The organism is Microbacterium sp. NPDC090281, assembly GCF_044769635.1.
Classification (GTDB): Bacteria; Actinomycetota; Actinomycetes; order Actinomycetales; family Microbacteriaceae; genus Microbacterium.
On sequence record NZ_JBIVYH010000002.1, the window covers coordinates 876533 to 931360 of the forward strand.

The 54828-nt window shown below is 68.2% G+C and carries 57 protein-coding genes (2 of these 57 only partly in view); 18 read left to right on the forward strand and 39 right to left on the reverse strand.

The window, feature by feature from the left end; translation table 11 throughout:
* The 3 genes from purD to ACIQTX_RS18325 all read left to right on the forward strand — a co-directional run.
* On the forward strand, positions 1-397 hold the final stretch of the coding sequence (gene purD / locus ACIQTX_RS18315) for a phosphoribosylamine--glycine ligase (RefSeq protein WP_402974925.1). 881 nt of this gene lie to the left of the window's left edge; the window shows 397 of its 1278 coding nt (coding positions 882-1278); its start codon lies off the left edge, out of view; the stop codon is at positions 395-397.
* Between the two features lie 308 nt (positions 398-705).
* On the forward strand, positions 706-1185 hold the full coding sequence (locus ACIQTX_RS18320; RefSeq protein ID WP_402974928.1) for a winged helix-turn-helix transcriptional regulator: 480 nt from the start codon (positions 706-708) through the stop codon (positions 1183-1185).
* Positions 1182-2492: an MFS transporter gene (locus tag ACIQTX_RS18325; protein ID WP_105527708.1), complete on the forward strand. Its 1311-nt coding sequence runs from the start codon at positions 1182-1184 to the stop codon at positions 2490-2492. The genes ACIQTX_RS18320 and ACIQTX_RS18325 overlap by 4 nt, the downstream gene beginning before the upstream one ends.
* A gap of 132 nt (positions 2493-2624) precedes the next feature.
* On the opposite strand, the gene ACIQTX_RS18330 is transcribed toward ACIQTX_RS18325, so the two are convergent.
* From ACIQTX_RS18330 to ACIQTX_RS18365, 8 genes are all read right to left on the reverse strand, one after another.
* Positions 2625-3353, reverse strand: coding sequence for an amino acid ABC transporter ATP-binding protein (locus ACIQTX_RS18330; RefSeq protein ID WP_028503117.1), 729 nt, complete (start codon positions 3351-3353; stop codon positions 2625-2627).
* Positions 3350-4828 (reverse strand): amino acid ABC transporter substrate-binding protein/permease, encoded by a 1479-nt coding sequence (locus ACIQTX_RS18335; RefSeq protein ID WP_402974932.1) that lies wholly within the window; start codon positions 4826-4828, stop codon positions 3350-3352. Before ACIQTX_RS18335 ends, ACIQTX_RS18330 begins: the two co-directional genes overlap by 4 nt.
* Positions 4829-4882: 54 nt before the next feature.
* The gene (locus tag ACIQTX_RS18340; protein WP_402974935.1) at positions 4883-5437 is read right to left on the reverse strand and encodes a GNAT family N-acetyltransferase; all 555 of its coding nucleotides are present in this window, start codon (positions 5435-5437) and stop codon (positions 4883-4885) included.
* Positions 5438-5478: 41 nt separating this feature from the next.
* The gene (locus ACIQTX_RS18345; protein ID WP_105669596.1) at positions 5479-5715 is read right to left on the reverse strand and encodes a DUF2442 domain-containing protein; all 237 of its coding nucleotides are present in this window, start codon (positions 5713-5715) and stop codon (positions 5479-5481) included.
* Positions 5696-5932, reverse strand: coding sequence for a DUF4160 domain-containing protein (locus tag ACIQTX_RS18350; protein WP_402974940.1), 237 nt, complete (start codon positions 5930-5932; stop codon positions 5696-5698). Before ACIQTX_RS18350 ends, ACIQTX_RS18345 begins: the two co-directional genes overlap by 20 nt.
* Before the next feature lie 110 nt (positions 5933-6042).
* Positions 6043-7614 carry an MFS transporter gene (locus ACIQTX_RS18355; protein WP_402974943.1) on the reverse strand — a complete coding sequence of 524 codons (1572 nt, stop codon included), beginning with the start codon at positions 7612-7614 and terminating at the stop codon, positions 6043-6045.
* Entirely contained in the window at positions 7611-8237 is a 627-nt protein-coding gene (locus ACIQTX_RS18360; protein ID WP_402974946.1) for a PadR family transcriptional regulator, read from the reverse strand. The genes ACIQTX_RS18355 and ACIQTX_RS18360 overlap by 4 nt, the downstream gene beginning before the upstream one ends.
* Before the next feature lie 84 nt (positions 8238-8321).
* The gene (locus ACIQTX_RS18365; protein ID WP_402974949.1) at positions 8322-8870 is read right to left on the reverse strand and encodes a GNAT family N-acetyltransferase; all 549 of its coding nucleotides are present in this window, start codon (positions 8868-8870) and stop codon (positions 8322-8324) included.
* 99 nt (positions 8871-8969) lie between these two features.
* On the opposite strand from ACIQTX_RS18365, the gene ACIQTX_RS18370 reads away from it, so the two are divergent.
* Positions 8970-9848, forward strand: a complete 879-nt coding sequence (locus ACIQTX_RS18370) for a phosphoribosylaminoimidazolesuccinocarboxamide synthase (RefSeq protein ID WP_402974952.1) — start codon at positions 8970-8972, stop codon at positions 9846-9848.
* 4 nt (positions 9849-9852) lie between these two features.
* On the opposite strand, the gene ACIQTX_RS18375 is transcribed toward ACIQTX_RS18370, so the two are convergent.
* Both ACIQTX_RS18375 and ACIQTX_RS18380 read right to left on the reverse strand, forming a co-directional pair.
* Positions 9853-10248: a type II toxin-antitoxin system VapC family toxin gene (locus ACIQTX_RS18375; RefSeq protein ID WP_402974954.1), complete on the reverse strand. Its 396-nt coding sequence runs from the start codon at positions 10246-10248 to the stop codon at positions 9853-9855.
* On the reverse strand, positions 10245-10508 hold the full coding sequence (locus ACIQTX_RS18380) for a type II toxin-antitoxin system VapB family antitoxin (protein WP_402974957.1): 264 nt from the start codon (positions 10506-10508) through the stop codon (positions 10245-10247). Before ACIQTX_RS18380 ends, ACIQTX_RS18375 begins: the two co-directional genes overlap by 4 nt.
* A gap of 112 nt (positions 10509-10620) precedes the next feature.
* Between ACIQTX_RS18380 and ACIQTX_RS18385 the strand changes: the two genes are divergently transcribed.
* Positions 10621-11976 (forward strand): uracil-xanthine permease family protein, encoded by a 1356-nt coding sequence (locus tag ACIQTX_RS18385; RefSeq protein WP_402974959.1) that lies wholly within the window; start codon positions 10621-10623, stop codon positions 11974-11976.
* 77 nt (positions 11977-12053) lie between these two features.
* On the opposite strand, the gene ACIQTX_RS18390 is transcribed toward ACIQTX_RS18385, so the two are convergent.
* From ACIQTX_RS18390 to ACIQTX_RS18405, 4 genes are read right to left on the reverse strand one after another with little or no spacing between them, the layout of a single operon-like run.
* Entirely contained in the window at positions 12054-13793 is a 1740-nt protein-coding gene (locus ACIQTX_RS18390; protein ID WP_402974962.1) for an acetyl/propionyl/methylcrotonyl-CoA carboxylase subunit alpha, read from the reverse strand.
* A complete protein-coding gene (locus ACIQTX_RS18395) occupies positions 13790-15424 on the reverse strand; it encodes a carboxyltransferase domain-containing protein (RefSeq protein ID WP_402974965.1) in 1635 nt (544 codons plus the stop codon). The genes ACIQTX_RS18390 and ACIQTX_RS18395 overlap by 4 nt, the downstream gene beginning before the upstream one ends.
* Before the next feature lie 22 nt (positions 15425-15446).
* Positions 15447-16214, reverse strand: coding sequence for a LamB/YcsF family protein (locus tag ACIQTX_RS18400; protein WP_402974968.1), 768 nt, complete (start codon positions 16212-16214; stop codon positions 15447-15449).
* Between the two features lie 4 nt (positions 16215-16218).
* Positions 16219-17496 carry an NRAMP family divalent metal transporter gene (locus ACIQTX_RS18405; protein ID WP_402974971.1) on the reverse strand — a complete coding sequence of 426 codons (1278 nt, stop codon included), beginning with the start codon at positions 17494-17496 and terminating at the stop codon, positions 16219-16221.
* 172 nt (positions 17497-17668) lie between these two features.
* On the opposite strand from ACIQTX_RS18405, the gene ACIQTX_RS18410 reads away from it, so the two are divergent.
* Both ACIQTX_RS18410 and ACIQTX_RS18415 read left to right on the forward strand, forming a co-directional pair.
* A complete protein-coding gene (locus ACIQTX_RS18410) occupies positions 17669-18307 on the forward strand; it encodes a GntR family transcriptional regulator (protein ID WP_105527693.1) in 639 nt (212 codons plus the stop codon).
* 235 nt (positions 18308-18542) lie between these two features.
* Positions 18543-19361, forward strand: coding sequence for a matrixin family metalloprotease (locus ACIQTX_RS18415; protein WP_402974974.1), 819 nt, complete (start codon positions 18543-18545; stop codon positions 19359-19361).
* 89 nt (positions 19362-19450) lie between these two features.
* On the opposite strand, the gene ACIQTX_RS18420 is transcribed toward ACIQTX_RS18415, so the two are convergent.
* Entirely contained in the window at positions 19451-20116 is a 666-nt protein-coding gene (locus tag ACIQTX_RS18420; protein WP_402974977.1) for a TetR/AcrR family transcriptional regulator, read from the reverse strand.
* A gap of 126 nt (positions 20117-20242) precedes the next feature.
* Between ACIQTX_RS18420 and ACIQTX_RS18425 the strand changes: the two genes are divergently transcribed.
* Together ACIQTX_RS18425 and ACIQTX_RS18430 are read left to right on the forward strand one after the other, a co-directional pair.
* Entirely contained in the window at positions 20243-21115 is an 873-nt protein-coding gene (locus ACIQTX_RS18425) for a DUF1266 domain-containing protein (RefSeq protein ID WP_402974980.1), read from the forward strand.
* The gene (locus ACIQTX_RS18430; RefSeq protein WP_402974983.1) at positions 21088-22149 is read left to right on the forward strand and encodes a hypothetical protein; all 1062 of its coding nucleotides are present in this window, start codon (positions 21088-21090) and stop codon (positions 22147-22149) included. Before ACIQTX_RS18425 ends, ACIQTX_RS18430 begins: the two co-directional genes overlap by 28 nt.
* Positions 22150-22249: 100 nt before the next feature.
* Here the strand turns inward: ACIQTX_RS18430 and ACIQTX_RS18435 are convergent, their stop codons facing one another.
* The 6 genes from ACIQTX_RS18435 to ACIQTX_RS18460 form a co-directional block, all read right to left on the reverse strand.
* Complete coding sequence (locus tag ACIQTX_RS18435; RefSeq protein WP_402974986.1) at positions 22250-23245, reverse strand: LacI family DNA-binding transcriptional regulator; 996 nt, start codon at positions 23243-23245, stop codon at positions 22250-22252.
* A gap of 110 nt (positions 23246-23355) precedes the next feature.
* Complete coding sequence (locus tag ACIQTX_RS18440; protein WP_402974989.1) at positions 23356-23892, reverse strand: DUF6578 domain-containing protein; 537 nt, start codon at positions 23890-23892, stop codon at positions 23356-23358.
* A gap of 27 nt (positions 23893-23919) precedes the next feature.
* Positions 23920-25350: a GH1 family beta-glucosidase gene (locus ACIQTX_RS18445; protein WP_402974992.1), complete on the reverse strand. Its 1431-nt coding sequence runs from the start codon at positions 25348-25350 to the stop codon at positions 23920-23922.
* Positions 25351-25355: 5 nt separating this feature from the next.
* Positions 25356-26246: a carbohydrate ABC transporter permease gene (locus ACIQTX_RS18450; RefSeq protein ID WP_105527684.1), complete on the reverse strand. Its 891-nt coding sequence runs from the start codon at positions 26244-26246 to the stop codon at positions 25356-25358.
* Positions 26243-27331, reverse strand: coding sequence for a carbohydrate ABC transporter permease (locus ACIQTX_RS18455; protein WP_402974996.1), 1089 nt, complete (start codon positions 27329-27331; stop codon positions 26243-26245). The genes ACIQTX_RS18450 and ACIQTX_RS18455 overlap by 4 nt, the downstream gene beginning before the upstream one ends.
* A gap of 98 nt (positions 27332-27429) precedes the next feature.
* On the reverse strand, positions 27430-28740 hold the full coding sequence (locus ACIQTX_RS18460; RefSeq protein WP_402974999.1) for an ABC transporter substrate-binding protein: 1311 nt from the start codon (positions 28738-28740) through the stop codon (positions 27430-27432).
* A 138-nt stretch (positions 28741-28878) separates the two neighbouring features.
* Here ACIQTX_RS18460 and ACIQTX_RS18465 point away from each other — a divergent pair, with 138 nt between their 5' ends.
* The 3 genes from ACIQTX_RS18465 to purQ all read left to right on the forward strand — a co-directional run bounded on the left by ACIQTX_RS18465 (position 28879) and on the right by purQ (position 30653).
* On the forward strand, positions 28879-29412 hold the full coding sequence (locus tag ACIQTX_RS18465; RefSeq protein ID WP_105527681.1) for an adenine phosphoribosyltransferase: 534 nt from the start codon (positions 28879-28881) through the stop codon (positions 29410-29412).
* A gap of 288 nt (positions 29413-29700) precedes the next feature.
* Complete coding sequence (gene purS / locus ACIQTX_RS18470) at positions 29701-29949, forward strand: phosphoribosylformylglycinamidine synthase subunit PurS (protein ID WP_017831295.1); 249 nt, start codon at positions 29701-29703, stop codon at positions 29947-29949.
* Complete coding sequence (gene purQ, locus ACIQTX_RS18475; protein WP_402975003.1) at positions 29946-30653, forward strand: phosphoribosylformylglycinamidine synthase subunit PurQ; 708 nt, start codon at positions 29946-29948, stop codon at positions 30651-30653. Before purS ends, purQ begins: the two co-directional genes overlap by 4 nt.
* Before the next feature lie 22 nt (positions 30654-30675).
* Here the strand turns inward: purQ and ACIQTX_RS18480 are convergent, their stop codons facing one another.
* Together ACIQTX_RS18480 and ACIQTX_RS18485 are read right to left on the reverse strand one after the other, a co-directional pair.
* Positions 30676-31941, reverse strand: coding sequence for a hypothetical protein (locus ACIQTX_RS18480; RefSeq protein ID WP_402975006.1), 1266 nt, complete (start codon positions 31939-31941; stop codon positions 30676-30678).
* Positions 31942-32105: 164 nt separating this feature from the next.
* Positions 32106-32534: a DUF1761 domain-containing protein gene (locus ACIQTX_RS18485; protein ID WP_402975009.1), complete on the reverse strand. Its 429-nt coding sequence runs from the start codon at positions 32532-32534 to the stop codon at positions 32106-32108.
* A gap of 159 nt (positions 32535-32693) precedes the next feature.
* On the opposite strand from ACIQTX_RS18485, the gene ACIQTX_RS18490 reads away from it, so the two are divergent.
* Both ACIQTX_RS18490 and ACIQTX_RS18495 read left to right on the forward strand, forming a co-directional pair.
* Positions 32694-34364: a glycoside hydrolase family 13 protein gene (locus ACIQTX_RS18490; RefSeq protein ID WP_402975012.1), complete on the forward strand. Its 1671-nt coding sequence runs from the start codon at positions 32694-32696 to the stop codon at positions 34362-34364.
* Between the two features lie 101 nt (positions 34365-34465).
* Positions 34466-35473, forward strand: coding sequence for a LacI family DNA-binding transcriptional regulator (locus ACIQTX_RS18495; RefSeq protein WP_402975015.1), 1008 nt, complete (start codon positions 34466-34468; stop codon positions 35471-35473).
* Between the two features lie 26 nt (positions 35474-35499).
* Here ACIQTX_RS18495 and ACIQTX_RS18500 read toward each other — a convergent pair whose 3' ends face one another.
* Genes ACIQTX_RS18500 through fdxA form a run of 4 tightly spaced genes read right to left on the reverse strand, consistent with a single transcriptional unit; the run spans position 35500 to position 38340 of the window.
* Positions 35500-36129: a superoxide dismutase gene (locus tag ACIQTX_RS18500; protein ID WP_402975018.1), complete on the reverse strand. Its 630-nt coding sequence runs from the start codon at positions 36127-36129 to the stop codon at positions 35500-35502.
* Positions 36130-36152: 23 nt separating this feature from the next.
* Positions 36153-36662 carry a flavin reductase family protein gene (locus ACIQTX_RS18505; RefSeq protein WP_105527171.1) on the reverse strand — a complete coding sequence of 170 codons (510 nt, stop codon included), beginning with the start codon at positions 36660-36662 and terminating at the stop codon, positions 36153-36155.
* Positions 36659-38017, reverse strand: coding sequence for an FAD-dependent oxidoreductase (locus ACIQTX_RS18510; RefSeq protein ID WP_402975023.1), 1359 nt, complete (start codon positions 38015-38017; stop codon positions 36659-36661). Before ACIQTX_RS18510 ends, ACIQTX_RS18505 begins: the two co-directional genes overlap by 4 nt.
* On the reverse strand, positions 38014-38340 hold the full coding sequence (fdxA, locus tag ACIQTX_RS18515; RefSeq protein WP_028503085.1) for a ferredoxin: 327 nt from the start codon (positions 38338-38340) through the stop codon (positions 38014-38016). Before fdxA ends, ACIQTX_RS18510 begins: the two co-directional genes overlap by 4 nt.
* A gap of 119 nt (positions 38341-38459) precedes the next feature.
* Between fdxA and soxR the strand changes: the two genes are divergently transcribed.
* Together soxR and ACIQTX_RS18525 are read left to right on the forward strand one after the other, a co-directional pair.
* Positions 38460-38909 carry a redox-sensitive transcriptional activator SoxR gene (gene soxR / locus ACIQTX_RS18520; RefSeq protein ID WP_028503084.1) on the forward strand — a complete coding sequence of 150 codons (450 nt, stop codon included), beginning with the start codon at positions 38460-38462 and terminating at the stop codon, positions 38907-38909.
* 68 nt (positions 38910-38977) lie between these two features.
* The gene (locus ACIQTX_RS18525; RefSeq protein WP_402975027.1) at positions 38978-40327 is read left to right on the forward strand and encodes a DUF1214 domain-containing protein; all 1350 of its coding nucleotides are present in this window, start codon (positions 38978-38980) and stop codon (positions 40325-40327) included.
* Between the two features lie 48 nt (positions 40328-40375).
* On the opposite strand, the gene ACIQTX_RS18530 is transcribed toward ACIQTX_RS18525, so the two are convergent.
* The 6 genes from ACIQTX_RS18530 to ACIQTX_RS18555 form a co-directional block, all read right to left on the reverse strand.
* Positions 40376-42622, reverse strand: coding sequence for a glycoside hydrolase family 3 N-terminal domain-containing protein (locus tag ACIQTX_RS18530; protein WP_402975030.1), 2247 nt, complete (start codon positions 42620-42622; stop codon positions 40376-40378).
* On the reverse strand, positions 42622-43749 hold the full coding sequence (locus ACIQTX_RS18535; protein WP_105527183.1) for an ABC transporter permease: 1128 nt from the start codon (positions 43747-43749) through the stop codon (positions 42622-42624). Before ACIQTX_RS18535 ends, ACIQTX_RS18530 begins: the two co-directional genes overlap by 1 nt.
* Before the next feature lies 1 nt (position 43750).
* Positions 43751-44839, reverse strand: a complete 1089-nt coding sequence (locus ACIQTX_RS18540; RefSeq protein ID WP_402975034.1) for an ABC transporter permease — start codon at positions 44837-44839, stop codon at positions 43751-43753.
* The gene (locus ACIQTX_RS18545; protein WP_402975037.1) at positions 44836-45642 is read right to left on the reverse strand and encodes an ABC transporter ATP-binding protein; all 807 of its coding nucleotides are present in this window, start codon (positions 45640-45642) and stop codon (positions 44836-44838) included. The genes ACIQTX_RS18540 and ACIQTX_RS18545 overlap by 4 nt, the downstream gene beginning before the upstream one ends.
* Complete coding sequence (locus ACIQTX_RS18550) at positions 45639-46463, reverse strand: ABC transporter ATP-binding protein (protein WP_028503076.1); 825 nt, start codon at positions 46461-46463, stop codon at positions 45639-45641. Before ACIQTX_RS18550 ends, ACIQTX_RS18545 begins: the two co-directional genes overlap by 4 nt.
* A 73-nt stretch (positions 46464-46536) precedes the next feature.
* Positions 46537-48198, reverse strand: coding sequence for an ABC transporter substrate-binding protein (locus ACIQTX_RS18555; protein ID WP_402975040.1), 1662 nt, complete (start codon positions 48196-48198; stop codon positions 46537-46539).
* A 157-nt stretch (positions 48199-48355) separates the two neighbouring features.
* Here ACIQTX_RS18555 and ACIQTX_RS18560 point away from each other — a divergent pair, with 157 nt between their 5' ends.
* The gene (locus ACIQTX_RS18560; protein ID WP_402975043.1) at positions 48356-49003 is read left to right on the forward strand and encodes a TetR/AcrR family transcriptional regulator; all 648 of its coding nucleotides are present in this window, start codon (positions 48356-48358) and stop codon (positions 49001-49003) included.
* A 53-nt stretch (positions 49004-49056) separates the two neighbouring features.
* The gene (locus ACIQTX_RS18565) at positions 49057-50271 is read left to right on the forward strand and encodes an amidohydrolase (RefSeq protein ID WP_402975046.1); all 1215 of its coding nucleotides are present in this window, start codon (positions 49057-49059) and stop codon (positions 50269-50271) included.
* Between the two features lie 98 nt (positions 50272-50369).
* Here the strand turns inward: ACIQTX_RS18565 and ACIQTX_RS18570 are convergent, their stop codons facing one another.
* From ACIQTX_RS18570 to modB, 6 genes are all read right to left on the reverse strand, one after another.
* Entirely contained in the window at positions 50370-50639 is a 270-nt protein-coding gene (locus ACIQTX_RS18570) for a ribbon-helix-helix protein, CopG family (RefSeq protein WP_402975049.1), read from the reverse strand.
* Positions 50640-50710: 71 nt separating this feature from the next.
* A complete protein-coding gene (locus ACIQTX_RS18575) occupies positions 50711-51223 on the reverse strand; it encodes a hypothetical protein (protein ID WP_402975052.1) in 513 nt (170 codons plus the stop codon).
* Between the two features lie 71 nt (positions 51224-51294).
* Complete coding sequence (locus ACIQTX_RS18580; protein ID WP_402975055.1) at positions 51295-51978, reverse strand: uridine kinase; 684 nt, start codon at positions 51976-51978, stop codon at positions 51295-51297.
* Positions 51971-53056 carry a GTP 3',8-cyclase MoaA gene (gene moaA, locus ACIQTX_RS18585; RefSeq protein ID WP_402975058.1) on the reverse strand — a complete coding sequence of 362 codons (1086 nt, stop codon included), beginning with the start codon at positions 53054-53056 and terminating at the stop codon, positions 51971-51973. The genes ACIQTX_RS18580 and moaA overlap by 8 nt, the downstream gene beginning before the upstream one ends.
* Before the next feature lie 118 nt (positions 53057-53174).
* Complete coding sequence (locus tag ACIQTX_RS18590) at positions 53175-54251, reverse strand: sulfate/molybdate ABC transporter ATP-binding protein (protein WP_402975061.1); 1077 nt, start codon at positions 54249-54251, stop codon at positions 53175-53177.
* A protein-coding gene (gene modB, locus ACIQTX_RS18595) for a molybdate ABC transporter permease subunit (RefSeq protein WP_402975064.1) crosses the window boundary here: on the reverse strand, positions 54248-54828 show its 3' portion. 208 nt of this gene lie beyond the right edge of the window; only the last 581 of its 789 coding nucleotides appear in the window; its start codon lies beyond the right edge, outside the window — the gene reads right to left on this strand; it ends in the stop codon at positions 54248-54250. Before modB ends, ACIQTX_RS18590 begins: the two co-directional genes overlap by 4 nt.

Here is a 54828-nt window from a genome sequence, read left to right on the forward strand (position 1 = left end):
CGTGCTGCCGCGGCTGGTCACCCCGCTCTCGGAACTGCTGTTCGCCGCGGCATCCGGCACCCTCGAGGACCAGCCGGAGCCCGTGTTCAGCGATGACGTCGCGATCACGGTCGTGCTGGCCAGCGAGGGCTACCCCGAGGCGCCGCAGACCGGGCGTCCCATCGAGGGTCTCGCGGAAGCCGCAGCCATCGAGGGCGTCCGCATCGTGCACGCCGCGACCGCCAGCCCCGACGCACCCGGTGGCTCACTCATCGCGACGGGAGGCCGCGTGCTCAACGTGGTGGCCGTGGCATCCGACTTCCGCACCGCGCGTGACCGCGCGTACGAGGCGATCGCCCACATCCGCCTCGACGGCTCCCACTACCGCACCGACATCGCCGCCCGCGTCGCCGAGTAGCCCCGCTCTCCCTCCGCCCAGGCACGTCGCCCAGGCACGTCGAGTGCACGCTCGCCCGGGTGCACGGTTCGCCCGGGTGCACGCTTCTTCCGGGTGCACGGCTTCTCCGCGAGTGCACGGCTTCCACGCGAGTGCACGGCTTCTCGACGTGCACACCCCGTCCACTCGGCGAGATCCCGTGCACTCGACAGCGGTGCGACCATCCACACCGGCCGCCGGCGCGCGAAAACCGTCGAATGCGGAGAGGAATCCTGCCAACGTGCGGGTTCGCGATTGACATCGACAGCTTTCTTCAAGAAAGTGGGCGGATGCCGCTTCGCTCCGACTGGTCGTCCGCGACCTGCCCGATCGCCCGCTCCGCCGACGTGCTGGCCGACCCTTGGGTGCTGCTCATCCTGCGTGAGCTCTTCTCCGGCCGCACCCGCTTCGACCAGCTGCGCGATGCCACCGGTGCCGCCGACTCGGTGCTGTCCCGGCGGTTGACCGCGATGACCGATGCCGATCTCGTCGAGCGCGAAGACTCCGACGGGGCCCGCAGCGGGTACCGGTTGACGGAGGCCGGGCGTGAGACCCTTCCGATCCTGCATGCTTTCGCTCGCTTCGCCCGCATCACCGACCCGGACGGGCCGTGGGGTCTGACGGTGAGCTGCGGCCGGTGCGGCGAGGTCTCGGAGTCGGCCGACTGGTGCGCGACCTGTGCGGCACCGCTCGATGCCGACAGCACCCGTTGGGCACGACGCAGCATGGGCGGGGAGCCCTTCGCCCTCATCGCCGGGCACACGGCATGACCGCCGAGTCGCTCGACGGGCCGATCGAGGAACCGCTGGGCGCGCGACAGCGCCGCTTCCACCCCGCGTGGACGGTGGCCCTCGTCGCCCTCATCGCCCTCATCGGTGCGGCCGGCTTCCGCGCGGCCCCCGGAGTGCTCATGGTGCCGCTCGAAGAGGAGTTCGGCTGGAGCACGGCCGAGCTGTCCCTCGCGGTCTCGATCAACCTCCTCCTCTACGGACTCATCGCCCCGTTCGCCGCGGCCTTGATGCAGCGCTTCGGCATCCGAGCGGTGACGGTGGTCGCCCTCTTCGTGATCGGGGCGGGTGCGGCGCTGAGCGTGTTCGTCGCGACTCCCGGCCAGCTCATCCTGACCTGGGGTGTCCTGATCGGACTCGGAACCGGATCGATGGCGCTGGTCTTCGCAGCAACCATCACCGATACGTGGTTCGCCACGAGGCGCGGACTCGTCTCGGGCGTGCTCACGGCCGGCAGCGCCACCGGGCAGCTCATCTTCCTCCCGGTGATCGCGGCAGCGGCCGAAGACGTCGGATGGCGCGGAGCATCGCTCATCATCGCCGGCGGGGCGCTCGCAGTCATGCCCCTGGTCTGGATCTTCCTCCGCAACCGTCCGAGCGACCTCGGCGTCGCCCGCTACGGGGAGACCGCGCCCACCGTGGCTCCGACACCCGTTCCTCGTGGCACGGCCTGGGGAGCTGCGAAGCTCGCGCTGACCACGCTGCGAGAGGCCGCGCGCACGAAGACGTTCTGGGCGCTGGCGATCGGATTCGCGATCTGCGGTGCGACGACCAACGGACTCATCGGCACGCACTTCATCCCGAGCGCGCACGACCACGGGATGGCGACCACCACGGCCGCCGGGCTCCTCGCGGTCGTCGGAATCTTCGACATCGTCGGCACCGTGTTCTCAGGCTGGCTGACCGACCGCGTGAACCCGCGCATCCTGCTCGCCGCCTACTACGCGCTGCGCGGCGTGAGCCTGCTGTTCCTGCCGAGCCTGCTCTCGGCCGAGGTGCAGCCGAGCATCATCGTGTTCATCGTGATCTACGGGCTCGACTGGGTCGCGACCGTGCCGCCGACGATCGCCCTGTGTCGCGAGGTCTTCGGCGACAAGGGCCCGCTCGTGTTCGGCTGGGTGTTCGCAGCGCACCAGATCGGCGCGGGCATCGCCTCGATCCTCGCCGGGCTCGTGCGCGACCACACCGGCCAGTACACCTTCGCGTGGTTCGCGGCCGCTGGCCTCTGCGCCGTCGCCGCCCTGGTCAGCGCCACCATCCGCCGCCACCCCGCACCCGTTCGCGAGTAGTCCCGCTCGAGACCTCTCGCCGAGTGCACCGGATGCCGTCGAGTGCACGGCTTCTTCACGCGAACTACCCGTGCACTCGGCGAGTAACCGTGCACTCGGCGCCGCGAAGCGCACGAGTGCACGGGACTAACCTCAGAGCACCTTCGAGAGGAAGTCCTTCAGGCGGTCGTTCTTGGGGGCGCCGAACAGCTCGGCGGGCGGAGCCTCCTCGACCACGACGCCGCCGTCCATGAAGACGGTGCGACCGGAGACCTCGCGGGCGAAGCCCATCTCGTGTGTCACCAGCACCATGGTCATGCCACCCGAAGCCAGATCGCGGATGACCTGCAGCACCTCGCCGACCATCTCGGGGTCGAGCGCGCTCGTGGCCTCGTCGAACAGCATGATCTCGGGGTCCATCGCGAGCGCACGGGCGATCGCCACGCGCTGCTTCTGTCCGCCGGAGAGCGATGCCGGCTTCGCGTCGGCCTTCTCGGAGAGGCCGACCCGCTCCAGAAGCGACAGCGCCCGCTCACGCGCCTCGGCCTTCGTCATCTTGCCGCACTCGACCGGCGCGAGCGTGATGTTCTCGAGCACGGTCATGTGCGGGAACAGGTTGAAGTGCTGGAACACCATGCCGATGCGCTGGCGCACCTCATCGAGCTTCACGCTCTTGTCCGTCAGGTCGACGCCGTCGATGATGACATGCCCCGAGGTGGGCTCCTCGAGCTTGTTGAGGCAGCGGAGCAGAGTGGATTTACCCGAGCCCGAAGGACCGATGACCGCCACGACCTCGCCGTCTTCCACAGCCAGGTCGATGCCCTTGAGCACCTCGTTGTCGCCGAACGACTTGTGCAGGTCCTGCACCACGATCTTGCTCATGCGTTGAACTTCCTCTCCAGGCGGTTCGCGAGCAGCGTCAGCAGCGTGATCACGACGAAGTAGATGATGGCGACGATCGTCAGCACCTGCGCCGACAGGTACGTCGAGGCGATGATCTGGCGAGACACGAAGGTCAGCTCCGCGAGACCGATGACGCTGATCAGCGACGTGTCCTTGAGGGTGATGATGCCCTGGTTGACGAACGAGGGCAGCATGATGCGGAACGCCTGCGGCAGAACGACCTTCTGCATCGTCTTCCAGTGTCCGAGGCCCAGCGAGCGCGATGCCTCGGCCTGCCCTGGATCGACCGCCTGGATGCCGCCGCGGATGATCTCGGTCATGTACGCGCCCGTGTTGAGCGAGAGCGTGATCGCTCCGGCGACGAACGGGTTGAACGTGAGGCCCGGGAACAGCTGCGGGATCGCGAAGAACACGAAGAACGCCTGGATGAGGATCGGGGTGCCGCGGAAGACGTAGACGTAGGCGGTGGCGATCCAGCGGAACGGTGCGAACTTCGCGACCCGGCCGAAGCCGAAGATGAGACCCAGGATGAACGCGGCCACGATCGCGACGATCGTCGCGAGGATGGTGAGCCACAGACCCTCCATGAGGGCGGGCCAGTACTGCACCGCGACCGAGAAGATGTCGGTCGGCTGCGTCGATTCCTCGCCACCGGAGAGGTAGGTGTCGACGATCTTGTCGTACTCCCCCGACGCCTTCAGGTTCGCGAGCCCGGCGTTGAACATCTCGACCAGCTCGGGGTTCTGCCCCTTGTTGACCGCGAAACCGTACTCTCCGCCGAGCTCCGGTTCGCCGATGAGACGGAAGCCGGAGCCCTGCTGGATGCCGTAGGCCAGCACCGGGAAGTCCTCGAAGTAGCCGACCGCCTGGCCGGCCTTCACAGCATCGACCATGTCGGTCGTGTCCTGGTACGGGGTGACCTTGAAGCCGTATTCGGCCTTGTTCTCATCGGCGAAGGTCTGCCCCTGCGTACCGGTCTTCACTGCGACAGCCTTGCCGTCGAGGTCGTCGAGAGACTGGATGTCACTGGCCTCGAGCACGCCGAGCTGGATGCCGCTGGTGAAGTACGGCTCGCTGAAGTCGAAGGTCTTCTCGCGCTCTTCGGTGATCGACATGCCGGCCATGACCGCGTCGACCTGGTTCGACTGCAGTGCCTGCACGGCGGCGTCGAATCCGAGCTGGCGGATCTCGACCTCGAAACCCTGGTCTTTCGCGATCGCACGGAGCAGGTCCATGTCGATGCCGACGAGGTTGCCGTCCTTGTCGGTGAACTCGAACGGCGCGAACGTCGTGTCGGTGCCGATGACGTATTTCTCGCCATCATTCGCAGCAGTGGCGGGGGCGGCTCCGGCCAGGAGTGCGCCCACGGCGACGAAGGCGACGAGCGCGGCCGCGCCGGCAGTGCGCAGCGATCGGCGCAGGCGGCCCGCCGCGGCGGATGGATTTCGGATCACGACGTGTGCTCCTCGAGTCGACAGCAGCGACCGGACGACCGCCGAGGAACTACCCTAGCTCGCGGCAGGACCAGCACCCGAAATACTGATCCAGTACCGACGCACGCGGGGCTGCCCGGGCTCCGGCGCATCGATCACGTCTTCGAGCTCTCCGCCGGCGCCTTCGATCGTGCGGATGGAGCCGACGTTGTCGTCATCGCAGGTCAGCATGACGCTCTCGTAGCCCTCCGTCTTGGCGAGACGCAGCACGAGGCGCAGAGCCTCCCGGACGATCCCCTCGCGGCGACGCGACGGGATCACGGAGTAGCCGATGTGGCCGCCGAAACGACGCAGGTGGTCATTGAGTTCACGGCGGAAGGAGATGAAGCCGACCATCTGGTCGCCCTCGGTGATCCAGAAGTAGTCACAGGGCACGTGGCCCTCCGGCAGCACCGCGCCGGGAGTGGCATACAGAGCCGCCTTCTCGATGATCGCCTCGAACGCGGCGCGGTCGGGAACGAAGCCCTTCTCGATACCGCCGCCGTCGACGTGTCCGCCCTCGAACTCGGCCACTGCGGCGGCCCAGGAGTCGAAGAGGTCGATGCTCGGTCGAGAGAGTGCGATCGTCATCGCCCGATGACATCACATTCCTGAGTGCCCGGCAAAACGGGTCAGCGACCTCGAAGCAGCGCGGCGATGGATACGTCCTCATCCAGCTGTGGCCAGTGAATGCCCTCGCCGGCGCCGATCAGCCGCCAGTCCGCACGCTCGTCGGGGCTCGCATCGACGAGTCGCGGAAACCAGTCGAGAGGAACGCTGATCGTTCGTCCGTCCTTCATGCGCACATGCAGTTCGCGTTCGTCGGTCACGACGCCGACGGCGACGGCGTCATCCACCGAAGTGCTCATGCCACGCCTCCTCGATCAGCCCGCGCTGGCGTTCGATCAATCGTCGAAGCAGTCGCAGCTCACGGTCGTCGAACCTCGTCTTCGCCGCCGATTCTACCGGCCTGAGCCAGAACTTGGCAGTGAACTCCGCCCGCTCGACGTGCACATGCGGGGGCTCCGATCCTTCGTTGCTGTAGAAGAAGAATCGGTATCCGCGCACTCGCATGACCGTCGGCACGGAGCGACGATAGCTCCGCCACAAGTCCGAGTCGGAGGCAAGACGAGGACGAGCCCGAGAAGTGCGGAAGTCGCACCTCTCGGGCTCGATCGTGGAGAGACAGTCGCCGACTACTCGGGACGCGTGGCCACCGGAGCAGCCGCATCGGTCTTGTCGTAGCGACCGAGGAACAACGAGGCGATGAGGGCGATCACCATCACGCAGGCCGGAAGCAGGATCGACTGCGCCATGCCGGTCGCGAATCCATCGGCCACCTGCGGCGGCAGCGTCCCACCCGTCGTGATGCCGGCCGGCGCATCCGCCAGCCCTGGGAGGTTCGCCTCGAGGCGAGACTGCATGAACGCGGCGATGGATGCCGAGCCGATCACCGATCCGATGGTCCTGGTGGTGTTGTAGATGCCGGCGCCAGCACCTGCCTGACGCGGCGGGAGCTTGCGCGTCGCCGTGGTGGCGAGCGGCCCCCACATGCCCGCGTTGCCGATACCCATCAGCGCAGAGGGCAGCAGGAACATCCAGATCTCGGTCTCCATGTTGATCAGGGTCGAATACCAGACGAGCGCGCCGGCGACGCAGAGCAGACCGGGGATGAGGATGAGGCGCGGATCGATGCGATCGAGCAGCTTCCCTGCGCCGGGAGCGAGCACACCCGAGAGCACAGCCATCGGGATCATCAGCAGTGCAGCCTGTGTGGGGGTGAGCCCGCGCGCGGTCTGCAGGAAGAACATCATCGGCAGCGACATGCTCGTCACCGTGAAGCCGACGGCTGCGATCGCGACGTTCGCTCCCGAGAAGTTGCGGTCGCGGAACAGTTCGAGAGGCACCAGCGGCTCGCTGCGGGTCTTGGCCTGCTGCAGGATGAACAGCCCCAGCACCACGAGACCGACGATGATCAGGCCCCACACCGAGATGGGACCCCAGATGACGCCCCAGTCGTACTTCTCACCCTCCTGGAGTCCGAACACGATGAGGAAGAGGGCCACGGCGCTCAGCACCACACCCACGATGTCGAACCGATGCGGGTGCGTCGCGAGCTTCGGGACCAGACGCCACGCGAGCACGAACGCGACGATGCCGACCGGGATGTTGACGAAGAAGATCCACTCCCAGCCGAAGCCGTCGACGAGCAGGCCGCCCACGAGCGGGCCGACGAGGGTGGCGACACCGGCGGTCGCACCCCAGAGGCCCATCGCCGCGCCCCGGCGCTCGGGCGGGAACGTGCGGGTGATCACGGCCATGGTCTGCGGAGTCATGAACGCCGCACCGAGACCCTGCACGGCGCGAGCGACGATCAGTCCTTCGAGCGTGGTCGACAGCCCGCACCACAGCGAGGCGAGGGTGAAGACCGCGAGTCCGATCAGGTAGATGTTCTTCGGGCCGAAGCGGTCACCGAGGCGTCCGGTGATGAGCAGCGGCACCGCGTAGGCGAGCAGGTAGGCGCTCGTGACCCACACGACGTTGTCGAGGTTGTTCGTGTTCGGGTCGAGCGCGGCCTTGATCGCCGGGTTCGCGACCGAGACGATCGTGGTGTCGACGAGGATCATGAAGAAGCCGATGACCAGCGCCCAGAGGGCGGGCCAGGGGCTCGTGGGCTTGTGGCCCGCGGAGTAGGTGCCGGTCGACGGACCGGATGTGGAGGGAGCAGACACCGGTGGACGGTCTCCGTCGCGGGTGGGATCGGTCATTGCTGTGCGGCCTTTCGCTGAGCGCGGTAGCGGTCTGAGTTCTGGAATGCCGTGGGCCCCCACGGCAGGACTTCGGCCTCGAGGCGATCGAGGAGGGAGTCGAGCCAGCGGAGCTCGGCCTCCAGCAGCGCCTCCTGGCGTTCGATCTCGACGAGCACCTGCTCGGGCACGCCCTTCGCCCTGGCCTTCAGCAGGCCGTCGCTGTGCCTGGCGTGATCGTCGAGGAGGGCGCCCCTCCTCGCGCGAAGGAGGTCTACGACCTCGGGGCGCTCGAGGTTGTGCGCCTCGGCGAGCGCGATGCGGAAGTCGGCCGGGCGATCGATGCGGGGCAGCTCGCGCTGCACCCACGTCACCACCGCTTCGCGTCCGGCCTCCGTCACGGCGTAGGTCGTGCGCTCGGGACGGTTGCCTTCGCGGTCGATGCCGAGCTCGTCGATCAACCCGGCTCGATGCAGCCGGGAGACCGTGTGGTAGAGCGTGCCGTTGGTGATCGTGAGCAGCCGGTCATCGTGTCGGGACCGCATGAGACGGACCATCTCATAGGGGTGCATGTCGCCCTCACGCAGCAGCGCGAGCACCATCACCCCCATCGGGGTGAGCCGATCGACGGCATCCTTCTTCATGTCCCACCTCAAATAGTCCATGTGGACTATACGCCCTTTTCGGGGTGCCGAACAGCCGGATTCGGCGGCGGCGACCCCTACCGGCTACAGCGACACCGCCGCGAGCTGCGCCTGCGTGAGCGAACGGTCGGCGTAGACGAGACGCCAGACAGACGGGTCGGGGTTGCCCGCATCAGGTGCCCGGTAGACGAGTTCGAGCCCGACCTTCTCGGCGACCCGCGCCGAGGCACGGTTGTGCTCCACGAGGAAGGCGATCACGGGACGATCGGGGTCGACGGCACGCACCGCCTCGACCGCGGCGAACGAGAGCTCGGTGGCGTAGCCGTTGCCGTGGTGGTCGGCCGACAACCGATATCCGAGGTTCCAGACCTCGCCGCCGAACAGGGAGCATCCGCCGTAGCCGATCAGTTCCCCCGAGCTTCGCAGGCGAACCGACCAGGGTCCGAGCCCCGCGACCTCCCACCCCTCTTCCCAGCGCGCCATCATCGTCGTGGTCTCCTCCGCGGTGACGTGCCGCAGCGTCGGGTAGTGGGTCCACACCCGCGGGTCGGCCGAGATCGCGAACAGTGTCTGGAGGTCTGCGGCGGTCGGACGCGACAGCCGAAGGCGCGGCGTGAGGGTGTCGACGGTCATGCCCCCAGGCTAGGTCGCCCCACCGACGCCTCAGCCCGGACGCCTCCGCCCGATGACTTCTCGGCGGGCAGGCGCGGACGGAACCGGGATAATGGGCGGGTGAGCACTCCTTCAGAAGGCACGGCACAGCACATTCCCGGCTGGCGGCACATCTACTCGGGCAAGGTCCGCGACCTCTATGCCTCGGCAGATCCGGCCGATACGCGCATCCTCGTCGTGGCCTCCGACCGCGTGAGCGCCTTCGACACCGTGCTCTCCCCCGGCATCACGGACAAAGGTGCCCTGCTGACGCGTCTGAGCCGCTGGTGGTTCGCGCAGCTCTCCGATTTCCCCAACCACATCGCCGAGGGCGAACTGCCCGAGGCGGTCGCCGACCATGCCATGCTCGCGCAGTCGCTCGAGATGCTGCCGATCGAGTGCGTCGTGCGCGGGTATATCACCGGCTCCGGCTGGGCCGAGTACCAGGAGAGCGGCACGGTGTGCGGCATCCCGCTGCCCGAAGGCCTGCACAACGGCGACCGACTGCCCGAGCCGCTGTTCACCCCGGCCTACAAGGCGCCGATGGGCGAGCATGACGAGAACATCACGTTCGAGCGCACCGTCGAGCTGGTCGGCGCCGAGCGCGCGGCCGAGCTGCGCGACGCCTCCCTCGCGATCTACGCCCGTGCCGCCGCGATCGCCGAGGAAAAGGGCCTGATCCTCGCCGACACCAAGTTCGAGTTCGGGACCGACGCCGACGGCACCCTGCGCCTGGCCGACGAGGTGCTCACGAGCGACTCCTCGAGGTACTGGGACGCCGAGGCCTGGCGCACCGGCACCAGCCCGAGCGCACGGATGGCGAGCTTCGACAAGCAGATCGTGCGCGACTGGATGGCCGCGAACTGGGACAAGCAGGGTGAGCCGCCCGCACTCCCCGACGACGTCGTCGCACGCACGGCCGACCGCTACCGCGAGCTGATCGACCGCCTCGGCGCCTGAACCGTCAGGCAGGTTCGACGCGACGCACGTCGGTGTGGATGAAGTCGTCACCCGTGAAGAGCAACGGCTCGTCGCGACTGACCGCGAGCGCATAGGAGAAGCAGTCGCCGTAGTTCAGGCGGGCGCGACTCCCGGAGCCACGGCCGTAGCGCACGTAGGCTCTGGTCGCCAGGCGCGCCTGATCCTCGTCAAGCGGAACGACGGTCGCCCCCGTCGCATCCAAAAGCTCGTCCAGCGCGAGCGCCTTCTCCTCGCCTCCTTTGCCACGGAGCACGATCATGCACTCCGTGAGCGTGGCCGCGGACAGTGAGAACGGGCCCCCCTCCAGCAGTCGTCCGATCTCCGCAGCTTCGGGCTCCGCCATCAAGACAGCCACGAGGGCTGAGGAGTCGACGATCACCGAGGCATTCCCGTCTCGTCGTAGAGCTCGTCCATGATCTCTTCGGTAGTGCGCCCGGTGCGAGGAATCTGCTGTGCTCGCCAGATCACCGCACGGATACGACGACGACGCTCCAGCTCGTCATCCGAGCGCTGCTGCTCCAGCTCGGCCAGCCTCCGCCGCACCGCATCTTCGACCGCACTCGTCTGGCTCTGCCCGGTGAGCGCCGCGAGCTGACGCACCAGCTCGTGCGTCGTCTCGTTCTTGATGTTCAGGCTCATGTCTACCATTCTACCGTCGCGTCTACCATGGTAGAAAGCGCTCAGGGAAAACCCAGGAATCGGTAGTCTTGCTCGAGCACTCCCGACATCCCCCGAACCTTGAGGAGCCCGCATGGCCCTGTGGAAGCTGCACGGAAACGGCCGCACGGTCGAGCCCGGTGCCGTCGTCGCCCCCGAAGAACGTCTGAACTGGCCAGCGACCATCGCGATCGGTGCGCAGCACGTCGTCGCCATGTTCGGTGCGACATTCCTCGTGCCGACGCTGACGGGCTTCCCCGTCTCGACGACGCTCCTGTTCAGCGGTGTCGGAACGATCCTGTTCCTCCTCATCACGAAGAACCGGCTGCCCAGCTACCTCGGTTCCTCGTTCGCGTTCATCGCACCGATCACGGCAGCCGTCGCCGCGGGCAACATGGGCTCGGCATTGGCCGGGGTGGTCGCCGTCGGCGTCCTGCTCACGATCGTCGGTCTGGTCGTGCAGTTCGCCGGACTCCGCTGGGTCGATGCCCTGATGCCCCCGGTGGTCGCCGGTGCGATCGTCGCGCTGATCGGCTTCAACCTCGCACCCACCGCCTGGAACAACTTCCAGATCGACCCGGTCACCGCCACCATCACGCTGGTCGCGATCATCCTGTTCGCGGTGCTGTTCCGGGGGTTCCTGGGCCGCATCTCGATCTTCCTCGGTGTCGCGGTCGGTTTCATCTACGCGGCGTTCACGGGATCCTTCGACGTTCCCAACGCCCTGCGCGGCGGCAAGACGCCGGCCGAGCTCATCGCCGACGCGCCGTGGATCGGGCTGCCGGAGTTCCACCTCCCCGACTTCGTCGAGCCGGGCACCTGGTCGACCATCGCCATGTTCCTGCCGGTCGTCCTGGTCCTCGTCGCCGAGAACGTCGGCCACGTACGCGGCGTCGCCAGCATGACCGAAGACCCTTCGATCAACAAGCACACCGGCCGTGCGCTGATCGCCGACGGTGTCGCCACGACCATCGCCGGTGGCTTCGGCGGCTCGGGAACCACGACGTACGGCGAGAACATCGGCGTCATGGCCGCGACCCGCGTCTACTCGACCGCCGTGTACTGGGTCGCAGGTCTGTTCGCGATCCTGCTGGCGTTCTCCCCGAAGGTCGGCGAGGTGTTCAACTCGATCCCTGCCGGTGTCCTCGGCGGAGCCACCACCGCGCTGTACGGCCTCATCGGCATCATCGGCATCAAGATCTGGGTCGACAGTCGCGTCGACTTCTCGCGCCCGGTGAACCAGTACACGGCCGCCGTCTCGCTCGTGATCGGCATCGCCGGGTTCTCGATGCAGCTCGGCGACTTCGCCTTCGGCGGCATCGTGCTCGGCACGGTCGCGGCACTGCTGATCTACCACCTGGGTAATCTCATCGCTCGCGCACGCAAGACCGGCGCCGACGACCCCAAGCCTCTCGAGGCGGTCGGTCCGCTCGGCGGCGACCCCGCGTAGGTCTCCCCCACGAACACGAAGATCCCGGATGCCTCGCGTGAGGCATCCGGGATCTCTGCGTTTCGCGCGGTAGAGGCTCAGTCGATGACCGCGAGCACGGCGTCGGCAGCGACCGATGCGGAGAGCTCTGCACGCTGCGACAGGATGCCTGAGCGATGCGCCGTCACGGTCGTCTCCATCTTCATCGCATCGAGCACTGCGACCGCGTCACCCTCCGCGACGTCGGCACCGTCGTCGACGAGCCAGCGCACGAGCGTGCCCGGCACCGGCGAGCGCAATTCGGTCGGATCGGTCGTGGGCGCTGCCGTCGCGGCGTCCGCCGGCCGACCGAGCCCTGCCAGCAGAGCGGCGGGCAGGCCGAGCATGACACGTCGTCCGTCGATCTCGACGGGGAAGCGCTGCAGCGCGGCATCCGGGGCGGCTGCCGGCCGCGCCTGCGACTCCAGCTTCGACAGCAGGGCGCTCTCGATCCACTGCGTGTGCACCGCGAAGGTCGCCGTGGCGAACTCCTCCTCGTCGAGGGCCATCAGGTCGAACGGGATGACCGTCGCCGGACCCTCCACCGCGAGCTCGCGCAGCGCCCGCCGCGCGCGCACGATGGCCGCGTCGCGGGATTCGGCGTGCACGATCAGCTTGGCGATCATCGAGTCGAACGCCGACTGCACGACGTCACCCTCTTCGATGCCGCTGTCCCAGCGCACGCCGGGACCACCGGGGAGCCGCAGCCGCTCCACGCGACCAGGGCTGGGCAGGAAGCCGCGACCGGGGTCTTCGGCATTGATCCGGAACTCGAACGCGTGTCCCCCGGGCACAGGAGTCTCGACGATCGAGATGCCCTCACCGAATGCGATGCGGAACTGCTCGCGCACCAGGTCGACGCCGGTGACCTCTTCGGTGACCGGATGCTCCACCTGAAGCCGTGTGTTGACCTCGAGAAAGGATATGGTGCCGTCGGCCGCGAGCAGGAATTCCACGGTGCCCGCCCCGCGGTACTCCACCTCGGCACAGATCGACCGCGCCGCATCGTGGAACCTCGTGCGCTGCTCGGCGGAGAGTCCCGGCGCGGGGGCCTCCTCGATGAGCTTCTGATTGCGGCGCTGCATCGAACAGTCGCGATCGCCGACCACCACGATGCCCCCGCGCCCGTCGCCGAGCACCTGCACCTCGATGTGCCGCGGACTCTCGAGGAAACGCTCCACGAAGCACTCCCCACGACCGAACGCCGCGATCGCCTCACGGGTCGCAGCGTCGAAGGCCTCAGCGACATCGGACAGTTCCCGAACGACCTTGAGCCCGCGTCCGCCTCCGCCGAAGGCCGCCTTGATCGCGATGGGGAGCCCGTGCTCCTCCGCGAAGGCCACGGCCTCTTCGGGCCCGGCCAGCGGCTCGTCGGTGCCGGCGGCGAGCGGCGCCCCGACCCGCTGAGCGATGCGGCGTGCTGTCATCTTGTCGCCGAGCGCGTCGATGCTCGCCGGCGTCGGTCCGATCCAGACCAGCCCCGCATCCTCCACGGCCCGCGCGAACGACGCGCTCTCCGACAGGAATCCGTATCCAGGATGCACGGCGGTCGCACCCGACTGCTGCGCGGCGGCGAGCAGCGCCTCGACGGAAAGGTACGTGCCTGCCGCGGTGGTGCCGCCGAGACCCACGGCCTCGTCGGCCAGGCGCACGTGCAGAGCGTCGGCGTCCTGATCCGCGTAGACCGCGACGGACGTGTATCCGGCTTCGGTGCAGGCGCGGATGACACGCACCGCGATCTCCCCGCGATTCGCGATCAGGACCCTCTGCGTGGTCGGCACGGTCGACACGGTGGTCATGAGGACTCCTTGACGGTGAAACGAAGGCGCACGCCCGGAGCCAGTTGACCGGCGAGGTCGAGGCTGCGGTCCGTGAGTGCACCGATGATGGGGTATCCGCCGGTGAGCGGATGGTCGGGAAGGAACAGGACCGGCTGCCCGTCGGGCGGCACCTGGATCGCACCGGTGACGGCTCCCTCGCTCGGCAGTTCGCCTCCGAGCGCGCGCTCCAGCGGCACCTCGCCCTGGAGTCGGATGCCGACGCGATCGGAGCGAGGCGTGACGGTCCACTCCTGGCCGCTGAGGGTCGCGAGGGCCGCAGCAGTGAACCAGTCGTCGCGCGGGCCGAGCGTGATCTCGAGGTCGACGAGCTCTCCGGGTGCCGGAAGCTCGCGCGGCACGACGGCCGGCTCGACAGCACGCAGACCGGCGTCGCCGACCGGGAGCACGACGCCGGCTGCGAGAGGTACCGGGCCGAGTCCGGCGAGGGTGTCGGCAGCACGGCTGCCGAGCGCGGGGGCCGCATCCAGTCCGCCGCGAACGGCGATGACGTAGCGCAGCCCACGCTCGGGGTGGCCGAGGGTGAGCTCGTCGCCGTCGACCGTGGCGAAGGGCTCACCGTGTGCGACGGGTCGCTGTGCGCCGCCGGCCTCCTGCAGCGTGAGCGAGCCGAAGGCCCCCGTGACGGCGGCCACGCCGGAACCGCGGAACCGCAGCACGGCTCCCCTGACGCTCTCGAGCACGGCGGCCTCGGATGTGTTGCCCACTGCACGGTTCGCGTCGTGCATCGCTCGACGGTCTGCCGCCCCGGATGCCGAGACCCCGAGCGCCGCATAGCCCGGGCGCCCGGCATCCTGCACCAGCAGCTGCAGCGACGGACGGACCACCTCGACGGCGGCATCCGCGCCGAAACCCGGGCCATCCGCGTCAGTTGCGGCGGGTTGCTCCTCGCCGCGCAGAGCGTGCGCCGGAACGTCTCCGTTTCGGTCCGACCCAGCAGCATCCGACTCAACCGCGTCCAGCCCAGCAGCGTCCAACCGAACCGCCTCGCGCACCTGCTCGAACCGGACCGTCGTGCCCGGGGAGAGCAGTGCGGGCGGGTCGCGGTCGATGTCCCACATCACGGCATCCGTGCGCCCGATGAGCTGCCATCCACCAGGACTCTCGCGCGGGTACACCCCGGTGAACTGTCCGGCGAGCGCGACCGATCCGGCAGGCACTCGGGTACGCGGCGACGACCGGCGGGGCACGTCGAAAAGGGGGTCGCTGCTCACGACGTATCCGAAGCCGGGGGCGAACCCGGAGAACGCGACCCGCCAGTCCGCGGCGAGGTGCCGGTTCACGAGCTCCTCCGGCGACACCCCCAGCAGGGATGCCGCCTCGGCGAGGTCTTCGCCGTCGTACCGCACAGGCACCGTGACCTCGCCGGTGCCCGGTAGGTGCGCGGTGTCGATCTCGGTCGCGGCGAGCGCGATCGCGAGCTCGGCGGCGGAAACCCGAAGCGGATCGAAGCGCACCAGCACCGTGCGCGCACCGGGGATGCGCTCGACGATGCCGGGCACTCCCTCCCACGCGAGGTTCAGGCGCATCGCCTCATCGAGGTCGGCCGCCTCGACGAGGAGAGCATGATCGGATGCCGTGAGGATGCGCATCAGACCAGGCGCTCCGCACCCGTCATCGCGAACCCGCGAACGGCGCGATCGTGATGCCCGCTTCCTGCAGCATCCGCTTGGTCGCAGCCGCCATCGCCACCGAGCCGGGGCTGTCGCCGTGCACACAGATCGACTGCGCCACCACGGGCACATCGGTGCCGTCGATCGCGCGGATCACGCCGTCGGAGGCGAGGCGCACCATGCGCTCGGCGACCGCGGCAGGGTCGTGCAGCACGGCCCCCTCCTCGGTGCGCGACACCAGCTGTCCGTCGGGCTGATACGCGCGATCCGCGAACGCCTCGGCGGCGACGGCGAGACCTGCGCGCTCGGCGACATCGAGCACGACGCCGCCGGAGAGTCCCAGCAGCACCAGGCTCGGATCGATCGCGCGGATCGCCGCCACGACGTCTTTCGACTGCCGTTCGTCGCGCGCGATCGTGTTGTACAGCGCCCCGTGCGGCTTGACGTACGAGACCCGTCCGCCGACCGCGGCGGCGAGCCCGATGAGCGCCCCGAGCTGGTACTCGACGTGGGCCTGCAGGGTGGCCGAGTCGATGTCGACCTTGGTGCGCCCGAAGTTCTCGTAGTCGCGGTAGCCGGGGTGCGCGCCGATCACGACGCCGCCCTGCACCGCGGCGGCGAGCGTCTCGCGGATGCCCTCGGGGCTGCCGGCATGGAACCCGCACGACACGTTCGCACTCGTGACGAGGCGCAGCATGCTCGCGTCGTCGCTGACGATGCGGTCGGCGACGTTCTCGCCGAGGTCCGAGTTCAGGTCGATCGACGTCATGCGATCACGCTCCGATTCCGAGGAAGGCGAAGATGGGACCGACCGAGACGATCCCCATGTACCAGGTGAGCAGCGTCACGAGCGTACCGGCGACGAGCAGCCACATCGGGTACTTCTTCGTGCCGAGCAGGTCGCGGCGGAACCAGCCGATGTACATGAAGACGGTGAGTCCGATCGGCAGGATCAGACCGTTGAAGCCACCGACGAACACGAGGATCGCAGCCGGCGCGGTACCGATCGAGAGGTAGACGATCAGCGACACCACGATGAAGGCGACGGTCGCGAGCTGCAGCGGCCATCCGCCCTTGAGCTTCTTGGTGAAGGTGGAGAGGAAGGTCGCCGAGGTGTAGGCCGCACCGATGACCGAGCTGATCGCCGCAGCCCAGAAGATCGCGCCGAAGATGCGGAGACCTGCGTCACCGAGCACCGCGCCGAAGGCCTGGCCGGCCGGGTTCGCGCCCTGACCGGAGAGGTCGAGCGTGACGCCGGAAGCGACCACGCCGAGGATCGCGAGGAACAGCACGTAGCGCATGACACCGGTGACGAGGATGCCGTTGGTCGCCGCACGCATCACGGGGCCGGCGTGCTCGGGGCCCGTGTGGCCGGAGTCGAGGTAGCGGTGGGCGCCGGAGTAGGTGATGTATCCGCCGACGGTTCCGCCGACGATCGTGGTGATCGTGGCGAAGTTCAGCTCGTCCGGCAGGAAGGTCTGGCGCAGGGCCTCACCGATCGGCGGCTGCGCGATGACGGCCACGATCACGGTCATCACGATCATGCCGATACCGAGCACGACCAGCACGATGTCCATCACGGGGCCCGCCTTCTTCACGAGGAAGATGATGATCGCGAGGGCCGCGGTGACGATGCCGCCGAGCTTGGTGTCGATGCCGAGCAGAGCGTTCAGTCCGAGCCCACCACCGGCGATGTTGCCGATGTTGAATGCCAGCCCGCCGATCACCACGAGCACGGCGATCAGGTGACCCGAGTAGGGGATGGCGCTGTTGGCGAGTTCGCCCGCACGCTTGCCGGACGAGGTGATCATGCGCCAGACGTTCAGCTGCACGGCGATGTCGACGAGGATCGAGATGAGGATCGCGAACGCGAAGGCAGCCCCCATCGTCGCCGTGAACGTGGCGGTCTGGGTGATGAAGCCGGGTCCGATGGCGCTGGTGGCCATGAGGAAGATCGCGCCGATGACGGCGCTGCGGCCTGCGCGCTTCTTGGCGGACGAGAGGCGGGCTTCGTCTTCCGGGGAGAGGGAGGCGGTGGACTGCTCAGACATGCGGGGGATTCCCATCGTCGTTGGTGGGTGTCGGGTGACCCCCAGTGTAGAACGGATAGAACCCGATTGTTCAACAATCATGTTACGTCCGTGCTACAACGCGATTGCTTTCGTGTGATGGCCCACGCTTGCCCGCAGACGATCCGCCCCCTCCGACGCCTACGATGAAGGCATGAACCAGCAGGGCCCGCTCGCCGACGTGCTCCGTCAGCGCATCATCGACGGCGACTTCGCACCGGGCTCGCGGCTGTCGGAGTCGGCCCTCGCCGAGCAGTTCGACGTATCGCGCAACACCCTTCGCGAGGCGTTCCGCGTGCTCGCAGAGCAGGGGCTCGTCGAGCACATCCCGCACCGCGGCGTCTCGGTGGCCTCCCCCACCATCGCCGACGTGATCGACATCTACCGCGCGCGCCGCGTGATCGAGTGCACGGCGCTGCGCCAGTCCGAGCCCGAGCATCCCGCCGTGCAGCTCATGCGCGACGCCCTTGCCGAGGCCGAGGAGCAACTGCCACACGAGGACTGGCGGCGCATCGGCAGCGCGAACATGGCCTTCCATGACGCGATCGTGGCCCTCGCCGACAGCGCCCGGCTCGCGCGCACCTACCGCGATGTGGCCGCCGAGCTGCGACTCGTCTTCCTCGAGATCGACGAGCCGCGGTCTTTGCACGAACCGTTCGTCCGGCGGAACCGTGCCGTGCTCACAGCGCTGCTGGAAAGGGGCCCCGAAGCGGCCGCCGAAGAGCTCGAGCGCTACCTCACCGCATCTGAACGCAGCGTCCTCGGAGCCTTCGCCCGCATGGGTCACCCCTGACCCCCGACGTCTCGGGAACCCTGACACCACCTTCGACCAGAACAGTGTTCGGTATTTTTGACCTGAGTGCATAAATCTGTGAACGTGCCGGGAGATGCCTTGCCATCTCGTGAAAGCCATGGTTACCGTGAGCGGACTTCGGCACGATCGGCGGCGCAGAGTTGCTCGCCTTTCATCCGGAGGCCGCGTGCCGAGGGGGCGCGCGGAATCGTTCAGATCGAAAAGGACTACTACTTTGCGACTCACGAGAAAACTGGCGTTCGCCGCTACCGCGGCTGCTGCGCTCTGCCTCGGCACGGTCATCCCCGCTGCCGCCGATTCCACACCCGACGCCGACGACGTCCCCACCTTCCAGGAGTTCGAAGCGTCGACCTACCGAGACATCGACGGCGCCTACGTCGTCAACGGAGACGAGGTGATCTCCAACCAGGGCGAGCTGCGGTCGTTCTACGAACAGCTCCTCGGCGCCGACCCCCTGACCAACGGCCTCATCGTCAACACGGTCAACAGCATCGACGACAAGTGGTCCGACGCGCAGGCGGCGAACCTCACCTACTGCGTCAGCACCGCATTCGGTGCGCGTCACGCCGACGTCGTGAGCGCGATGGAGAGCGGTGCCGCACTCTGGGAGGCCGCCTCCTCGAAGATCGACTTCATCTACGACGCCAGCGCCGACGCCAACTGCACGACGCGCAACAACGCGGTCCTCTTCTCGGTGGAGCCGGTGCAGACGACGCAGTACATCGCCCGGGCCTTCTTCCCGAGCACGGCACCGCGTCTGCAGAACGTTCTCATCGACGACTCGATCTGGACCCCCGGCTCGTCGTGGACCCCGACGAACGTGCTCGGTCATGAGCTCGGCCACGTGCTCGGCTTCCGCCACGAACACACCCGCCCCGAGGCCGGCACCTGCTTCGAGGACAACAACTGGCGTCCGCTGACCCCGTACGACTCCTCGTCGATCATGCACTACCCGCAGTGCAACGGATCGTCCGCCGACCTGTCGATGACGAGCGTCGACACCGACGGAGTCGTCTCCCTCTACGGGAACTGACGCACTCCAGCGCTTCGAATCAGCGGGGCCCGGTCGTTCTCGACCGGGCCCCGCCTTCGTCGCGTTCGCCAGCAAGCGCCGCCCGGGGCCTACTCGTCCAGACGCAGCGCCGCCGTCGCCCTCGGTCGCGGTTCACCCTCACGGAGCGGCGCCGGCGGCGCGATGGGCTTCACCGGTTCCGGCAGCCCGTACCGCCGGAACATCCAGCGCCGAGCCTCCTCGAGCGGATACGTGCCGCCGAAGACGGCGGACTTCACGAAGACCCCCTCGATCGTGCTGCGGAGCATGACCTCCTCGAGAGCGGGATCCTCGGCCCCGCGCGCGCGGAACAGGTCGCGAACAGCGTCTTCCGCTGCCGTCGCTCCCGCTTCGTGCCGCGCCTCGGACTCGGCGAACAACCGGTGCGTGGCCGGCTGCTGCTGCATCGCCAGCACCGCGCGCTGCAGCGGTATCGCGTAGGCGGTCGCCGTGAGAGCGCCGTCGATCACGGCGGCGAGCATCTCATCGGGCGTCCCCTCGACGCGGGCGAAGCTCAGCACCGTCTCGAACCAGCGGTCGATGACGGCCGCGACCAGCTGCTCCTTGCCGCCGAAGTGGTAGTTCACGAGCCCCTGGGCGACACCTGCCCGCTTCGTGATCTCAGCGATACTGGCGCCCGCGACGCCGCGTTCACTGAAGGTGTCGATCGCCGCCTGCAGGATGATCTCCCTGGTGCGTTCTCGGGCCAGCCGGTTCTGCTCGTCGGAGCGCGCCACGTGGCATCCACCTCCTGAGTCCCGCCAGTCTGTCTTTCCGAATCGCTCCCCTGCCGTATAGATTACTCACTGAATGTTCGTTCAATCTATGAGCGGACACGGATTCATCCCCTTCCAGGAGCACCCATGCACTCTTTCGCGAGCGTCGACTTCAACAGCGTGACCTCGATCTTCGAATGGCTCGTCAGCCAGTGGTGGGCTTGGGCGATCGTCGGCGTCGTGGTGCTGTTCTTCCTCGTGATCTGGATCCTCCCCGACGCCAAGGTCAAGGCCTCGCCGGACTACTCGACGACGGACCGAGAGGCCGACGAGATCGCACTCGGCTTCCTGCAGATCGTGAATCTTCCCTCGGGCCACTGGAACGACCCGACCGCATCGGTCCTCGGAGATCGTGAGAAGAAGGTACTCGTCGACCAGTGGGGCGTGCACACGCGCGACGAGTGGCTAGCGAACATCGAACGCCTCACCACGGTGCGCCGCCGGCGCGAGGTGTGGGTTCTCTATCTCGCCGTCCGCACCGAGCTCGCCCAGCGTCTCGGACGCACCCCGAAGGCCAAGGAGTGGCTCGCCGCGATCGTGCAGGAGGGTGGAGACAAGCGCGACGCGCGCACCTTCGTCACCTCGATCGAGTACTCCGAGTCCGAGGTCCGCAAGCGCGTCGGCAAAGACATCGTCACCCCCGGGCTGTTCGTGAAGACCCTCGACGGCTACGCGCTCGGCCAGGCCGTCGCGATGACGACCTGGGGCGTCGCACTCGGACACGGTGATGTCGCCGAAGCACGGCAGATCATCCACCGCATCAACGTCGAGGGGCGCCCGGCCTTCGAGTCGTGGGCCGACTTCGGACTGAGCTACATCGTGGGTCGTGTCATGCACTGGTCTGACGGCAACGTCGACGAGAAGTCGTTCGAGAAGTTCGGCGACGGCTGGTCCGACTTCAAGGCCGCTGCGACCGAGAAGCGCAACGGTCCGTGGGCGACGCTGTCGTGGAGCCTGTAGCCGTAGACCTGGACCCGCTGCGACGAAGCGCGGGACTCCGCGACATCCTCACGTACGAACGCATCTGCGGGATGCCTCCGCATCGCCGCTTCGTGGTGATCCTGGCAGCGGTGCTGCTGTTCGCTGCCGCGATGCTCACTGGCCTGTGGTTCCTCGGCCGCAGCGACATCCTCGCCGTCGCGCCGATCCTGGGCGTGTTCGTGATCGGATACACCGTGCTCGCCGCGGTCGGCTTCCTGTGGTGGGCGGTGGGATTGAGCCGGCGGGTGAAGATCGCCGCGTTCGCCTGGCAGAACGGATGGGCCTACGCCGACACGCTCGAGCGCACCCGTCGCCCCGGGGCCGCGTTCGCCCGTGTGGTGCACGGGCGGGAGCGTGCGGTCATCGCCTGTGACGACGCGCGGATGCCGTTCGAGTTGGGCATGCACCATTCGGTGTCGCACGGGCAGGAGCGCGCCACGATCCAGCGGCCGTTCGCCTTCATCGAGCTACCGCTGCCGGCATCCGTGCCGCACATCGTGCTCGCGAACCGCAAGCGCAGCATCATTCCGACGCTCGGGCTCGGCCGCGGCGCCGCGCGGATGGACCTGGAGGGGGACTTCGCGAAGACGTTCCGTCTCATCGTGCCGGAGGGCTACCAGCAGGACGCGCTGTATATCTTCACTCCGGATCTCATGGCACGGGTTCTGGACCTCGGATCGGGTGCCGAGATCGAGCTCGTCTCCGACCGGCTCTACGTGTACCTCCCCGGACGCACTCGATTCGACCGCGCCGAGACCATGGCGGCCACTCTCGTGCTGGCCGAGGAGTTCCACCGCCGCTTCGCCGCACGTACCGAGCTGTACGGCGACGACAACGCCGGCGACATCGCCGCCAGAGCGGGTGTGGCGGTCGGGCTGCGCGGTCAGCGGCTGGGCGGCCGCGGCATCTCGGTCTTCGCAGTCGCGGGCATGACCGCGGTGCTCCTGCTGTCCGCCGGGCTCACGGCCTTCTCGCTGTTCGGCGGCGATCTGCTCAGTACGTTCGTCGACTGACCCCCAAGACCCACGGCTGTGGGCCTGGCCCGGAGGGGGCGCCAGGGCCACAGCCGTGTTCATCCCCATCCGCCGATGACTTAGAGCCGGATGCGACTCGTCAGGCGGATGCTCTGATCACGAGCTCCGTCGGCAGGATGGTCGTGGTGGGCGGCTCTTCGCCGGCGAGACGCGACAGCAGGACCCGCGCCATGGCCTCACCCTGTGCGTACATGGGCTGACGCATCGTGGTCAGCTGCGGATCGGTCGTGAGTGCGACCGAGGAGTCGTCGAATCCGACCAGCGCGATGTCCTCCGGCACACGCACGCCCGCCGAACGGAGGGCAGTCAGCGCGCCACGGGCCATCAGGTCGCTCGCGACGAAGATCGCATCCGGGCGCCCGCCGTCGAGGAGTCGTCTGGCGGCCTCCGCACCGCTCGACTCGCTGTAATCGCCCTCTTCCTCGGCGTACGGGGTGAGGCCGGCCTCCGCCAGAGCGGCGCGGAACCCCTGCACACGATCTTCCGAGGCGACCATCGTGAGCGGACCGGAGATCGTCGCGATGCGTGTGCGACCGATGTCGATCAACCGCTGGGTGGCGTTCTTCGCTCCGGCCACGTTGTCGACGTCGACGACGTAGTCCCCCTCGTGACGGCGCACGGGGCGCCCGCCGAAGACGACCGGCACGGCATCTGCGATCCGGTCGATGAACGCGTCGCTCGTGTGATGCGAGACGATCAGTGCGCCGTCGACACCGCCGTTGCGCACGAAGCTGGTCATCTTGTCGCCGGGGTCATCGCTCGCGATCAACAGGTTGAGCAGGTAGTCCGAGCCGCCGAGTGCACCTGTGATGCCCGCGACGATGGCCGCGAAGAACGGGTCGCCGAAGAAGCGCGTGGTGTCTTCGGGGACGATCAGCGCGATGGCGTGAGTCTGGCGTGACGCCAGGGAGCGCGCGGCTCGGTTGGGCACGTAGTTCAGTTCGTCGATCGCCGCGCGCACCGCGGCGAGGGCCTCCGGGCTCACGGCCGTCGACCCGTTCACGACCCGCGACACGGTCGACCGGGAGACACCCGCAGTGGATGCCACTTCTTCGATGGTCGCTCGGGGCGACATCAGCGTACGCACTCTTCCATCGCCCTATTCTCACCGGTCCGCTCACTCTGCGCCGACGCTCGCGCTCCGAGTCGCGCAAATGGTCGCATCTCGGCCCCGGATACGAGCATTCACGCGATTCGAGGGGCGGGCGGTGTCTCCTCGATGTCGACGAGCCAGCCGACCCGTTGGCGGCGGCGCTCCTCGGCCGGCGACTCCTCGGCATCAGCGGGTCGGGCGGACGGCCCGTGATGCTCGACGGCCGCGACCGGGAGTCCTCCGACGGACGACAGTCGGGTCGTGCCGGGCACCCGTTCGATGCTGGACCCTTGCCGCGAGAACCTCGCCCCCGCGGACACACCATCCGGAAGCCGCATCCTGCCGGACGGCCGGGCCCGGGCGAACGGGTCCACGAAGTGCTCGAACCTGCGCTCGACAACTTCCCGACTGGCCTCATGCACCGCGACGACTCTGCCGCGAACCCGATCCGCGTACTCCTCTTCGTGGTGCGACTCCAGTGCATCGACGGCGCCGGTCAGCTCCGCGCCCAACTCGTCGACCAGGACCTCCGGATCACGCGACCGGATGCCGAAGTCGACCTCGTCGCCGATCTCGAACGGTTCTCCGCAGCACGCCCATTCCCACGGCGTGAGCCACACACGCGTCATGCGGCCAGACTATCCCCGACGCCCGGATCAGAGCGCGCGGGCACCGATGATGCGGGCGTACTCCCGGCCCGAGTCCTTCAGGCTCCGCTCCTGGGTGCCGTAGTCGACGCGCACGATGCCGAAGCGCTTGTCGTAGCCCCAGGCCCACTCGAAGTTGTCGAACAGCGACCAGTAGAAGTAGCCGCGCACGTCGACACCCGCCTCTGCGGCATCGAGCACCGCGCCCAGGTGCAACCGCAGGAACTCGGTGCGGTCGGCGTCGTGCACACGCGTCTCGCCCTCGTCGATCACCACGACGTCGTCATAGGCCGCGCCGTTCTCGGTCATGTAGAGCACGGTGCCGGCTGGTTCGGCGTATTCGGTCCAGATCCGCTGCAGCACGCGGGTGAGGCCCTCGGGCTGCACCTCCCAGTTCTGCGCTGTGCGCGGCAGGCCCCGCTCGACCGCATGGATGCCGTCACTCGACGGATACGGGCTGCGCCCCACGCGCTCGGTCTCGGGCTCCGCGGAGACGGGCCCCTCGACCGGGGCCGTGCCCGAGACGAAGTCGCCGTGGTAGTAGTTCACGCCCTGGGTGTCGATGTGCTGCGCGATGACCGCGAGGTCGCCGTCGTGGACGGCCTCCTCGAACTGAGCGACCGCGTCGGCGTCGACCGCGCGGATGTCTTCGACGATGTCGGCCGGGTAGCTGCCCCGATAGATCGGATCGAGGAACCAGCGGTTGAACTGCCCGTCCACGCGACGAGCGGCATCGACGTCGGCCGGGTTCTGCGGGCCGGCGGGATCGGCGACCGTGTGGTTCAGGGTGATGCCGAGGTTGAGCGAGGCATCACGTCGGCGGAGCTCCTGCACGATCTTGCCGTGCGCGAGCAGCAGATGGTGCGAGGCGAGCAGCCCCTCCGCGATGCTGGTGTGCCCCGGCGCGTGCTCCCCCGCCGTATAAGAGAGGAACGACGAACACCACGGCTCGTTCAGCGTGGTCCACACGTTCACGCGGTCGCCGAGCGCATCGTGCATGGTGCCCGCGTACTCGAGGAAGCGCTCGACCGTGTCGCGGTTCGTCCAGCCACCGGCATCCTGAAGCGCCTGGGGCATGTCCCAGTGGTACAGCGTCAGCCAGGGCAGGATGTCGGCGGCGAGCAGTTCATCGACCAGGCGCTCGTAGAAGTCGACGCCCGCCGCGTTGACGGCTCCGCCGTCGGGGCGCACCCGCGACCAGGAGGTCGAGAACCGATACGTCTGCAGGCCGAGCTGCTTCATGAGAGCGACGTCCTGCGGGTACCGGTGGTAGTGATCGCAGGCGATGTCGCCGTTCTCGGCACCGATCACGGCTCCGGGAACTCGGGCGAAAGCATCCCAGATCGATGCCGTGCGCCCATCCTCGAACGCCGCACCCTCGATCTGGTAGGCGGCGGTCGCAGCGCCGAACAGGAAGTTCTCGGGGAAGGAGCGGGTCATAGGGGTCATCCTTTCACCGCGCCAGCCATGATGCCACTGACCAGCTGCCTACCCGCGACCACGAAGAGCACGAGCAGCGGGAGGGTCGCGAGCACCGCACCGGCGAGCACGATCGAGTAGTCGATGTAGTAGCCCGACTGCAGCTGGCTGAGTGCCGTCTGCAGGGTCGGGTTCTGCGGGGAGAGCACGATCAGCGGCCAGAGGTAGTCGGTCCACGCCGTCATGAAGGTGAACAGGCCGAGGATCGCCATGGCGGGCCGCGCCGCGGGGATCCCGACCGTGAGGAAGGTGCGGAACTGGTTCGCGCCGTCCATGCGGGCGGCCTCGATCAGCTCGTCCGGGATCACGTCGACCAGATACTGCCGCATGAAGAAGACGCCGAACGCGGTGACGAGCGTCGGCACGATGACAGCTCCGATGGAGCCCGTCCACCCGAGCTCACGCATCAGCATGAACAGCGGGATGATGCCCAGCTGCGTCGGGATCGCCATGGTCGCGATCACGAAGATCATCAGACCCTCTCGGCCCTTGAACCGGAGCTTCGCGAACGCGTAGCCGGCGAGCGTCGAGAACGTGACGACCGAGACGGTGATGATGCCCGATATGAGGAAGGAGTTGCCCAGCGCCAACCAGAACGGGATCGCGTCGAACACCTTGGCCGCGTTGGTGAAGAAGTTGCCGCCGGGGATCAGGGGCAGCGTCTCACCACGCGTGGCGTTCGTGCCGCTCGCGACCACGACCGACCACCACAGCGGATACACGCTGCCGATGATGAATGCGGCCAGGAGCCCGTACGTGAGGAAGCCGGGGCGGCTGCCGATACCGGCGGTGCCGGACGATGTGCTGCGGCGACGGCGGATCTTCTCGGGGACGCTCAGCGCCTGGGTGGCGGTCATCGCGCGTTCTCCTCGGTCGTGATGGCGATCGTCGTTCCGGCGGCGGCACTGGTCGCCGCCGAGTCGGCGGTGCGCGCTCGGCGGCGGGCGGCACGATTCTTGGGGGCGTCTCCGGTGGAGATACGCCGGGAGATGAGGAAGTTGATCACGCCGATGGCGACGATCAGAAGGAAGAGCAGGATGGCGACCGCGGAGGCCTCGCCCAGGTTGCGGCGGAAGAACGCGAGCTCCCACAGGAACAGCACGGTGGTCTGGAACTGCCGGTCGCTGCCGCCGATGCCGCCGGCCGTCGACACGTCGAACAGGCGCGGCTCGGCGAAGATCTGCAGCCCGCCGATGGTCGCGGTGATGATGACGAAGATCAGGGTCGGACGGATCGTCGGGATCGTGATCGAGAAGAAGCGACGAGCGGCGCCGGCTCCGTCGAGGGCGGCCGACTCGTACAGGTCGCGCGGCACGGCCTGCATCGCGGCGAGGAGGATGAGGGCGTTGTATCCGGTCCAGCGGAAGTTCACCATGACCGCGATCGCGATGTGCGACAGGGCGGTGTTGTGCTTCCATTCCTGGTCGGCGATGCCGATGAGGTTGAGCAGGTTGTTGGCCAGGCCGTCGGCCTCGTTGAAGATGCTCGAGAAGATGATGGCGACCGCGACCGGGGTGACCACGAAGGGGATGAGCACGCTCATGCGCCAGAAGGTCGGAGCCCGCAGTCCGCGGTCGAGGAGGTACGCGATCACCAGGGCCACGGCCAGCTGCGGGATCGCGGAGAGCAGGAAGATGCTCAGGGTGTTGCCGATCGAGTTCCAGAACATCGCATCGCCGAGGATCTCGACGAAGTTGCCGAGCCCGACGAAATCGCCCTCGCCCTTGAGCAGGTCCCACTCATGCACGGCCACCCAGACCGTGTAGAGCAGCGGGAACAGGCCGACCAGCCCGAACAGCAGGAAGAACGGCGAGATGTAGAGGTACGGCGAGGCATTCTGGTCGAACCGGGAGACGCGGTGGCGCCAGGAGCGCTTCGGCGGAGCATCCTTTGCCGGGGATGCGGCGCGCTGCTGCTGCGCGGGCGGGGCGGTGAGAGTCATGGAGTGTCCTTGTCCCGGTGTTCCGAGGGGTTCCGGTCGCAGTTCCTGTCGCCGACCGTGGGGTGGAGGCGACAGGAACTGCGACCGGAAGGGGAGTGTCAGTCGACGAGCTCGTTCAGCAGGCCGATCGCCTGGTTCCACGCGCCCTGCGTGTCGGTGTCACCGCGGTCGAGACTGCTGAGAGCCGGACCGAAGACGTTCTCCTGGATCACCGAGTCATCAGCGCCCTTGAACTGTGCGACGACATCCTTGGCACGCTCGGCGAGGATGGCCCCGGTCGGCGCGTCGTTGAAGAAGGCGTTCGGCGTCGCGTCGGAGGCGAGCGTCTCCTGCGCCTTGATCGTCGAGGGGAAGTTGCCCGCTGCAGCGGACTGCTTCACCTGCTGCTCGGGCTGCGTCAGCCAGTCGGCGAGCTCTGCAGCCGCCTTCTTGTGCTGCGAGGTCTCCGGGATCGACAGGAACGCCCCACCCCAGTTGGCCGCGCCTCCGGGGAACACATCGGCGAAGTCCCATCCGGTGGAAGCGTCGCCGCCGCCGGCCTCGACCTGGCCCTGCACGACGCCGAGCATCCAGCCCGGGCAGACGAAGGTCGCGAAGGTACCGTCGACGAACGACTTGCCGCCGTTCCAGTCCCAGGCCGTCTGGGCTGCCGACTGGCCGCCCTCGGTCGCGGCGCCCAGCAGCTCGAAGCGCTCCTTGAGCTCGGCGTTGTCCTCGACGTTCAGCTCGCCGTCGGTCGTGTAGTACCCCTCGTCGAGTTGGTTGACCATGGCGTTCCAGACGAAGCCGGAGTGGTCGTACCAGGCCTTGCCGGTCTTCGCCGTGTAGTCGGCGCCGACCTTGAAGTAGTTCTCCCAGTCGCCGCCCAGCAGCTCGGCGACCGACTCACGGTCGCTCGGGAGGCCGGCGGCCTCGAACGCGGCGCCGTTGTAGCAGATGCCGCTCGGGCCGATGTCGGTGCCGTAGCCGATGACGCGGCCTTCGGCGTCGGTCGCCTGGCCGTACTTCCAGTCGACCCAGTCGTCTTTCCGGTCCTCGATGCCGTAGTCGCGCAGATCGACGAACGTGTCGGAGACATCCATGATCGCGCCGAGCCACCCCTCCTCGATCGCGACGACGTCGCTGAGGCCGGAGCCGGCGGCGATCTTGGTGAAGGCATCGGTACGGGCGTTGCCGCCGGTGTCGATGTTGGTCGCCTCGATCTTGACGTTCGGGTGCGCCTTCTCGTACTCCTTGTAGAGGTCTTCGTAGCCGAAGGTGCCGAACGTGGTGACGGTCAGCGTCACCTCCTCATCGGCGCTCCCTTCCGCTGCATCGCCGGTGCTTCCGGAGCAGCCGGCGAGGGCGAGGGCTGCGACGGATGCCACGGCGGCAGTCACGAGGATCCGGTTGCGGGCACGTGTGTTCACGGTTCACTCCTTTGTGGTGGTCGTGCGGTGTGTGGTGCTTCGGGACAGTTCGTGGGAGCGCTCCCACGAACTGAGGAGTCACTCTATGGGAGCGCTCCCACGGTGTCAACCCGAGCCGGCGCGGGGTACCCTTGGGCAGTGCCCGAAGCCACGCTCTCCCCTGCCCTCGTCCGCGCCGAAGCCCTGATCCGCAATGTGCCGGACTACCCGCAGCCGGGCATCATCTTCCGCGACATCACGCCGCTTCTCGCCGATGCCGAGGCCCTGCGCGTGACGACCGAGGCGATCATCGCGCCCTTCGCCGGTCAGTTCGACGTGATCGCCGGCGTCGAGGCCCGCGGGTTCATCCTCGCCAGCGCCGCTGCCATCGCCGCGGGCGTCGGCCTCATCCCGATCCGCAAGGCCGGCAAGCTGCCGCGCCCTGCGGCATCCGTCGACTACGCCCTCGAGTACGGCACCGCCACGATCGAGATGCACGACGACCTGCCCGCCGGATCCCGCGTACTGCTCATCGACGACGTGCTCGCCACCGGCGGAACCCTCGCCGCGGGGCGCGAGCTCATCGAGCGTCTCGGCAGCCACGTCGTCGGCATCTCGGTGCTGTTCGAGATCGACGGCCTCGGCGGTCGCGAGGCGGTCGGCGACCTCCACACGGTGTTCCACTCCGCATAGTCGCGCGCCGCGCTTCCCGTCGCGGTCGTCGCGGTCGTCGCGGTCGTCGCGGTCGTCGCGGTCGTCGCGGTCGTCGCGGTCGTCGCGGTCGTCGCGGTCGTCGCGGTCGTCGAGTGCACGGCTTCTCGCCGAGTGCACGGCATCCGCGCGCGCGTAAGCCGTGCACTCGACGGCTAGCCGTGCACTCGGCGCCGGGATGCGGCGGGAGCGGCGGGAGCGGCGGGGAAGAGGGTTCGCCGGGGGCAGTAGACTGGGTGCGCCCGTCCGCCCGCGACTCTTGGAGCCGTCATGCCCACCATCGTCGTCGACGTCATGCCCAAGCCCGAACTGCTCGACCCGCAGGGGAAGGCCGTCTCCGGCGCCTTCGCCCGCCTCGGCGTCGAGGGCTTCACCGACGTCCGCATCGGCAAGCGCTTCGAGCTCACCGTCGAGGGCGAGGTCACCGACGAGGTTCTCGCCGAGGCCAAGCGCATCGCCGACGAGGTGCTCTCCAACTCCGTGATCGAGGATGTCGTGGGCATCGAGGTCGCGGAGTGACCGTCCGCATCGGCGTCATCACCTTCCCCGGCTCGCTCGACGACCGCGACGCCCAGCGCGCCGTGCGCATCGCCGGCGCCGAGCCCGTCGCCCTGTGGCACGGCTCGCACGACCTCGAAGGCGTCGACGCGCTGGTCCTCCCCGGCGGCTTCAGTTACGGCGACTACCTGCGCGCCGGTGCGATCGCCGCGCTCTCGCCGATCATGTCCGAGGTCAAGGATGCCGCCGCCAAGGGCATGCCCGTGCTCGGCATCTGCAACGGCTTCCAGATGCTCGTCGAGGCGCACCTGCTCCCCGGCGGCCTGATCCGCAACAACCACCAGCACTTCGTGCGTCGCGACCAGAAGCTCACGGTCGAGAACTCCGACACGGCCTGGACCAATGCGTTCCGCAACGGCCAGGAGATCGTGATCCCGCTCAAGAACGCCGACGGTGGCTACATCGCCGATGAGCAGACCCTCGACCGCATCGAGGGCGAGGGTCTCGTGACTTTCCGCTACGCGGGAGTCAATCCGAACGGATCGCTCCGCGACATCGCCGGCCTCACGAACGAGTCGGGCAACGTGGTCGGTCTGATGCCGCACCCCGAGCACGCCACCGAGGCGGGCTTCGGCCCCGACACCCCCGCCGCCATGCGCAGCGGTGTCGACGGACTCGACTTCTTCACGAGCGCCATCGCCGCGGTCGCCCGCGTCGCCGCGTAGTCCTCAGGCCAGCTGCTTCCGGTCAGTCGACCGGTAGAGCGAAGGGGTTGTCCCCCACCGCAGCGAGCAGGTACCAGGCTGTCGCGCCCGTGTGCAGGCTCGCGTAGTAGAGGTCGCCGAACCCGGAGTCCAGGCCGTCGTTCGAGGTCGCGACGATCCCCTTGCCGTCGCCATTCGGGGCATCGCGCTGCGCCAGTCGGATGCTGCTCAGCAGCGTCTCGACCTGGTCGGCGTCACCCGGTGCGCCACGCCGCTCGAGCGCCAGCGCGAGGTGTCCGCTGCCCTCGAACCACGCCTTCGACACGTCGACCTCGCTGATCGAAGGCCCCGTGTACGGACCGTCGGTCGCGATGAGGTTGTCGAGCGTCCAATCCAGCGCCGCGCCGTAGCGCGGGTCGCCGGTGGCGAGCGAGCTCCAGGTCTGCGCATCCAGAGGGATGGGCCGGGTGTTGATGGTCGACCCGTCGAGACCCGTCCCGGTGTTCACATGGCCGTCTGCGCTCTGCATCGCCGCGACGAAATCTGCCGCGACCGCTGCCCTGTCCGCCCACACCGGGTCGCCGGTGAGCTGGGCCAGCTGCGTGAAGAAGCCGGATACGTCGCTGTTGTGCTCCGTGGACTTCCATGTCAGCGAGGTGCCGTCTTCGAGCTGACCCCCGGTGTAGCCGTACGGGGCTCGCGCCATGTCGGCCGTGTTGTCCTGGATCCACTGCCCGACCCGCAGCGCGCCGTCGAGGTACCGCGAATCCCCGGTCGCGTGCGCGAGACGCGTGAGGGCCAGGCCGACCCACGCCTGGTTGCCGGTGAACGAGCCGGGTCCGGTGATCTCCACCCGCCCCTGACGGATACCGTGCGGCTCGTACGATGCCCGTGTGCGGCCGTCGCCGATCGGGTCGTTCTCCTGCACGAACAGGAGCGTGTCACCGATGCTCCGCGCACGGCGGAGGTCATCCGGAAGGCCACGGGCGGTGTAGGCGATGATCACGAGCGCGTCGTCGTAGACGAACGAGGGCGTGAAGTCCCAGCTCGGGGTGGTGAAGAAGCCCCCCTCGTAGCTGCGCGGCAGGCAGCGGCCTTCGCCATCGCAGAACTCGTCGACACGTGCATCCAGGAACTCGTACGCCAGTGCGACCGACTGCGCGGGGTCCAGCGGGTTGGCCGCGGGCACCGGGTCATCCGAAGATCGAGCAGCGCCCAGGGCAGCAGGTGCGGCGCCCAGGAGTACGGCCGAGGCGACGAGCGCGGCCGCGATCATCCACGGGGCCGATCGGCGCGACGGACCGGACATGAAGACCCTCTCGGTCGGAACCGCGGTCCGAGCGGGTGACTCGCGGGCGACCAACAGGTCACGTCAAAAGCCTGACAGGCCCGTCACAGCGGGAGAAGTGGCGAAAGTCTAGTGTTTCCGTTCCGTTCGGCGACAGGGTGACGATCGGGTCGGAGCTCGCTGGCCTAGCCCAGCGCCGGCGGCCAGACGCCGATGATGATCGCCATGACCACCACCGTGACCAGCTCGTGCGCGATGTTGAGCGTCGTGAGCTTCGTCGAACGCCCCTCGAACGCGTCGTGCGTGATGAACCGGGCGGCGGTGAAGCCCGCCCACAATGTGACCGCAGTGACGATGGCGCCCCAGAAGTACGAGCCGCCGTAGAAGTGCCAGGCGATGGAGGATGCCCCGGCGAGCACCCAGGCCGTGATGAAACTCACGATGACCGTGGTGATGATGGGCCATACGGCGGTGGCCGCCGGCCGGTCCATGTCGACGTTCGCGAGCTTCGACCACCTCGTGCCGAACACCTTCGGGGCGTACCAGACCGAGCCGACGAGCATGCTCGACGCGGTGGCCAGCAGGACCGCCCAGTAATTGATCTCGGGAACCATGACAGCCTCCACTCATCGGATGCCTCACCATACTCCCGGGGTGCGCCGCCGCGGGAGCGGCACGGCCGCACATCACTCCCCACACGCCGGACGACGTCCACCGAACCGATTCGATCCCCGCTCTGGCATGAATGTAAGCGTTTGCACTAACCTGTTCCCATGGCACAGCTTGAGCAGATCGCAGCCCCCGGTTCCGAGTGGTGGCGCAGCGCCGTCATCTACCAGATCTACCCCCGCTCCTTCGCGGATGCCTCGGGTGACGGCATCGGCGATCTGCCGGGCATCACCAGCCGGCTCGACTCCCTGCAGGAGCTCGGCGTCGACGCGATCTGGTTGAGCCCGTTCATGACGAGCCCCCAGCGCGACGCCGGGTACGACGTGGCCGACTACCGCGACGTCGACCCGCTGTTCGGCACGCTCGCCGACTTCGACGACATGCTCGAGGCCGCCCATGCCCGCGACATCCGCGTGGTCGTCGACCTTGTCCCGAACCACTCGTCAGACCAGCACGTCTGGTTCCAGCAGGCGCTGAAGGCCGCACCCGGAAGCCCCGAGCGCGCGCGCTACATCTTCCGCGACGGCAAGGGCGAGAACGGCGAGCTCCCGCCGAACAACTGGGAGTCCGTGTTCGGCGGCGGCATGTGGGAGCGCGTCGTCGAAGCCGACGGCGCCCCCGGCCAGTGGTACCTGCACATCTTCGATGCCACGCAGCCCGACTTCGACTGGAACAACGAAGAGGTGCGCGAGGAGTTCCGCTCCATCCTGCGCTTCTGGCTCGACCGCGGTGTCGACGGCTTCCGTGTCGACGTGGCCCACGGCATGATCAAGGCCGAGGGCCTGCCCGACTACACGCCCCCGAGCGATGCCGACTCCATGGGCGGCGGTGAGTCGAACGTGCCGTACTGGGGTCAGGACGGCGTGCACGACATCTACCGCGACTGGCACAAGGTGCTCGCCGAGTACGACGGCGACCGCGCCCTGTGCGGCGAGGCCTGGATGCCGACGCTCAAGCAGACCGCCCTCTGGGTGCGGCCTGACGAGATGCACCAGACCTTCAACTTCCCGTACCTGATGACCCCGTGGGATGCGAAGGCTCTGGGCGACGTCATCCGCGAATCGCTCGACGACTTCGGCGCGGTCGGCGCCCCGAGCACCTGGGTGCTCTCGAACCACGACGTCGTGCGCCACGCCTCGCGCCTCGCGCTCACGGCTGAGAGCCCGCAGGGCGAGGGCATCGGCCCGAACACCCCGAACAAGCCCGACACCGCGATCGGCCTGGCTCGTGCCCGCGCCGCGACCACGCTGATGCTGGCGCTGCCCGGTTCGTCGTACCTGTACCAGGGCGAAGAGCTCGGACTGCCCGAGGCCATGGAGATCCCGGACGAGTTCCGTCAGGACCCGACCTGGTTCCGTACCAACGGTGAGCGCTACGGTCGCGACGGATGCCGCGTGCCGCTGCCCTGGGAGGCGGAGGCTCCGGCCTTCGGCTTCAACGACACCGGTCTGTCGTGGCTCCCGCAGCCCGCCGACTGGGCGGCCTACTCGCGCGATGTCGAGGAGGTCGACCCCGGCTCGACGCTCGCGCTGTACAAGCGCCTGCTGGCGGCACGTCGTGAGCACGGCTTCGGCAGCGGATCGCTGGTCTGGGAAGACGCCGGCCCCGACGCGGTGGCCTTCCGCCGCGGCGACGTGCACGTGGTCGCGAACCTCGGCACCGCACCGATCGAGCTGCCGTCCGACGCGCTCATCATGCTGCAGAGCCAGCCCTTCGATGGTGCGGCGATCCCCGTCGACACCGCCGTCTGGTACACCACCGCAGCCCAGGCCTGACACCCCGGTCTGACAGGCCCCTTCCGGTCGCGATTGCTGTCGCTCACGTCCCGCGTGACCCGACAGGAATCGCGACCGGAACACTTTTCGAAGAGGAAACCATGGCCAGCATCGATGAGGTCGCCCGGCTCGCAGGAGTATCCACAGCGACCGTCTCGCGCGCACTGAGCGGCCGCGGTCACGTGTCCGAGTCCGCCAAGGAGCGTGTGCAGGCGGCGGCGCAGGCCCTCGGCTACGTGGTCTCGTCGCGCGCGTCGAGTCTGGCTTCCGGCCGAACCCGCAACATCGGGGTCGTCGTCCCCTTCCTCGACCGCTGGTTCTTCAGCACCGTGCTCTCCGGCGTCTCGGCTGCGCTCATGCGTGCGGGCTACGACATCACGCTGTACAACATCACGGCCGACAAGGACGTGCGCCGACATGTGTTCGACACGTTCCTGCGTCGTCAGCGTGTGGATGCCGTGATCGCCGTGTCGATCGAGCTCGACGAAGACGAGACGCAGTACCTGCTCGACCTCGGGCTCCCCGTGATCGCGATCGGCGGCCCGAACCCGAAGCTCGACACCCTCACGGTCGACGACGTGGCGGTGGCCCAGCTGGCGACCGAGCATCTGATCAGCCTCGGCCACACCGACATCGCGCACATCGGGGCAAATCCCGAGTTCGACATCGACTTCCACATCCCGACCAACCGCCGCCTGGGCTTCGAGAAGGCTCTGGCGAAGGCGGGGATCCCCCTGAACCACGCTTTCCTCGAACCTGCCGACTTCACGGTCGAAGGCGGCTACCGCGCGGCGAAGCAGTTGCTCGGGCGTCCAGGACCTCGCCCGACTGCGGTGTTCGCGGCGTCGGACGAGATGGCCATCGGCGCACTGCTCGCGGCCCGCGATCTCGGTTTCAACGTGCCGGAGGAGCTGTCGATCGTCGGCATCGACGGCCACGAACTCGGCGAGTTCTTCCGCCTGACCACGGTCGATCAGTTCCCGCTCGGGCAGGGCGAGCGCGCAGCGGATGCGGTGCTGGCCAAACTCACCACACCGGATGCCGTGCACATCCCGTCGGCGCTGCCGTACGAGCTGAACGTGCGCGGGACGACCGCCCGCCTCCTGTAGGTCGAAGGCGGGCGATCGTCGCGGGATCAGCTCGCGACGATGAGGCCCTTGGTCGCGGTGCGGGCGGCCTCGAAGCGGCGCTGCACGTCGGGCCAGTTCACGAGGTTCCAGAACGCCTTGACGTAGTCGGCGCGCACGTTGAGGTAGTCGAGGTAGTAGGCGTGCTCCCAGACGTCGAGCTGCAGCAGCGGGGTGACGCCGAGAGGGGCGTTGCCCTGCTGGTCGAACAGCTGGAAGATCACGGGGCGGGCGCCCACGCTGTCCCAGGCGAGCACGGCCCAGCCCGATCCCTGCACACCGAGTGCGGTCGCGGTGAAGTGTGCACGGAAGGCGTCGATCGACCCGAAAGCGTCGACGAGTGCGGCCCCGAGCTCACCCTCGGGTGCTCCGCCGCCCTCCGGCGAGAGGTTCTGCCAGAACACCGAGTGGTTGATGTGGCCGCCGAGGTTGAACGCGAGGTCCTTCTCGAGTTTGTTCACGTTCGCGAGGTCCCCGGCGCTGCGGGCGGCGGCGAGCTGCTCGAGCGCGGTGTTCGCACCCGTCACGTAGGCCTGGTGGTGCTTGGAGTGGTGCAGCTCCATGATCTTGCCCGAGATGTGCGGGGCGAGGGCCGAGTAGTCGTAGGGCAGCTCGGGGAGCGTGTAGAGAGTGGACATGTCGTGTTCCTTTCGATGATCTTTCAGTGGTGGGTGTCGTGCGGGAGTGCGTGGAAACGGCGGTCGATGTAGACGAGCGGCCGGCCGGCCGACCCGGGCAGCACCTCGATGACCTCGGCGATGACGACGGTCGACGAACCGACGGCCACGGTCTGGATCGGGCGGCTTCGCAGCGCGACCCTGGCCTCGGGCAGGTGCGGTTCGCCGGTCGGCAGCGTCGCCCAACCCTGCTCCGGCGTGAAGCGCTCGGAGCCGCTGACCGCGAAGCTCTGCGCGAGGGCGGAGTGCTCGTCGTCGATGAGGTGCACCACGAAGGTGTCGGCCGCGAGGATCGCCCCGGCGGAGCCTGTGGCCCGGGTCACGGAGAACACGATCGCGGCGGGGTCGACCGCGACCGAGGCGACGCTCGATGCCGTGAGACCGACCGGGCCATCGGGGGTGGCGGCGGTGATGATCGCGACGCCTGCGGGATGCGTGCGGAACGCCGCCTTGAGCCCTTCGCCGATCGGGGTGGGTACGGGTGTCGCGGTCATCGACCGGCCTCCATCATCTGTTCCTGCTTGGCATGCGCGAGCATCTCCGCGCGCTCGACGAGCTTGGTGCGCTCGCGTCCTCGTTCGGCTCCGGCGCCGCGCTCGGCGGCATCGATGCGCAGCCAGCCGTCGAGGTCGACAGCGTGCGCGAGGTGGGCGATCGGGTCGTCGTCGCGTGCTTCGCGCTCGATCGCGTCGAGGTCGTCGACGACGTGGCCGATGGTCTGCGCGGCATCCGACTTGGTCGAGCCGATCAGGCCCACCGGCCCGCGCTTGATCCAGCCGGTGGCATACAACCGCGGGATCGGCGTGCCTTCCGCATCCACGACACGGCCCTCGATGTGCGGCACCACCCCGAGGGCGGCATCGAACGGCATTCCGGGAACGGGGGTCGAGCGGTAACCCACCGCGCGGTAGACCGCCCCGACGTCGTAGCGCAGCAGTTCACCCGTGCCGACCATGCGGCCCAGTTCGTCGGACGCGGTGCGCTCCATCTCGATGCCGGTCACGGTGTCGGTGCCGAACAGGCGAACCGGGCGCTGCCGCAGGTGCAGGTGGATACGGCGCGAAGCCGTGCGGCTCGCAGGATCGAGGGCAGCCCACTCGGTCATGGTGCGCACGATGATGCGGCGCTGCGAGAACTGCGCGACCATTCGTTCGGCGTGCTCGTCGAGGGCGAGCTCGTCCGGGTCGACGATCACGTCGACGTCGTCCTGCTCGGCGAGTTCGCGCAGCTCCATGGCCGAGAACCGCACGTCGGCCGGACCTCGACGGGCGAACAGGTGCACGTCGCGCAGCGGGCTGGCCGCGAGCTGGTCGAGCACGGCATCCGGGGTGTCGGTGTGGGTCAGCGCAGAGGCGTGCTTGGCGAGGATCCGCGTCACGTCGAGCGCCACGTTGCCGGCGCCGAGCACCGCGACGGATTCGGCAGCGAGCGGCCACGTGCGCGGAACATCGGGATGCCCGTCGTACCAGGCCACGAAGTCGGCCGCGCCGAAGGAGCCGGGCAGATCGATGCCGGGGATGTCGAGGGCGACGTCGAGGTCGGCACCCGTCGCTACGATCACGCCGTCGTACGCGGCACGCAGCTCGTCGATCTCGACGTCACGGCCGATCTCGACGTTGCACCGCAGCCGGATGCGCGGGTTCACGAGCACCTCGTGCAGGGCATCGGTGATCTTGCGGATGCGGGGGTGATCCGGGGCGACCCCGTAGCGCACCAGCCCGTAGGGCGCCGGGAGCTTCTCGAACAGGTCGATCGACGCGTCCGGCACGCGGCCGAGCAGGATGTCGGCGGCGTAGATGCCCGCGGGGCCCGCTCCGACGATGGCGATGCGCGGTTCGGCGATGGTCATGCGTGTTCTCCCTGAGGTGCGAGCGCGGCGATGATCGGGTGGTCGAACGAGAGCATCCCCGTCTTCGCGGCGCCTCCGGGAGAGCCGAGCTCGTCGAAGAACTCGACGTTGGCCTTGTAGTAGTCCTGCCACTCATCGGGCAGATCGTCTTCGTAGAAGATGGCCTCGACCGGGCAGACCGGTTCACATGCACCGCAGTCGACACACTCGTCGGGGTGGATGTAGAGCGAGCGTTCACCCTCGTAGATGCAGTCGACGGGGCACTCGTCGATGCAGGCCTTGTCCTTCACATCGACGCACGGCAGAGCGATCACATAGGTCATCGCGGGGTCTTCGTTCGGGTCACACTGTCCTCGTTCGGTCGATCGACCCGTTTCGGGGCCACTCGTCAACCGTAAAACCTCAAGTATACTTGAGGTCAAATCGAAGGAGAAGCAGCCGGATGACCCCGCACGCACCCGACGAGCCGCTGACGATCGGCGAGATGACCAGGCGCACCGGTGTCGCAGCCTCCGCGCTGCACTTCTACGAGACGCTCGGCCTCATCGCCTCGACCCGCACCCCCGGCAATCAGCGCCGTTACGCCAGGCACATGCTGCGCCGCGTCTCGCTCATCACGGTCGCCAAACGCCTCGGCATCCCGCTCTCCGACGTGCAGACCGCGTTCGCCGACGTGCCACTGACCGAGACCCCGAGTCACGCCGACTGGCAGCGGGCCTCGCGGCGGTGGAAGCGCGAGCTCGAGAAGCGGCGCGAGGGCATCGAACGTCTCGAACGCGAACTGACCGGATGCATCGGCTGCGGCTGCCTTTCGATGAAGGCGTGCGGCCTGCTCAACCCCGACGACGCCCTCGGCACCCAGGGCGCCGGCCCCCAGCGGCTGCAGGACTGACTGCCTCCTCTTTCCCGCGCGGACGGTCTCTGACATGATCGCGGAAACGCCATGAAGGGACACCGCCGATGAAGAAGCTCCCCACCACCGAAGAGATCGTCAGGATCCGCCGCGAAGCGCTGCTCAACCGCGCCGTCGAGGCGTACAAGTTCTTCTACCCGACGGTGTCGATGGTGCTGAACTTCGAGTCCATCGAAGAGCTCGGGGCGCCCGCCAACCGCGGCTTCCTCATCCAGCTCACCACGCCAAACCTCGTCACGCTCACGCAGAATTCGGACACCCCCTACGGACTCGGGTTGGGCGACACGACCGACGGCCCCGTCGTCGTCGAGCTCCCCGCCGGTCCGCTGATCGGCGTGATCGATGACACGAACTTCCAGTTCGTCACCAACATGGGCGTCGTCGGCGAGGATGAGGGCAAGGGCGCCAAGTACCTGTTCGTCCCCCCGGGGTACGACGGGCCCCTGCCCGAGTCCGGATACATCGTCAAACGCCCCCCGACGAACAGGTTCCTGATCTGCGCGCGCGCACCGTTCCCCGACCCGGAGAAGGGGAAGGCACTGCTGCGCACGCTGAAGGTCTACCCCTGGGCCGACGCGGATAACCCGGCGCCGAACGTGTTCGTGGACATGTCCGACCGCAAGGCCGTCGCGAACCCCTGTGTGGTCGACGGAACCATCGACTATTGGCATGCCCTCAAGCGCGCACTCGACATCGATGTGCCTTCCCCCGCGCTCTACAACCAGTACGGCATGCTCGCCGACCTCGACCTGCGGGCAGACCGCCCCTTCACTCCCGACGCGGAACTCGTCTCGATCCTGTCCGAGGCAGCCGAGAAGGCGAACGAGCAGCTCGTGGTGGCGGCGTTCGCCGACGACGCACCGGAAAGGCTCGTCTGGCCTGACCGCAATTGGGAGTGGGTGGTCTACTCCGAGGGAGATTTCGGGTACTACGAGAAGAACTTCCTCAACCTCTCGGTGCGGGAGCGCTGGTTCTACCAGGCCACCCTCGAAACCGACAAGATGTTCATGCACAAGGAGGGCGCCGGCTCGCTCTACTGGCTCGCCGCGGTCGATGCGGACGGGGCCGCACTGGATGGGGCCACGTCGTACACGTTGACCGTTCCCGCACCCGTGCCCGCCGCTCAGTTCTGGTCTGTCACCCTCTATGACCTCGACACTCGCTCGGAGATCAACACCCCGCAGTTCAAGCCCGTGCTGACAAGCCTGCGTGACGACCTCGAGCCCGACGGGTCCGACGGGATCACCCTCCATTTCGGTCCCGATCGACCCCGGGATGAGGTGCCGTGGCTGCAGACCAACCCCGGTTCGCAGTGGTTCGCCTACTTCCGGATCTACGGTCCCGGTGCCCCCGCATTCGACGGCTCCTGGAAGCCCTCCGACTTCCAGAAGGCCTGAACCGAGCCACCGGATCGATCGCGAGGTGCGCTCGCCCGCAGCGGCGGGTCAGCGCACCTCGAAGTCCGCGGAGAGGAGTACCTCGTCGCGCGAGCTCGGACCCACCAGCAGCTCGAACGTGCCGGCCTCGACGATGCGGTTGCCCGCAGCGTCCACGATCGTGCAGTCGGCCACGGGCAGCTCGACGCGCACCCGCACGGACTCACCCGGAGCGACATCGACCTGACGGAAGGTCTTGAGCTCCTTGTCGGTCCAGCTCACGCTCGTCACGGAGTCGCGCACGTAGACCTGCACGGTCTCGCGCGCCGGCCGCTCCCCTGTGTTCGACACCGTGATGTGACCGACGATCGTGTCGGACTCTCCCAGCGAGGTCTCCTCCAGCACGAGGTCGGAGTACTCCACGGTCGTGTACGACAGCCCCTCGCCGAACGCCCAGGCGGGTGACTGCGTGAGGTCGGCGTAGCGGTCGCCGTGCTGTCCGCGGATCTGGTTGTAGTACGTGGGCTGCTGGCCCACGTGGCGGGCGAACGAGATCGGCAGGCGCCCGGACGGCTCGGCAGCGCCCGAGATGATGTCCGCCAGTGCGCGGCCACCCTGCATGCCGGGGTTCGCCGCCCAGATCACGGCCGCAGCCTTCGACGCGGAGGCCGGGAGCACGAGTGGCTTCGAAGCGAGCAGCACGATCACGACGGGCTTCCCGGTCGCGATGAGCGCGTCGATCAGCGCGTTCTGCCCACCGATGAGTTCGAGCGTCGCGGTGGAGCGCCCCTCACCCACCAGCTCGATCCGATCGCCCACGACCGCCACGACGACGTCGGAGTCGGATGCCGCGGCGACGGCTTCCGCGATCAGCGCGGCATCCGGCTCGCAGGCCTTCACGACCGGCGGACGCGGCTGCTTGTCAGGGAAGAACGGCCCCTGGGGGTCTTCTTCGAGCGTGAGGATGTCGGCCCCGCGAGCGTGGGTGACGCTCCAGCCGTCGATCGCCTGCAGGCCGTCGAGCACGGTCGTGATCATCTCGCGCGGCTGCCCGTCGAGCCAGCCCGCCTGCCCCGAACCGCCGGCCCAGTCGCCGAGCTGCGTCTGGGCGTCGTCGGCGAGAGGACCGGTGACGGCGACCTTCAGCGCAGAGGTGGGGTCCAGCGGCAGCACGCCGTCGTTCTCGAGCAGCACGAGCGAGCGGCGCGTGACCTCGAGGTTCAGGTCGGCGTGCGCCGCACTGCCCACCACGGCGTCGAGCTCGGTGCCGGGCAGACGCGGGTTCTCGAAGAGCCCCAGCTCGAACTTGAGGGTCAGGATGCGGGCGGCCGCCGCGTCGAACGCGTCTTCGGCGAGCATGCCCTTCGAGACGGCATCCAGCGCCCCCTCGAAGAACGCGGGCGTGGTCATGATCATGTCGTTGCCCGCCCGCACGGCCGCCGCGGCCGCGTGCGTGATGTCGGGCTGGATCCGCTGTTCCCACACCATGCGACCGACGTTGTCCCAGTCGGTGATGAGCGTGCCGGTGTAGCCCCACTCGCCGCGCAGCACGTCGCTGAGCAGCCAGTCGTTGGTCGTGATCGGCACCCCATCGGTGGTCTGGTAGCCGAGCATGAACGTGCGGCACCCTTCGCGGGCGACGCGCTCGAACGGCGGCAGGAACCACGAGCGCAGCTTGCGTCGTGAGATGTCGGCCTCGCTCGCGTCGCGTCCGCCCTGGGTCTCGGAGTAGCCGGCGAAGTGCTTGGCGGTCGCGAGGATCGCGGTGGGGTCGTCGAGCCCGTCGCCCTGGTAGCCGCGCACCATCGCCGAGGCGAGCTCGCCGATCAGGAACGGGTCTTCGCCGAAGGTCTCGTCGATGCGGCCCCAGCGCAGGTCACGCGCGATGCACAGCACAGGAGAGAACGTCCAGTGGATGCCGGTCACCGCGACCTCTTCGGCGGTGGCACGGGCGACGCGCTCCACGAGCTCGGAATCCCATGACGCGGCCATGCCGAGCTGGGTGGGGTAGATCGTCGCACCGGGCCAGAACGAGTGCCCGTGGATGCAGTCCTCCCCCACCAGCAGCGGGATGCGGAGCCGGGTCTGGGCGGTGAGCTCGTTCGCCCGCAGGATGCGCTCGGGCGAGGTGTGCAGGATCGATCCCGCGTGGCGGCGGGCGATGTGGTCGTCGATGTCGTCGCGGGCGTCGAGCTGGAGCATCTGCCCGACCTTCTCCTCCAGCGCCATGCGGCTGAGGAGGTCGGCCACGCGCTCGGAGATCGAGAGAGCGGGGTCCTGGTACGGAAGCTGCGTGGTCAGAGTCTGAGAGGTCATCACTTCGTGTTCTGGGTCGAGGTCTTCGAGGAGTCGGAGGTGTCGGGCGAGGTCGCCGACGTTACGGGATCGGGGGTCTTCTTCGGCAGGGGCACGCTGCGGACGGCCGTGACGGCGTCGTTCACGTTCAGCCCCTTCTTCTTCATCGCCCTTGCCCGCTCGCCCGCGGAGCGCAGGCGCGGGTTGACGTACTCGTCGATGCCGAAGTTGATGAGCGAGAGAGCGACGCCGATGATCGCGATGCAGAGCCCTGCGGGCACGTACCACCACCACAGGCGCGGGAAGGCGCCGTTCTGCTGCGCCCAGAACAGGATGGTGCCCCAGTTCAGGTTGCTCACCGGGATCACCCCGATGAACGCCAGCGTGGTGAGGCCGAGGATCGCGGCGGTCACGGTGCCGACGAAGCTCGAGGCGATGAGCGCCATCAGGTTCGGCAGCATCTCGACCGTGATGATGCGGCGCAGCGGCTCGCCGTTGGCGCGTGCGGCCTGGATGAAGTCGCGGTTGCGCAGCGACATGGTCTGCGCGCGCAGCACGCGCGCGCCCCACGCCCAGCCCGTTATCCCGAGCACGGCGGCGATCACGATGAGCGGCGGGTTCTCGAACTGCGAGGCGATGATGATGATGAGCGGGATGCCGGGGATCACCAGGAACACGTTCGTCAGCGCCGACAGCGATTCGCTCTTCCAGCCGCGCACGTAGCCGGCGATCACGCCGATCGTGATCGCGATGATCGTGGCGATGAACGCCGCGAGGAAGCCGACGACGATCACACCGCGGGTGCCGTAGATGATCTGGCTCAGTACGTCTTCCCCCATGTGCGTCGTGCCCAGCCAGTGCTCCCAGGTGGGCGGTTGACGCAGCGCCGTGCGGTCCTTCTGGGTCGGGCCGTACGGCGAGATCCAGGGGGCGAGGATCGCGATGAGCACGAACACCCCGAGGATGATGAGCCCGGCGATCGACTTGGGGTTGCGGAACATCGCGAACGCCTGGGCGAGCTGCGACCAGAACGTCTTGCGCGGCGGTGCGCCGGCGGGCGGGGTGCGCAGGGTTGCGGTCTCGGGCATGCCGGAGACGACGGCCGATCCGTCGGGCGCTGTGCTCGCTGCGGTGGTGGGAACGGTCATGTCAGGACTCCATCTGGCGCGTGCGCGGGTCGAGGTAGGCGTAGACGACATCCGCGAGGATGTTGGCCACGAGCACCGACAGCGTGATCACGAGGAACACGCCCTGCATGAGGGCGAAGTCCTTGGCGTTGGTCGCATCGAGGAGGAGCTTGCCGACCCCCGGATAGCTGAACACCATCTCCATCACGATGGTGCCGCCGACGATGAAGCCGATCGACAGCGCGAAGCTCTGGATCTGCGGCAGCACCGCGTTGCGGGCTGCGTAACCCCAGAGCACCCGCTTGTTGGGCATGCCCTTGGCCTGCGCGACCGTGATGTAGTCGTCGTCGAGCACCGTCAGCATCATGTTGCGCATGCCGAGCACCCAGCCGCCGAGCGAGGCGACCACGATGGTCAGCGCCGGCAGCGTGCCGTGCATGATCACCTGGCCGATGAAGTCGAAGCTCCATTCCGGGGATTGCCCCTTGTCGTACGCGTGTGATGAGGGGAACCACTTCAGGGTCGAGGAGAAGATCGCGATCGCGATGAGCCCGAGCCAGAAGTACGGGATGGTGTTGAAGAACGTCGTCACCGGGATGATCGCGTCGAGCTTGCTGCCGCGCTTCCAGCCGACGACTGCTCCGGCGACCGTGCCGATCGTGAACGAGATGATGGTGGCGATGCCGACCAGGCCGAGCGTCCACGGCAGGGCTGAAGCGAGCACCTCCGCGACCGGGCGCAGACCGTGCAGCGTCGAGATGCCGAGATCGCCGCGCAGCAGCATTCCCCAGTACTCGATGTACTGCTGCCAGATCGACTTGTCGGTGTCGATGCCGAGCAGGATGCGCAGCGACGCCTCGGCCTCGGGGCTCACGCTGCGGTTGCGCGCGAGATACGAGCTGACCGCGTCGCCCTTCATGAAGCGCGGCAGGAAGAAGTTGATCGTGATGGCCGCCCACAGCGTGAACAGGTAGAACCCTGCTCGGCCGGCGAAGAAGCGCCACGGTACCTTCCGGTGCGTGCGCTCGGCTGTGGTCGCAGTCGTGCCGACCTCGAGGGCGTCGCGGGCGACGAGGTCGTTGTCGTCGAGCTGGGGGAACGCGGTGCTCACAGGACACCTCCGGTCGATGCTGCCTGTGCGAAGAACTTGTCCGGGTCGGGGGAAGCGGATCGCAGTTCGCGTGTGTACGGGTCCTGCGGGTTCAGGATGACGTCGTCGGCGGCGCCGTACTCGACGACCCGGCCCTGGTTGAGGACCATGATCTCGTCGCTGAAGTGGCGGGCGGTGGCGAGGTCGTGGGTGATGTAGAGCACGCCGAGTCCCTCTTCGCGCTGCAGATCGGCGAGCAGGTTGAGCACACCGAGGCGGATCGAGACGTCGAGCATCGAGACGGGTTCGTCGGCGACCAGGAGCGAGGGGCGCGAGGCCAGCGCGCGGGCGATGGCGACACGCTGCCGCTGACCACCGGAGAGCTCGTGCGGACGGCGGTCGATCACGGCGTCCGGATCCAAGCGCACGCGGTCGAGGAGCCGGCGCACCTCGTTCTCGGTCTCCTTCTTCGGCACCACGTCGTCGAGGCGGATCGGGCGCTCCAGGTGATACCGGATCGAGTGATACGGGTTGAGCGAGGCGAACGGATCCTGGAACACCATTCGCAGCTGCTGCCGGTACTTGCGCAGCCCCTTGCCCCGGCGCGGGATCGGCTTGCCGTCGAGCAGCACCTCTCCGCTGGTCGGGGTCTCGAGCTGGGTCAGGATCTTCGCGATCGTGGACTTGCCGCTGCCGGACTGGCCGACCAGCCCGATGGTCTGCCCGGAGACCAGGGTGAAGCTCACGTCGTCGAGAGCCTTGATCTGCCCGGCGCCGCGCACGTTGTACGCCTTCGTCACGTTCCGGAATTCGAGGGTGGTCATCGCACCAGCACCCCTCTCTCCCCGGTCAGCCGGGGGAAGGAAGACAACAGCGTCTTCGTGTATTCGTGCTCGGGCTGCGTCCAGATGCGCTCGGCGGTGGCGAGCTCGATGATCTCGCCCTCGCGCATGATCGCGATCCGGTCGCTGATCTCCAGAAGGAGGGGAAGGTCGTGGGTGATGAAGATCACCGAGAAGCCGAACTCGTGCCGCAGTTGCGAGATCTGCTTGAGGATCTCCCGCTGCACCAGCACGTCGAGAGCGGTCGTCGGCTCGTCCATGACCATCAGCTGCGGGCGCAGGGCGAGAGCCATCGCGATCATCACGCGCTGGCGCATGCCGCCGGAGAGCTCGTGCGGGAACGAGCGGATGCGCTGACGCCCGACCTTGACGATCTCGAGCAGTTCCTCGGCCTCGGCACGCCGCTGCTTGCGGTTCATGTCCGGCCGGTGGATCTCGAAGACGTCCTCGAGCTGCGAGCCGATCGTCGCGACCGGGTTGAGGGCGTTCATGGCACCCTGGAAGACCATCGACACCTTGTCCCAGCGGAAACGCTGCATGGCATCCACGTCGAGCGCGTTGATGTCGATGTCGACGCCGGTCGCATCGTGGAAGGTCACGCTGCCACTGGTGATGACGGCCGGGGCACGCAGCAGCCGCTGGAGGCCGTAGGCGAGCGTGGTCTTGCCGCACCCGCTCTCACCGGCGAGACCGAGGATCTCGCCGCGCTGCAGTTCGAGGGTGACGTTCTTCACCGCCTCGACGGGCGGATCGACGTCGTACACGACCGAGAAGTCGCGCACGCTGAGCAGGGGGTCTGGCATGGGGGTGTCCTTCGTCGACCTGGTCAGGGGAGCCCGCGCCGTCGTCGAGGCGGGCTCCCCTGCAGGATGATGCTTACTCGGCGGGCTTCAGCTTCGTCAGGATCTGCACGATGTTCTGCTGAGTCGGGTCAGCAGATGCGTACGGGTCTTCCTCCGACGGCCATCCGACGTAGTTGCGGGTGTTGAACTCGCCCAGCAGCGGGTGCGCGCCCAGCGGGATGGCCGGCACCTGCTCGGAGAAGATCGTCTGCAGCGTGTCGAGTGCTGCCGTGCGCTCGTCGTCCGAGGAGGCGTTGGCGTAGGAGTTCAGCGCGGCTGTCGCCGTCGGGTCGTCGAATCGGCCGAAGTTGAAGCCGGCCTTGCCCTCGGGCGAGATCCAGCGCGGGTCCATGGTCGAGGTGTAGAGGCCATAGGCCGTTCCGCTGTCCTCGAGCCAGTGGATGATCGCGGAGAACGTGCCGTTGTCGCGGGGGTCGGCCCAGCCACCCCAGTCGGGCATGTCGATCTTGACCTCGGCGCCGATGGCCTCGTTGACGTCTTCGGCGATCAGCTCCTGCGCCGTGTTCCAGTCGCTCCATCCGGAGGGGACGGAGAGCGTGAACGAGACGGGGGCACCGTCGGGGTCGATCAGCGCGTCGTCCTTCCAGGTGTACCCGGCCGTGGTGAGCAGGTCGCGAGCCTTCTCGGCGTCGACCGCGTACTCCACGTCTTTGAACTCGGGCTGGATCTCGTCGTCGAGGATCGACGAGAGTCCGGTCACCGACCAGACGGCCTCGCTGGCGCCCTCGCGAGCGATGTCGACGTAGGCGTCGCGGTCGATCACCCAGGCGAGCGCCTGCCGGAAGGCCGGGTCGTCGAACGGCTTCTGCTGCAGGTTCATGAACAGCGTCGCCGAACCGGTGGTCGGAGCTGCCCAGAACTTGTTGTGCTCGGGGTCGGCCGAGAGGAACTGCTCCTTGATCTGGGGGATGAAGGCCTGAGCCCAATCGGCGTCGCCGTTGGCGAGGGCCGTGGTGAGCGCGGTGTTGTCGCCGTAGGAGACGTAGTGCAGCTCGGGCACCGAGAGGTCGCCGCCCCAGTAGTCGTCGCGGGCCTCGAGGGTGACCGATTCGGTCGACCAGTTCGAGAGGACGTAGGGGCCGGTGCCGACGAGGTCGTCGCCCTTGACGGGGTTGGTTGCCGGGTCGTCGAGGTTCTCCCAGATGTGCTTGGGGACGATCGGCACGTGCAGGGCCCTGGCCTGGTTGACGTACTTCGAGGCGGCGAACGTGATCACGACGTTGTCGCCCTCGACCACGGCGCTGTCGAGCTGGAGGCCGGCGGTGTCCAGAGCCGGGGTGGAGGCGAGCTCGTACGAGTAGACGATGTCGTCGGCGGTGAAGGGCTTGCCGTCGCTCCAGGTGACGTCCTTGCGCGGCGCGACCGTGAGGACCGTGTAGTCGTCGTTCCACTCGAGGCTCTCGGCGAGCCACGGGGTGACGCCGCGGTCGCCGGTCTGGTTCACGAGACCGAGCGTCTCGAAGATGACCTTGCCGTAGCCGTACTTCGAGGCGGACGAGTCACCGACGTAGGGGTTGTTGGATTCGGTGGTGATCGCACCGTCGGGCTTCGCGATCGTCAGGGACGCGGAACCGGCGCCATCGTCGGATCCACCGCCTGCCGAGCATCCGGCCAGGGCCGAGATGCCGAGGGCGGTGATCGCAGTCGCGGCGATCAGAGACTTTCTGAGCTTCATTGCTTCTCCTAGGGCACGGTCGTTGTGCTGTGTCGCCGGTGGATGGGGGTCCCTCGGCCGTTGTGATTTGCTTACTGTCGAGAAAGTAAGCTCCCGTGAGGTTACCGAGTAGTAAGTTGGATCGCAAGCACAGCTCAGCGATGGAGAGGAGGCCGCGGTGGCAGACAGCGACCAGACAGTGCGCGTGCGCCCGGCGACTCTCGCGAAACGCGAGCAGATCCTCAAGGCAGCCGTCGAGATCTTCGGCAACAAGGGGTCGACGAACGGCACCCTGGCGGATGTCGCAGAGCAGGTCGGCATCACCCACGCGGGAGTGCTCCATCACTTCGGATCGAAGCAGAAGCTGCTGCTCGAGGTGCTGGCCTACCGCGATCAGACAGATGTCGCCGAGCTCGCCAAGAAGCACATCCCCGACGGGCCCGAGCTGTTCCTGCACCTGGTGCGCACGGCCTTCGCGAATGAGAAGCGACCGGGCATCGTGCAGGCCTACACGGTGCTGTCGGCCGAGTCGGTCACGGACGACCATCCGGCACGCGGCTTCTTCGAAGACCGCTACACGACGCTGCGCCGCGAGGTCACAGCCGCGTTCCGCGAGTTGTGCGCCCAGGAGGGCGTGCGCGATCCCGACACGATCGCCGAGGCCGCGGCCGCGATCCTCGCCGTGATGGATGGTCTGCAGCTGCAGTGGCTCCTGCATCCCGAGATCGTCGAGCTCGGCGGGGCGAGCGAGTTCGCGATCCAGGCGATCGTCAACGCCGTGCTGCGTCCCGGCCCCGAGCTGAAGACCTACGTGCACCCCGCCTGATCCCTCGGTCGCGCACCCTCGGCAACCGACGTCGGCCCGGCTAGGCTCGGGCCATGACGATCGACCTCGAAGCGCTCTACATCGACCTGCACCAGCATCCTGAACTCTCGTTCCAGGAGACGCGCACCGCCGGCATCGCCGCCCAGCACCTGCGCGACCTGGGTCTCGAGGTCGAAGAGGGCGTCGGCGTCACCGGTGTCGTCGGCGTGCTGCGCAACGGCGAAGGACCCGTCGTGTGGGTGCGAGCCGACATGGATGCACTCCCCGTCGAAGAGCAGACAGGCCTGTCGTACGCGAGCACCGCGAAGGGCGTCGACCCCGCCGGTACGACCGTTCCCGTCATGCACGCGTGCGGCCACGACATGCACGTCACCGCCATGGTCGGCGCTGTCGAAAGGCTCGTCGCCGAGCGCTCCGACTGGTCCGGCACCCTCGTCGTGCTGATCCAGCCGGCAGAGGAGTACGGCGCCGGGGCGCGCGCGATGCTGGACGACGGGATCCTCGACCGCTACCCGAAGCCCGATGTGGTGCTCGGCCAGCACGTGACCCCGCTGCCCGCCGGTGTGATCGGTGTGCGCAGCGGCACCCAGATGGCCGCCTCAGACGGACTCACGGTCACCCTGCACGGTCGCGGCGGACACGGCTCGCGCCCGCACGCCACGATCGACCCGGTCGTGATGGCCGCGGCCACCGTGATGCGCCTGCAGACCATCACCTCGCGCGAGATCGACCCGCAGGGCGTCGCGGTCGTGACGGTCGGCTCGATTCACGCGGGACTGAAGAACAACATCATCCCCGCCGCGGCGAAGCTCGAGCTCAGCCTGCGCTATCCGAACGAGAAGACGCGCGAGAAGGTGCTCGCGAGCGTCGAGCGCATCGTGCGGGCCGAGGCCACGGCCTCGGGCGCCGAGCGGGAGCCCGAGATCCGCACCGACCACACGCTGCCCGCCACGATCAACGACGAGGATGCCACGGCACGCGTCACCGCCGCCCTGCAGCGCGCACTGGGCGAGGCGGCCGTCATCGACCCCGGCATGTTCACCGGCAGCGAGGATGTCTCGTGGTTCGCCCGCGACGCCGGCGCGCCCCTCGTGTTCTGGTTCTGGGGCGGCATCGACCCCACCCGGTTCGCCGAGGCCGTCGCCGCGGGCCGCCTGGGCGAGGACATTCCCACCAACCACTCGCCGTTCTTCGCACCCGAGATCCACCCGACGATCGAGGTCGGCGTGACCGCGCTGTCGGCCGCGGCACGGGAGTTCCTCAGCTGAACATCGAGCTGAACCGGGCACGCGTGCTCACCTACGGTGTCGTCGCCTTCGGTGGGGGACTGACTCAGAGCTCGTGCTTGCGGGCTGATCTGTGCAGGTCAGGCAACGTGCGCCCATTCGCGCACGGCGGCGCGAATCGCTTCAGAGCGCGTGGCGATGCCCTCAGCCTCAGCGCGCGCTGTCAGTGCGGCGATCGTGGACGCATCGAGCCGCACGGGGATGACCACCCCTGGACCATCACCCACGGTCGGTCGACCGCGACGCGGCTTGGGGAGCTTCGACAGGTCATAGCCGGCCTCGGCCTCATCCGCCCACGCCTGAATCTGCTCGTCAGTGACGGGCTTGCCGTGCAACAGGTGCTCGCTCATTTCATTAGTGTATACGAAAGTATGGCAATTGTGTATACGAAAAGAATCCCCGCCGCTTCACAATGCAACGCTCACACCGGTGCGTCTGGCTTGCGCAGGAAGATATGCAGGCCAGGAGCCTTTCGATCGGTCGGCTGCTCCACGAGGAGATGACGGCGCAGGAGGTTCGCCATCCCCGCGGGAATCGGATCGATCGCGTTGGTCTTCTTGACGTCTTGGGAGCCGAAACCGGCCAAGAGCGTCACGGACCTGGTGCCTGTGCCCCTCACCTCGACCCGGGCGTAGTCCGTGTCGACACGGATCAGCACGCGAGAGATCGACGCCCAGGAGAGCGCTCGCGCCGCCGTGGCTCCGCTGATGCGGATCCCCTCGTCATCCCACTCGATGACGTAGCGCTGCCTTCGCCAGGCGAAGACCCACAGCAAGGCGAGCACGATGATGATCGCCAGGCCACCGGCGATCAACACGACACCAGATCTGCCGAGCATGATCTCGGTCTCCAGGGAGAAGGCGATCAACGCTCCCGTGGCGGCAGCTCCTCCCACGATGATGCACCCGACGATGATCGCGACCAGCTGGAGCATGGACACTCGTGTCGCCCGGATCGTCAACCGGTATCCGTCACTATCCCGCCCGATCGGCTCCCACATCCCCGTCAACCGCCGTTCCGGCGAAACGTCGGACGGTCCAGCACTGTGTTGTCCCAGACCCAGGTCGCTCGCTCCTGCGGTCGGGCTTCGGCGAGGTAGAGACGCTGACCCCCGACGTATCTCCGGTGGGAGGGAGCCTCCGGGTCGGCGTCATGATTCCCCGGGAATCGGGCGTTGCCTCGGGGGACGCTGACTTCGAAGGGGGCATGGACCCAGACTGTGGCGTCCCATACCGCTGCGAGCTCGGGACGCTGGAGGAAGATCCCATCGACGAGCACGACTCCCGATGAAGGGACGGCGATGCGCACGGGGTCAACGGGTTCGTCACGACCGACGTCCCAGACAGCCGGGGTGATCGACCCGTGCGCGCGCAGGGCATCGACGACACAGGCGCGAAACGCGTCATACCGGTAGGAACCGGAGTAGAAGCCGTCCGGGCCGACACCCGCAGCGACACGGTCGGCCTTCGGGCGATGGAATCCGTCGATGCTCACGCAGACGATCGGCCTGCGAGCGCGCAGCCGCGCATGTTCTGCGAGTTCGCGCGAAAGGTGCGATTTGCCGGCCCCGTCGAAGCCGTCGAGGGCCACCAGGATCCGATCGTTCTGACGAAGGCCCTCGATCTCGTCCCAGAGCTGCGCCAGCACTGCCGAGCGCGAGTACGTGGTGGGCACGCCCCGCTCAGCCACCGATCGCGTTCATCCCGCGTGCCGGCTGCAGGAAGGAGGGATCGTCGATCGCGTGCCCCGGCAGCTTGCCGTGCACGCAGGAACGCAGCAGCGCAGCGATCTCGTCGTCGCGTTCCCCCGGCGCGGAGGCGGACTCCCCGCGCAGCAGCCCGGTCAGGTCGTACTCGGCGAGCGAGAACAGACAGTTGCGCAGCTGGCCGTCGGCGGTCAGCCGCAGGCGGTCGCAGGCGCCGCAGAACGGGGCGGTCACCGAGGCGATCACGCCGACCTCGTGCGGCCCGCCGTCGATCCGCCACTTCTCGGCCGGAGCGCCACCGCGACCCTCGATCGGCTCGAGACGCCAGCGTTCCCCCAGCGACGCGAGGATCTCCTCGCGTGTGACCATCGAGGCACGGTCCCAGGTGTGTCCGGCATCCAGCGGCATCTGCTCGATGAATCGCAGCTGCGCGCCCACGCTCATCGCGAACTCCACGAGGTCGACCAGCTCGTCGTCGTTGACCCCGCGCATGGCGACCGCGTTCAACTTGAGGGGGCGGAGTTCGGATGCCGCGGCGGCGGCGATGCCCTCGAACACGTCGTCGAGACGGTCGCGGCGGGTGAGGTCGGCGAAGCGCTGGCGGTCGACCGTGTCGATGCTGATGTTGAGGCGCGTCAGCCCGGCATCGATCAGTTCGGGAAGCTTCTTGGCGAGGCTGATGCCGTTGGTGGTCATCGCGACCTCGACCGGGCCATCCTCCCCCTCGATGCGGGCGATGCGCCTCACGACCTCGACGATGTCGGTCCGCAGCAGCGGCTCGCCGCCGGTGAGCCGGAAGGTGCGGATGCCGAGCGCCGCGGCCACCTCGGCGACCTCGACGATCTCGTCGGTGGAGAGGATGCTCGTGCGGGCGAGCCATTCGTTGCCCTGCTCGGGCATGCAGTACGTGCAGCGCAGCGAGCAGCGGTCGGTGAGCGAGATGCGCAGATCGCGATGCACGCGGCCATGCGTGTCGACGAGACCCCCACCGAGGCCCGAGGCGTGCGGCGCGGAATCGACGTGCGGCGCGCGCACGCCGATCACGACCGGTACGGCCGTCATGGCGCTCCCACACTCCCCGTCATCGTTCGAGACTAACCCGCGGACCGCCACCGAGGGCCGTCTCGACGACGACGACCGGCAGATTGCCAGAGTCCGAAGCGCCCGGCAGCGGCTCCCCTCAATGCACCGGCACGAACCGCACACGGTCCGGGTCGACCCGCAGGTGGAGCGGATCCCCCGGCGCGAGCCCCACGGCTCCGGCGAGGGAGACATCGACCGCACACGACGTGGTCTGCACTCGAACACCCGCAAGGGTGGACTCGAGTCGGGTGACTTCGGTGCGCCAGGCATCCGCGTCCCCTGCCTCGACCACCTGCACATGCTCGGGACGGAACACCGCCGCGAGAGGCACACCCTCGACCGCGGCGAGCGCGCGTGAAGCGGCATCCGTGCTCACGAGTCGCAGGTCACCGCTCTGCCAACCACCATCCGCAGCCACGCCCACCAGACGGTTGACGCCCGCGATCGAGGCGACGAAGCCCGTGGCCGGGGCCGACAGCACCTCGCGGACCGGCCCGCTCTGCGTGACCCGGCCTGCCTCGACGACGAGGAGCCGATCCGCCAGCGCGACCGCATCAGCGGCATCGTGCGTGACCGCGATCGTGGTGATCCCGGTCAGCTGATCGCGCAGCATCTGCCGGATGTCGCCCGCCGTCGCCGGGTCGAGCGCCACCAGCGGTTCGTCGAGCAGCACCGCGCGGGGGGATGCGGCGAGCGCTCTGGCGACGGCGACGCGCTGTCCCTCTCCACCCGAGAGTTCCCGCGGCATCCGATCCCCGGCGCCGGGGAGGCCGACACGTGCGAGCCATTCATCGGCCGCCTCTCGCGCCGCTCTGGCTTCCTTCCCCGCCGCGCGAGGGCCGAAGGCGACGTTCTCGCGCACGGACAGGTGCGGGAACAGTCGCGCGTCCTGCCCGAGAAGCACGATGCCACGGCTCATGGGCTCAGTCCGCACCCGTGGTGAGGCGACGCGGTCGACCACGCGTCCCGCGACCTCGATCTCTCCTGCGCTCAGCGGTTCGAGTCCGGCGAGCGCCTGCAGCAGGGTCGACTTGCCCGCACCGCTCGGCCCCATGATCGCGACCGTCTCGCCGACGGCGACCTGCACCGCGACCTCGACGGCGAAATGCTCGCGCTCGACCACGATGCGCGCGCGCAGCCCCGAGTCGGCAGCGCGACTCTCCGTCGGGGTCATCGCGCCGCCCCCGGTCGCCAGCCACGCACGAGCAGCAGCACGACGATCGCGGTCGCGAGCAGCAGCAGAGCGAGAGCGACCGCTGTGCCCTGCGAGACCCCCGCACCGTTGAACGCGGTGTAGATCGCGAGGGGCATCGTCTGGGTGACTCCCGGCCGGTTTCCGGCGAACAGCGCCGTCGCCCCGAACTCGCCGATGGCCCGCGCGAAGCACAGCACGACGCCGGCGACGATGCCGGGCGCCGCGAGCGGCAGGGTGATGCGGCGCAGGATCGTCCATCGTCCGGCTCCGAGTGCGGCTGCCGTGCGCTCGTAGTCCACGCCCGATGTGCGCACCGCCCCCTCGACGGCGAGCACCAGGAAGGGAAGTGCGACGAAGGTCTGTGCCAGCACGACGGCAGGGGTGCTGAACGACAGGCCGAGTCCGCCGAGCCATCCCGCACGCCCGAACAGATAGAGCAGAGCGACGCCGCCCACCATCGGCGGCAGGACCAGCGGGACCGTGACGGCCGCTCGGAGCATTGCAGCCAGCCGAGGTCCGGAGCGGGCGATGTACAGCGCGAGCGGCACCCCCACGA

What these genes read in the sequence shown, in the direction of transcription:
- ACIQTX_RS18325 (WP_105527708.1), top strand. Translation starts at nt 1,182, where the DNA reads ATGACCGCCGAGTCGCTCGACGGGCCGATCGAGGAACCGCTGGGCGCG.
- ACIQTX_RS18400 (WP_402974968.1), bottom strand. Translation starts at nt 16,214, where the DNA reads ATGACGTCGATCGACCTGAACTCGGACCTCGGCGAGAACGTCGCCGAC.
- ACIQTX_RS18435 (WP_402974986.1), bottom strand. Translation starts at nt 23,245, where the DNA reads ATGTCGCCCCGAGCGACCATCGAAGAAGTGGCATCCACTGCGGGTGTC.
- fdxA (WP_028503085.1), bottom strand. Translation starts at nt 38,340, where the DNA reads ATGACCTATGTGATCGCTCTGCCGTGCGTCGATGTGAAGGACAAGGCC.
- ACIQTX_RS18485 (WP_402975009.1), bottom strand. Translation starts at nt 32,534, where the DNA reads ATGGTTCCCGAGATCAATTACTGGGCGGTCCTGCTGGCCACCGCGTCG.
- purS (WP_017831295.1), top strand. Translation starts at nt 29,701, where the DNA reads ATGCCCACCATCGTCGTCGACGTCATGCCCAAGCCCGAACTGCTCGAC.
- ACIQTX_RS18330 (WP_028503117.1), bottom strand. Translation starts at nt 3,353, where the DNA reads ATGAGCAAGATCGTGGTGCAGGACCTGCACAAGTCGTTCGGCGACAAC.
- ACIQTX_RS18590 (WP_402975061.1), bottom strand. Translation starts at nt 54,251, where the DNA reads ATGACCCCGACGGAGAGTCGCGCTGCCGACTCGGGGCTGCGCGCGCGC.
- ACIQTX_RS18500 (WP_402975018.1), bottom strand. Translation starts at nt 36,129, where the DNA reads ATGTCCACTCTCTACACGCTCCCCGAGCTGCCCTACGACTACTCGGCC.
- ACIQTX_RS18535 (WP_105527183.1), bottom strand. Translation starts at nt 43,749, where the DNA reads ATGACCGTTCCCACCACCGCAGCGAGCACAGCGCCCGACGGATCGGCC.
- ACIQTX_RS18405 (WP_402974971.1), bottom strand. Translation starts at nt 17,496, where the DNA reads ATGTCTGAGCAGTCCACCGCCTCCCTCTCCCCGGAAGACGAAGCCCGC.
- ACIQTX_RS18525 (WP_402975027.1), top strand. Translation starts at nt 38,978, where the DNA reads ATGAAGAAGCTCCCCACCACCGAAGAGATCGTCAGGATCCGCCGCGAA.
- moaA (WP_402975058.1), bottom strand. Translation starts at nt 53,056, where the DNA reads ATGACGGCCGTACCGGTCGTGATCGGCGTGCGCGCGCCGCACGTCGAT.
- ACIQTX_RS18355 (WP_402974943.1), bottom strand. Translation starts at nt 7,614, where the DNA reads ATGACCGATCCCACCCGCGACGGAGACCGTCCACCGGTGTCTGCTCCC.
- ACIQTX_RS18440 (WP_402974989.1), bottom strand. Translation starts at nt 23,892, where the DNA reads ATGACGCGTGTGTGGCTCACGCCGTGGGAATGGGCGTGCTGCGGAGAA.
- soxR (WP_028503084.1), top strand. Translation starts at nt 38,460, where the DNA reads ATGACCCCGCACGCACCCGACGAGCCGCTGACGATCGGCGAGATGACC.
- ACIQTX_RS18555 (WP_402975040.1), bottom strand. Translation starts at nt 48,198, where the DNA reads ATGAAGCTCAGAAAGTCTCTGATCGCCGCGACTGCGATCACCGCCCTC.
- ACIQTX_RS18450 (WP_105527684.1), bottom strand. Translation starts at nt 26,246, where the DNA reads ATGACCGCCACCCAGGCGCTGAGCGTCCCCGAGAAGATCCGCCGTCGC.
- ACIQTX_RS18550 (WP_028503076.1), bottom strand. Translation starts at nt 46,463, where the DNA reads ATGCCAGACCCCCTGCTCAGCGTGCGCGACTTCTCGGTCGTGTACGAC.
- ACIQTX_RS18455 (WP_402974996.1), bottom strand. Translation starts at nt 27,331, where the DNA reads ATGACTCTCACCGCCCCGCCCGCGCAGCAGCAGCGCGCCGCATCCCCG.
- ACIQTX_RS18505 (WP_105527171.1), bottom strand. Translation starts at nt 36,662, where the DNA reads ATGACCGCGACACCCGTACCCACCCCGATCGGCGAAGGGCTCAAGGCG.
- ACIQTX_RS18365 (WP_402974949.1), bottom strand. Translation starts at nt 8,870, where the DNA reads ATGACCGTCGACACCCTCACGCCGCGCCTTCGGCTGTCGCGTCCGACC.
- ACIQTX_RS18480 (WP_402975006.1), bottom strand. Translation starts at nt 31,941, where the DNA reads ATGTCCGGTCCGTCGCGCCGATCGGCCCCGTGGATGATCGCGGCCGCG.
- ACIQTX_RS18495 (WP_402975015.1), top strand. Translation starts at nt 34,466, where the DNA reads ATGGCCAGCATCGATGAGGTCGCCCGGCTCGCAGGAGTATCCACAGCG.
- ACIQTX_RS18345 (WP_105669596.1), bottom strand. Translation starts at nt 5,715, where the DNA reads ATGAGCACTTCGGTGGATGACGCCGTCGCCGTCGGCGTCGTGACCGAC.
- ACIQTX_RS18565 (WP_402975046.1), top strand. Translation starts at nt 49,057, where the DNA reads ATGACGATCGACCTCGAAGCGCTCTACATCGACCTGCACCAGCATCCT.
- ACIQTX_RS18360 (WP_402974946.1), bottom strand. Translation starts at nt 8,237, where the DNA reads ATGAAGAAGGATGCCGTCGATCGGCTCACCCCGATGGGGGTGATGGTG.
- ACIQTX_RS18570 (WP_402975049.1), bottom strand. Translation starts at nt 50,639, where the DNA reads ATGAGCGAGCACCTGTTGCACGGCAAGCCCGTCACTGACGAGCAGATT.
- ACIQTX_RS18410 (WP_105527693.1), top strand. Translation starts at nt 17,669, where the DNA reads ATGAACCAGCAGGGCCCGCTCGCCGACGTGCTCCGTCAGCGCATCATC.
- ACIQTX_RS18530 (WP_402975030.1), bottom strand. Translation starts at nt 42,622, where the DNA reads ATGACCTCTCAGACTCTGACCACGCAGCTTCCGTACCAGGACCCCGCT.
- ACIQTX_RS18575 (WP_402975052.1), bottom strand. Translation starts at nt 51,223, where the DNA reads ATGCTCCAGCTGGTCGCGATCATCGTCGGGTGCATCATCGTGGGAGGA.
- ACIQTX_RS18395 (WP_402974965.1), bottom strand. Translation starts at nt 15,424, where the DNA reads ATGCGCATCCTCACGGCATCCGATCATGCTCTCCTCGTCGAGGCGGCC.
- ACIQTX_RS18445 (WP_402974992.1), bottom strand. Translation starts at nt 25,350, where the DNA reads ATGACCCGCTCCTTCCCCGAGAACTTCCTGTTCGGCGCTGCGACCGCC.
- ACIQTX_RS18425 (WP_402974980.1), top strand. Translation starts at nt 20,243, where the DNA reads ATGCACTCTTTCGCGAGCGTCGACTTCAACAGCGTGACCTCGATCTTC.
- ACIQTX_RS18320 (WP_402974928.1), top strand. Translation starts at nt 706, where the DNA reads ATGCCGCTTCGCTCCGACTGGTCGTCCGCGACCTGCCCGATCGCCCGC.
- ACIQTX_RS18385 (WP_402974959.1), top strand. Translation starts at nt 10,621, where the DNA reads ATGGCCCTGTGGAAGCTGCACGGAAACGGCCGCACGGTCGAGCCCGGT.
- ACIQTX_RS18545 (WP_402975037.1), bottom strand. Translation starts at nt 45,642, where the DNA reads ATGACCACCCTCGAATTCCGGAACGTGACGAAGGCGTACAACGTGCGC.
- ACIQTX_RS18340 (WP_402974935.1), bottom strand. Translation starts at nt 5,437, where the DNA reads ATGACGATCGCACTCTCTCGACCGAGCATCGACCTCTTCGACTCCTGG.
- ACIQTX_RS18490 (WP_402975012.1), top strand. Translation starts at nt 32,694, where the DNA reads ATGGCACAGCTTGAGCAGATCGCAGCCCCCGGTTCCGAGTGGTGGCGC.
- ACIQTX_RS18380 (WP_402974957.1), bottom strand. Translation starts at nt 10,508, where the DNA reads ATGAGCCTGAACATCAAGAACGAGACGACGCACGAGCTGGTGCGTCAG.
- ACIQTX_RS18390 (WP_402974962.1), bottom strand. Translation starts at nt 13,793, where the DNA reads ATGACCACCGTGTCGACCGTGCCGACCACGCAGAGGGTCCTGATCGCG.
- ACIQTX_RS18510 (WP_402975023.1), bottom strand. Translation starts at nt 38,017, where the DNA reads ATGACCATCGCCGAACCGCGCATCGCCATCGTCGGAGCGGGCCCCGCG.